This is a genomic window from Petrimonas sulfuriphila, assembly GCA_038561985.1.
Lineage (GTDB): Bacteria > Bacteroidota > Bacteroidia > Bacteroidales > Dysgonomonadaceae > Petrimonas > Petrimonas sulfuriphila.
This window is the reverse complement of the sequence record CP073276.1, coordinates 2,306,858-2,364,528: the sequence shown is the minus strand read 5'-3', so window position 1 is coordinate 2,364,528 and position 57,671 is coordinate 2,306,858. Positions and strand designations below refer to the sequence as shown.

Genomic DNA, 57,671 nt, shown 5'->3' with positions numbered 1-57,671 from the left:
ATTGGTGAATGAGAACCTGCCGGAACTGGCAGAGAAAATTTCCGGTTTTGTTTCACAACTTCAAGGAAAAGGAATTGAGGTTTGGGGCGATAAAAAAGCCGCATCAGTATGTAGCCGTATCCAGGAAACCAACGATGAGGCTGTCCTTTTTGAAGAATTTATGGCACCGAAAATCTATTTTTCGCTGGTTGGTGATATGAACAAGGCGGTGGATATGATAAACCGTTATTCCGGTGGCCATTCGGCAGTTATAGTAACCCAGGATGAGTCAAAAGCCGACATATTTATGCAAAAAGTGGATTGTGCAGCCGTCTACCACAATGCCTCCACCCGGTTTACCGATGGCGGGCAGTTCGGTGTAGGAGGAGAAATTGCCATCAGCACGCAAAAGCTTCATTTCCGAGGCCCTCTTGGCACACAAGAACTGGTTACCAACAAATGGTTTGTTTACGGTGACGGCCAGATACGCGAATAATATGAGAAAAAAACTGATTATAAAAATAGGTACCTCCACGCTCACGGCTGGAACGAACCGAATTTCGTTTGCGGTTATCGAAAGTTTAGCCCGGCAAATTGTTGAATTAAAGAAAGAGTACGATATCGTGATCGTTTCTTCGGGTGCCATTGCTACAGCACGACAATTCGTGGAGATCAACGGTTTTCATAAGAACGTGGATTCTAAACAGGCCATGGCAGCTATCGGCCAAACCAAACTGATGGAATTGTACGACGACATTTTCCGCACTTTCGGATTGAACATCGCACAAATACTGCTTACATACCGGGATTTTGAAAACGAAACTGCTAACGAGAACACCCGTAACACCATCAATAAACTCTGGGAAGTAGACTATATTCCTATCGTGAACGAAAACGACACGGTCTCCATTGAGGAGATTGTATTGGGAGACAACGATAAGCTTTCCGCACTGGTTGCGGTTATCACCAAAGCCGACTTGCTTATTCTTGTTTCCGATATCGACGGTATATATACCTGCAACCCACACCTGCATCAGGATGCAGAATTGATAACAAGCGTAACTGACCTCAATTCCATTACCCATTGCGTTGAAGAGAAAGAGTCAACACTGGGTACCGGTGGAATGTCATCCAAGATTTACGCAGCCGAAGTTTGCATGAGGCATCGTGTGGAAATGTGGATCGTGAACGGACAACGGGCCAACTACATTATTAAGGCGCTTAACGGAGGGATTCCGTTTACAAGGTTTAAGGCAAAAGAATAAGAAATATCAAACACCAATTATGAACTACGGATTTATCGGTTTCGGGAATTTGGCCAAAGCTGTTTATCAGGGACTTAAAAAAGTAAACAATATCCAATTTGCTTACTTCACCCGAAGCAAGAAAGAGGTAAGCATTCCTTTCTTCGACTGTATCGAAGAGTTGGTTTCTTTTGCCGATGTAATCTGGATCACCGTTAAGCCACAGGATATAAAAGGGATTCTTGAAAAGCTGCAACCGCTGAATCTTGAAGGAAAGCTGATCGTTTCACCCGTTGCAGGAAAGAGCATCGCATTTATCGAAAATTATTTGGGGAAGGAAGTTCCGATTGTCCGCATAATGCCTAATCTGGCGATGGCTTACCAGAAATCGGTTACGGCCTTTGCCACAAACCAACCCCTCAATCCAGCTACGGACGCTATTTTTGAAACCCTTACCCGGCTTGGCAAAGCCGTAAAACTAAACGAAAAAGGATTCGACCTGTTCACATCGGTTTTTGGGAGCGGCCCCGCATTTATTTTAGCATTCATCCAGATTTTCAAGGATAAAATGAAGGAATTTGAACTGCCGGGAAACGTTCTCGATGAACTTTTGCTCGAACTCACACAAGGCACCACACTCTATTTTGCCGAAAATCAGTCCAGCTACAGCATTGAGGAACTCATCCGGAACATAACCAGCAAGGGAGGTACTACCCAGGCTGGACTGGATCATTTTCACCGTCACAAGATCGGCAAGCATTTCGAAGGAGTGCTGGATGCCGCAAAGAATCGGTCGGAAGAAATGAGTAAAAATTGAACAGAACAAAAATCTTTTCTTTGCGTTTATAACAAAGATTTTTATTACCAAAGTCAGCAGTGAAACATACCACAAAACAATAGAGTATATGGCTAACAAGAAAAATTTTATCATCGACACAAACGTTATTCTTCACGATTACAGTTTTATCGAAAATTTTGAAGAAAACGACATTTACATTCCGTTTGTTGTTCTGGAAGAACTTGACAAATTCAAAAAAGGCAATGAACAAATCAACTTCAACGCACGGGCTTTCGTGCGCGAACTGGACCTGATCACCGACGACAATTTGTTTAAACAAGGCGCTGATCTGGGCGTAGGACGCGGAAAGTTATACATTGTGAATAGCGTGAAAACGCACGATAAAATTATTGAAGCATTTCCCGAAAGAACTCCCGATAACCGCATCTTATCTACCGTTTTGGATGTAACGGAAAAACATCCTAAAATGAAAACCATTCTTGTCACCAAAGACATCAACCTGCGTATGAAAGCGCGTTCCCTGGGTATTCCGGTGGAAGATTACATCAACGACAAGGTTATCGATATCGATGTTTTCGGCAGAGGTGAGCAAGTGATTGAAGGATTGAATCCCGAACTGATTGATAAGATCTACGCGCAACCTACGGGAGTTGATGTGGATGAATTTACCTTCGACAATCCACTCGTTCCGAACGACTCTTTTGTACTGAAGAGTGAACGCAACAGTGTTTTGGCAAGATACAATCCGTTTACGCAAAAGATCATCCGTGTAGACAAAGAACCCAGCTTCGGAATTTCACCCCGAAACGCAGAACAGACATTTGCCCTCGGCGTTTTAAACGACCCCGACATCAAGTTGGTAGGGATCACCGGAAAAGCGGGAACAGGTAAGACATTGCTGGCATTAGCCGCCGCCCTGAAACAAAGCAAGCAATACAACCAGATTTTGCTCGCTAGGCCCATTGTTTCCTTATCCAACAAGGATCTGGGATATTTACCGGGCGACGAAAAACAAAAAATAGCCCCCTATATGCAGCCGCTGTTCGACAACCTGAATGTAATAAAATCACAGCTCGGACAAAACAGTGCTGAACTTCGCTCCATTGATGAGATGCAGAAATCCGGAAAACTTGAGATCGAGGCCCTGGCATTTATCCGCGGGCGCAGCTTAAGCGAAACGTATTGCATTGTTGATGAAGCCCAGAACCTAACGCCACACGAAGTGAAAACCATCATTACCCGCGCAGGGGAAGGTACTAAAATGGTTTTTACGGGCGACCTGCAACAGATCGACTCACCTTACCTCGACTCTCAATCCAACGGCCTGGCATACATGATCGACAAGATGAAAGGGCAGCATGTTTTTGCTCACGTAAATCTGGTAAAAGGCGAAAGGAGCGAATTATCGGAATTGGCAAGCAATCTTTTATAGATTCAAGAACAAAGACTTTGTTGAACTCATTCAAGCGTGTTGCAAATTACTGCAATGCGCTTTTGTTATGGCCGAAACAGATACCACGGTAACTCAAAATTCATTATCTTTGCAGTTCCAAACAAAGAAAATCAACGATGCAAAAACCCTCCATACCTAAAGGTACGCGTGATTTTTCGCCCGAAGAAATGGCGAAACGCAACTATATTTTTGATACAATCAAAAACGTATATCGCCTCTACGGATTCCGGCAGATTGAAACACCTGCTATGGAAAATCTTTCCACGCTGATGGGGAAATACGGTGAAGAGGGCGATAAGCTCCTGTTCAAAATCCTTAACTCGGGTAACTTTCTTTCGAGTATAAGTACTGATGATGTAAAGGAAGGGAACTCGGCAAAAACGGCCGGTAAGATTTCAGAAAAAGGATTGCGATACGACCTTACCGTACCCTTTGCCCGATACGTAGTAATGCACCGCAATGAGATATCTTTTCCTTTCAAGCGGTTTCAAATTCAACCCGTCTGGCGCGCAGACCGGCCGCAAAAAGGACGTTATCGCGAATTTTTTCAATGCGATGCTGACGTGGTAGGTTCCGACTCATTGCTTAACGAGGTGGAGCTGATACAAATTATTGACGAAGTATTCCGCAGACTCAATATCCGTGTATCGGTAAAACTCAATAACCGGAAAATCCTTTCAGGGATTGCCGAAATTATCGGCGAGGCCGATAAGATCACCGACATTACCGTTGCCATCGATAAGTTGGATAAAATCGGGCTGGCTAACGTGAATGAAGAGCTCCGGGGAAAAGGCATTTCCGAAACCGCCATACAACAACTGCAACCCATTATTCTGATTGGAGGAACCAATAATGAGAAACTGACAACACTTAAAAGCGTGCTGTCTTCTTCCGAAACTGGCCTGAAAGGTGTGGAAGAGCTGGAATTCATTCTCAATAAAACCGGGCTGCTAACTATCGGTTGCGGCCTCGAACTTGACCTCACCTTGGCTCGCGGCCTCAATTATTATACTGGAGCCATCATCGAAGTAAAAGCGTTGGATGTGGAAATAGGAAGTATCACGGGCGGAGGCCGTTACGACAACCTTACGGGTATTTTCGGACTTTCGGGTGTATCGGGTGTTGGAATCTCTTTCGGTGCCGACCGTATTTACGATGTGCTTGATCAACTCAGTCTCTTTCCCGATAACTCCACGCACACAACCGATGTGCTGTTCGTTAACTTTGGCGACAAGGAAGAGTCATGCCTGCTCCCCATCCTCTCGCAATTGCGAAGCAACGGGATTTGTGCCGAAATTTATCCCGAAGCCGCCAAGATGAAAAAGCAAATGTCGTATGCCGACAATAATAACATTCCTTTTGTGGCATTGGTGGGAGAAAACGAAATAAAAGAGGGGAAAGTTACGCTGAAAGAGATGCAATCGGGAGAACAAACGGCTCTGTCTGTTGATGAACTTATTCAAAAACTGGCACATCAAAAGTAATCCATGATTTCCATCGAAAATCTAACCGTTCAGTTCGGCGGGTTTACCCTGCTCGATGAAATTTCTTTTGTTCTGAACAAGGACGAACGAATTGCACTCGCCGGGAAAAACGGCGCGGGAAAATCCACGCTGTTAAAACTTATGGCGGGAGCACAACAGCCTACAAGCGGCATCATTTCGTACCCGAAAGAAGTCACGGTGGGCTACCTGCCACAACAGATGAAGCTCAGCAATGAACGAACGGTAAAGGAAGAGGCAGCACTTGCGTTCGAGCACTTAAAAAAACTGGAACAGGAACTGGAAGTGCTTCACCGGCAATTGGCTGAACGGACCGATTATGAATCGGACGAATACCACCATATTATTCAACGATCCACCGACGTGCAGGAGTTGCTTCTGATGTCGGGCATCAATGATTTTGAAGCCGAAACCGAGAAAACACTACTGGGGTTAGGATTCAATCGTTCCGACTTTAACCGCCCGACGCAAGAATTCAGCGGTGGATGGCGGATGCGCATTGAGCTGGCCAAGATCCTGCTCCAATCACCCGACGTACTTCTGCTGGATGAGCCGACCAACCACCTGGACATTGAATCTATCCAATGGCTAGAGACCTTCCTTATCTCACGAACCAATGCCGTGATGCTGGTTTCACACGACAAAGCTTTTTTAGACAACGTAACCAACCGCACTATCGAAATTGTGTTGGGGAATATCCACGATTACAAAGTAAATTACTCCAAATACCTCGAACTTAGAAAAGAGAGGCGTGAACAACAGCAACGGGCTTACGAAAATCAGCAGAAACAAATTCAGGATACCGAGGCATTCATCGAACGGTTTCGATACAAAGCCACCAAATCCAACCAGGTACAGTCACGCATCAGACAACTCGAAAAAATCGAACGCATTGAAGTGGATGAAGTGGACAATTCACGCCTGAATTTAAAGTTTCCTCCTGCACCACGATCAGGCTCCTATCCGGTCGTTACTGAAAATTTAGCCAAAAAATATGGCGATCATCAGGTATTCTCAAACGTAACACTGACCATCAACCGGGGTGAGAAAGTTGCTTTTGTGGGAAAAAACGGCGAGGGAAAATCAACACTGGTGAAATGCATTATGGGAGAGATTGGGTTTGATGGGAATCTGGAGCTCGGACATAACGTAAAAATTGGTTATTTTGCTCAGAACCAGGCACTGTTACTCGATGAAAACCTGACGGTTTTTGAAACCATCGACTACGTTGCTGTAGGTGATATCCGAACCAAAATCCGGGATATACTGGGAGCATTTATGTTTGGCGGTGAAGCATCCGATAAAAAAGTAAAAGTATTGTCCGGCGGCGAACGCACCCGGTTGGCGATGATCCGACTCTTGCTCGAACCGGTGAACCTGCTTATTCTCGATGAGCCGACCAACCACCTGGATATTGCATCGAAAGAAGTATTGAAAAAGGCCATTCGCGAATTCGACGGCACAGCCATCATCGTGTCGCACGACCGGGATTTTCTCAATGAACTCGTTAGCAAAGTCTATGAGTTTGGCGGTGGCGGAGTACGGGAGCATATGGGTGGAATTTATGATTTCCTATCCAAAAAGAAACTTGAGAACCTTCAACAACTGGAATTATCAAAATCTCCTGCTACATCCAAGCAGAAAGAAAAAGAAGAACACCTGTCAGAAAATAAGCTTTCGTATCAGGAACAGAAAGAACAAAACCGGTTAATTAAGCGAAAAGAAAAAGAAGTGCAGGAAGCCGAAGAGAAAATCACTAAAATGGAAGAACGTTTATCGGAAATGGAAACGCAATTATCCACACCCGAAGGCGCAGTCAATTTCGATTTATTGCAAAAGTACCTGGAGACCAAGAATAAATTAGACGCTGTGATGAACAAATGGGAACGCATAACGTTGGAATTAGAGAACTTAAAATAGAATATATGATAGATTTTCATCATCGTTCAATATGACAATTTAACCCTATCACAGTATTTTTTTCGTCTAAAAAATTAAAAATAAAAAACGTTGAACTAAAATGAGACTTAGCAAATTCATATTAAACAAAATACTTGGCTGGAAAGTTATAAACACCCTACCCGATGCATCCAAGTGCATCATTGTAGTTGCACCGCACACAAGCAACTGGGACTTTATTATTGGTAAACTCGCCTACTCCTCTATAGGCAGAACCGCCAATTTTTTGATAAAAAAAGAATGGTTCATTTTTCCATTTAATCTCTTCTTCAAAAGTATCGGAGGGATTCCGGTGGAACGAAGCAAAAATAATTCAATGACCGGTTTTTTGGCGGCAGAGTTTGAAAAACACAACAAACTACATCTAGCCATTACTCCCGAAGGAACCCGTAAGCCGGTGAAAGAATGGAAAAAAGGATTTTATTTTATTGCCGTGAAGGCTAATGTTCCTATTCTATTGATCGGATTGGACTATAGCAAAAAAGAAGCCTCACTTCTCGACCTGTTCTATCCGTCGGGCGACTACAAAACCGATATTGTGAAGATCAAATCCTATTACAAGGACATCAAAGGGAAACATCCTGAGAATTTCATTCTTTAAACTCAAGGGTTAACTGAAGCGGTTGGTTTGTCAAAACTACCTGGTCGGTACCGGCATTTTTCAAAGTCAATCCCATTAACCGGATTTTTCGCTCTTCGATATCGTCTACTTGTAGAAGCAATTCTTTGCCTATGTCGAAAAGCTGATCATACGTCCTTAAATAATTGACAACGGTTCTACTACGGGTAACAACGGCAAAGTCAGCGTATTTAATTTTCAGGGTCACTGTTTTTGCCAGAAAACCTCTTTTCTCGGCTCTACGGTGTACTTCACGGGCAATATCGTCCAGGGCACGTAACAGATCAACCAGTTCGTGAAGGTCTTCTGCAAACGTCTCTTCTGCACCCAACGATTTTCGTACGTATTCCGACTCCACTTCTCGCTCATCGATCCCGCGGGCAAACTGATGATACAGGGCTCCGGCCTTACCGAAATGGTGTACAAGCTCCTTTTCCGAATGCTGTTTCAGGTCGAATCCATTTCTTATTCCTAATTCGTGCATCCGATGGGCGGTAACCCTGCCTACACCAAAGAACTTTTCAATGCCCAGCTTCTCGAGAAACTTTTCAGCTTTTTCAGGCGTAATCACGTATAACCCGTTTGGTTTATTGTAATCGGAAGCGATTTTAGCTAAAAACTTATTGTAGGAAACTCCGGCAGAGGCTGTTAACCGGGTCTGGCAGTGAATCTTTTGCTTAATTTCTTTAGCGATTTGCGTCGCAAACTCCATCACTTTCTTATTTTCCGTAACATCCAAAAATGCTTCATCGAGAGAGAGCGGCTCCACCTTATCGGTATATTCACGAAAAATCTGCATAATCTGGTTCGATACCGTTTTGTAAACTTCAAAACGAGGCATCACAAAAATTAAATGGGGACATTTCCTCAATGCCGTTACCGATGCCATCGCAGAGTGAACACCATATTGACGGGCTTCATAACTTGCAGCTGCCACTACGCCACGCTTACCGCCATAACCTACTGCAACAGGTTTACCGCGATATTCGGGATTATCGCGTTGTTCTATGGAAGCATAAAACGCATCCATATCTATATGGATAATTTTACGAAGCATGGTAGCAAATTTACGGTAAATAAATACAAATCAAAGCAAAGACCGAGTTATTTTAAAAAACAGACTTTAAAAACATAAAAAATCTGCACTCTGCATCCTGATCAAAAGACATACGCAACAGAGACTGCGCCTTTGGTAGGACCAAAATAGTGTTTTCGCCCTTCGTTTATTTTGAATCCTTCCTTTCCTTTTGAGAAAACATCGTAGTTTAATCGGCCATAACCAGCGCCTCCCGTTACTTCCAGCAACAGACTATTTCCAACTATCCAGGTATAGCCATAGCTCAATCCAACCCCATTCACCACCCCCTGATAACGGCGATCTTTCAATGCTGCCAACCTGTCGAAGGGAAGATTCAATCCCCCTACATTAAATTCAGCAAAAACACCGTGCAACCCTAAAAAATGTCCATTAAACGGTTCCCAAAACCAATAGCGAACCTCGGGCCAAATAATCCAATGCTTCCATTGCTGCCCGTCCCCAAACTCAAAAGGATTATAACCTCCGGAAAGTTCAAAAGTCATGTTGTTCCAAAAAGCGACTTCAATCCCTATGTTCGGCGTAACGGTTGCCCAATGCGGGATATTTGTCTTTACACCTACAATTTTCTGTGCGTCAACGCTATAAAAGAATAGGATGCAAAACAGATTTAGCAAAACTATTTTCCTTGTTGAGTTCATAATTGCCTTCGTATTGTTTCCGGATATTTGCTTCTGCATACAAAGATAGCCGGATTTGCAAAAACCCGGCTATTCTTTTTGGAAAAAAGTTATTAATTTCCGATGAATACCACCTTCTTCCCTTAACGGATGATATAAATTAAAGACAATGCTCCTTTGGTAGGGCCAAAATAATTTTTTGTGTTCTCTCCCGTTTTCTGACCGTTGTTCCCCAATGAATACACATCATAGTTGAACCTGGCAAAACCTCCTCCTGCAGTTATCTCAATCCCCCATCTGTCGTTCAAGACCCATCTATAACCGTAACTCAGCCCAACGCCAATGGCGCTCCCCTGATAACGGCGGGTTTTAAGTCCTGCAAAGCGATCCCAAGGCAAATCCAACCCGCCGATATTGTATTGACCGGCCACACCGTGAAGACCAAAAAAATGTCCGCTGTCAGGTTGATACAACCAATACCTCAATTCAGGCCAAATGACCCAGTGTTTCATCTGTTTCGTGTCACCGAATTTGAACGGATTAAATCCAGCCGTGAACTCCAGGCTGAGGTTCTCACCCAATACATATTCAAACCCTACATTGGGAGTTGCCGTAAACCAGTACGGAACATTGGTTTTAACAGAAATCTCTTGAGCATGGGTACTGACAAATAATCCTGTCGTTAGGAAAAAAATCAGGGATAGTGTTTTTAACTTGTACATCATTTTGCTTCATTTTTTGTGATATCTATTATTCAAAACAACTTTAGTGATAAAAAGTTTGGGAATAACGAGATTACCCTAAATAAATCCATAAACACACATTTTCAATACTAATTTACAATAATTATTGTTAACGTATAATTTTATATAATAATATTTATGAATTTAATGCTTATTTAAAACAACCCTTATTTTCGATATATTCATAAATAATATTATATTTTTATATTATTTATTATGTTTTATTTTGCATATAATAAATAATATTCTATTTTTGCAATGAATATTTAGCATTATTAAAACTCATGTGCCGTTAGTATACACAAGCTGTAACTGAACCTCTGATGATCATATTCATAATATATGATAATTTATGTGTCATTTTGTGCTTAATTTTTTATAATATATTACAATTTTACTTTCATTCTACAAAAAATCAATCACTCAATACCAAGATGCGCTCAGGACTTTAATTAATTATTAATCTAAAAAAATGAAAGAATGAAAAGACAAATTTCAAATCTGGCAAGAGGAATGGTGTTCATTTTATTATGGACTATTTCCTTATGTATGTTTGCTCAGGGCATTACAGTAAGAGGTAGTGTGGTTGATGCAAACAATGAACCATTAATTGGGGTAACGATTCAGGTTCCTGGAACTACCATCGGAACTGTTACCGATGCCGATGGGAATTTTACGTTAAGTAATGTTCCCTCCAATGGCCAAATAGAGGTATCCTATGTGGGCATGCAGACACAGTTAATTCCGGTGAACGGAAGAACAACCATACAGGTGACCTTAAGTGAAGACACCGAATTACTGGAAGAAGTGGTGGTGGTTGGGTACGGCACCATGAAGAAAAGCGACCTGACCGGTGCCGTCGAGAATGTATCTGCAGCCCGCTTGCTGGACAAGCCGGCATTCAACGTGGCTCAGGCTCTTTCGGGAAAGGTAGCCGGATTAAAGATCATTGAACGTTCGGGAGCACCCGGAGGTATCCCCATGATCCGTATCCGTGGAACGAACTCCATCAACTCGGGAAACGACCCGCTTTTTGTGGTAGATGACGTAGTAGGCGTCACCAATGCATTAACCATTTTAAATCCAAACGAAATTCAATCCATTGATGTATTGAAAGACGCTTCTGCTACGGCTATTTATGGTGCCCGTGGCGCAAACGGCGTTATCATTATTACCACCAAGCGCGGTGTCGAGGGAAAACCGATAGTATCGTACGATGGTTATGTCACACAAAGTTATATGCAACGCAGGTTGAACGTATTGAATAACGAACAGTTCTTCTACGTGATCAGGCAAGCCTATATGAATGTATCCAAATACGCTACCAATCCTAACTGGTCAACCCTTTACGATGCTTCTATCCTGCCTCCGGGGAAAGGCTCCATGACCTATTCCGAGATGCCTTGGTTGTTTGAAAAAACAACACAGGGGGGATACCCAATTCCAATGATGGGGCGCGACGGAAACTATTACAAACCGCGTTTTGAGAACGACTGGGAGGGCGAAACTTTCCGGCCGGCAACTTCCACCAACCATCAGATAGCCATACGCGGGGGGAATAAAGACGTAAAACTGGGCACTTTCCTAGGATATTCAAACAACAACGGATTGCTGTTAAATTCAAACTTCGAACGTTTTTCAGGCAAACTCACCGGAGATGTAAAACTGACCGACTGGTTCAACATCAACTCTTTCTTATCGCTGAACAGAAGTAAGGAAAGGACCAACGACGTTTCATATTTCAGCGGGGGTATGGCACGTTCCGCTATCGAATCATACCCTATGCTACCCATCAAGTATCCCGATGACCCGGAAGTCTACGGAATTTATGCCGGACAATACGGAACCAATGCCGACTTCCCGATGGGAGAAGTGGACTGTCAGTCTCCCGTAGCTATCAGTAACGGGGTGGAAACATTCAGACGCCGCGTGCAGGTAAACGGAGCTCTTAGCCTCAATTTCACGATTACTCCAAACCTGACGTTTAAAAGCAATTTTGCTATGGATCTTCTGGAAGAGAAATATTACCGGTATGCCAACAGAAAAATTTCCCGTTCGGCACAAGGTGCTGCAAACCTGGAAGCATTTAAAAATTATTACTGGCAAAACGAAAACTATTTCAACTACAACAATACGTTCGGAGATCATACAATTGCCGGTTTGCTGGGAGCATCCTGGTCGAGATTTACGGGTGAGAACCTGACCACTTGGAACGACCATTTCTTTGATGACTTTTACGGCTGGCACAATATCGGGATTGGTACAGCAACGAGGCCTGCTCCAAGCAGCAGCGATCGCCAAAATTCACTCAATTCTTATTTTGCCCGTGTGAATTACGATTTTATGGGCAAATACCTGTTTACAGCTACAGGACGTTATGACGGCTCTTCCAAATTCGGGAAAAACTCCAAATACGGATTCTTTCCCTCTGCCTCAGTGGCCTGGAGAATGAGTGAAGAAGAGTTTATGAAGAATATCAACGGGCTGACCAACCTGAAATTCCGTGCAAGTATCGGCCAGACAGGTAACCAGGAAATTGGTAGTTATGTAACACAAACCTTTATCGGCTCAGGAAACGTAGTATTGGGAAATGCGGGACAACCCGGACTGTGGCCCAACTCGGTAGGAAATCCCGACCTGAGGTGGGAAAAAACGACACAATACAACTTTGGAGTCGATTTGGGGTTTGCAGACAACAGAGTCACTCTGATGCTGGATTATTACAACAAGCTGACATCAGATATGTTACTGGACGTACCTTTGCCACAATCTACCACAACGGGGAGTGTGCGGTTGAACTACGGAAAAATACGCAACGAAGGATTTGAAGCCGTATTGAGCACCCACAACGTGAAAACACGGAATTTCAACTGGTACAGCGACATCAACTTCACCCGTAACGTCAACACCATTGAACAATTGGGCCCGACAGGAGCAGACATCTTACGTAACTGGTGGGTAGGCGGAGCCAATACCATTTTAAGGGAAGGTTTGCCGGTCGCTCAATTTTTCGGATTAAACCGTTTAGGAACCTACGGAACTCAGGAAGCTAGCCTGGCAGCCCGTTACGGCATGCTTCCCGGCGACGTTAAATACGAGGACCGGAACAACGACGGAAGAATCAGTTTCGTAGAAGACGGTATACCTATGGGAAGCGCTTTCCCTATTTGGGACATGAACGTTAACAACAGCGTAACGTACAAAAATATCGACTTCAACCTGGACATCCGTATTTCTTACGGCGCCAAGAAGGAAAACAGAACCAACCACTCTTCAGAAGACCGTCAGGGCTTAGCCAACGGAAAAACATCCATCTTGGATGCCTGGCGCCCCGACCATCAGAATACGATGGTGGCACAGGTTCGTCCCGGAAACGGCGGTGCATACTACCAAACTTATCCCGATACCCGTTGGATTGAAGACGCTTCTTTTGTCAGGGGTGATGGGATGACGCTGGGTTACACCTTCCCGCAGGACATGACGAAGAAAGTCGGAGCCAGCAGGGTGAGAATATACCTGAATGCTTCCAATTTCTTCTTATTGACCAAATATTCAGGCTACGACCCTGAAGGTAGCGATAACGATAACATGGATAGTATTACACCCGGTATGGACTTCTTCATGTATCCGAGACCGTCGAATTACTCATTCGGTGTTAATCTTACTTTCTAACCCAATTAAACTGCATTGAATATGAAAACAAAATCAACCAATATAAAATACGTATTCATTACGTTGATGGCCGGGATATTGTTCTTTTCCTGTAATGAATTTTTGGCAGAACATCCCACCGGCACATTGACAGATGAAGCACAGATCACAAGTATCCCCGGCGGCGTTGCACTGGCAACAGGAGCCTACAGGGCATTGCCCGACTGGACAGGCGGAGGTAACGTATGGGGAAGCAGCCTCCCGGGAAGTTTGGAATATCCCACTGGAAAAGCGTATGCACAATACATGGGATCAGACCTTTGGAAATACGAAACCGATATTATGGATGGAACGCATCCATATTTTACAACCATATGGAACAACTGGTACAGAGGCGTCAGGGATGCCAACCTAGCCATAAAAATGTTACCGGGCGTGACGCAGATGCCGGAAGCCGACCGGTCAAAATATATGGGTGAAGTCCGCACATTACGCGCATTCTATTATTTCTGTCTGGTAAGACTGTATGGCGATGTCATAGCCAATACGACTGTTTTGCAGAATGTAAACGATGCTCAACAGCCGCGTACGTCGCTGGTAAATATTTATGACAAGATCATTGTTCCCGATCTGGAATTCGCTGTAAATGAAAGTAATCTACAAGATACGCGATCAACAGACGGGCGGGTTACCAAACACGTTGCCAGAGCAATACTGGCGGATGTCTACCTGACCATGGCCGGTTATCCCTACCAGGAAGCAAGGACTGACACCACAAAGAAATGGTGTGAAACCGGGAGCTGGGCTATGACCGAATATCCAGTAAATACCCCAAGTGCAAAAGAGTTGTTGCAGAAAGCCAAAACCCAGCTAGATTTTCTTTACGGCAAGTATCCGATCGGGAATTTCAGTGATTTGAACAATCCGGAAATGGACAATCAGGGAGGAGCAATTTTTCAGATCCAGTATGCATCGGGCATCAGGGATAACGGACTGATCGTTCATACGTTACCTTTATCCCTTCAGATTTCTGTATTTGATGTGGAAACCGGGACATTCATCCCCAGCACGGAATACCTGAACTCGTACGACCCGGCAGATATCCGTATGCAGGAAAGAGTATATTTTTACAGCAGCGATACAAAAGCTGCAAAATACGATCCCAACGAAAGCCCTGCACCAAAATTTGCCACCAGGTACCTGCAGAAATATTACGATAAGGACGCCATCAAGAGGAGTGCTCGTTCCGGCTTAAATTTCAACCTCTACCGGTATGCCGATATTTTACTGATGCAGACGGAAGTAAACTGGGCCCTGAGCAGGTTGGGAGTATCGATTCCCGGAAATGACATTATAAAAGGGATCAATGAAGTGAGAACAAGAGCCGGGTTACCCAGTTTTTCAGCGGAAGGACTTACCCTGCTCGACATCATGAGTGAACGCGCTTACGAACTGGTATTTGAAAACAAGATGTTGTGGGACCAGAGACGTACCCGCAAAGCACTGGTTGATGGAAGCGGCCAGTTTACCAGCATTGAAAATTTCGTTGGTCACCAGCCTGTAAATTTCAACTTTGAGTTTAGCAATAAACATTTACTGTCTCCGGTTTCGGGTACCGAATTGGATAACAACAGAAAATGTACTCAGAATTTCGAATGGCTGCCCTTACAGAAAGGGGAATGATTTTATTAATTTGAAAAATTTAAACGTATGAAAAAATATATTTCAACTCTTTTTGCCGTCATATTCATCATCAGTTGTGGTCAGGACAATGTATATGAAATACCCACTGACGCAAATGGGAACATTATCTGGACCGGAGTGTCAAGCACCACAACGACCGGAATAAGCTCTATCGATAACTCTTTCACGGTTACCGCCACATTTGCAACAGCTAAAGCCGGCGATGTGATGAAAGTGGAGTTGCTGCAGTTACAAACACCTCCCGAAGGCGGGACAACAAAACAGTTGCTTCCCCTGGCAAACACTCAAAAGGATGTTACGGTCGGAAGCGACCTGAAGGCATCTATAACCTATACCCGGGATCAGGCGAACCTGAAAGGGGTGGGCGATTATGTCATGGTTATGTTTAACGGAGCTACCGATTATGCAAAACAACGAGTGGACATGACCAACGCCATGACGGTATCGAAACCCACAGTGTCCGGTAAGGAAATTGAGGTTGCCCGTACGGCTGAAGTAGCCTATTTCAATGTAAATGTAACCCCCAAAGAAGGCACATTCACTGGAAATGTTGAAGTAAAAAGAAAAAACGGCACCAACGGGACCTGGATTGATGTAACAGGATCTCCTTTCTCGGGCGCTACACAGCCTTATCTAGTGCCTATTGCGGGAACCGACTTTGTTATCGAAAACGATACAATGTTCTACACCTTTACAGCTACACAAGGCAGTTATCAGGAAAAAATTGAAAGAACGGTTATTGTAAGAGATCCCTATTTCTACCTGAAAAAATCGGCCACACTCACACTGGGCGGTTCTTCGGCAGGTAGAAACCTGCTTATAAACGCAGCTGTTCCTGCAAACGATCCCATGGCCCTGATTGCTATTGAAGGTTCCCTGATGCTTAAAGGTGGTTCAGCATATCTGGCTGCCGGCAAAACCATACAGTTTGTGCCTTCTACAACTGCAATGTACGCGCTCAATAATTCCAATACGGCAATTGCTGCATTTGAAAGTGGAACGCCAGCCAACACATTGGATCCTATTTCAGGACAGGGCGTATACATATTCAAAGCGGTAACCGGTCCAAATCCAGCCGATGTATATTACGGAATGATTATGGTTACCGGCGTAACTCCAAACCAGTCCGTTTCGTTCGAATACAGAATTGGGAACCAGTATGCTCACCTTACCGTAATAAAGTAGGGGAAAGCATAAATACAACAACACCGCGAATAAGTCCGCGGTGTTGTTGTATAAAAAACGGTCGTGAAGCTATCGGTATCATAGGAGCCTATTTTAGGCACAATTGCGATGTTAATTAAATATAAAAACAAAGTATTCTGGAAGAATTACTTCAATATTTATTTATCTTCGTAAAGATTTTTTATAAAACGTTAGTTAACCGGTTTAGCAATAAAGGTACATGAAAAAAAAGAAAAAAGTATCCATACAGGATATTGCTGATAAACTAGGCGTTTCGAAAGGGACGGTTTCATTGGTATTGAGCGGAAAAGCGGAAGGGAGTCGTATAAGCGACGAGATGAGTAAGAAAGTGAAAGAAACGGCTGAAGAAATGAACTATCAACCCAATGAAATAGCGCGAAGCCTCAGTACCGGCAAAACCATGACTATAGGAGTGATTGTCACGGATATTTCCAACGAGTTTTTTGGGAACCTGACTTTCCACATACAAGAACAGGCAAAGAAATACGGTTACACGGTGATTACGACGAACACAAATGAAAGCCTGGATGAATTCAGTAATGCGGTGACTACATTGCTGAACAAACAGGTTGACGGCATTATATTTGTTCCCGTGGATAATGGACGGCAGATTGCTGAGAAAATTACGAGAAGGCACATCCCCCTGGTACAGGTAGATCGTTTTTATCCCAACCTCGAAGCCAACTACGTCATAGTTGATAATTACAACGTATCGGCAAAAGCCACGGAGCATCTGATAAAAAAAGGGTTAAAGAAGATTGCCGTTGTTTGTTATGATTTTGATGTAAATGCCTTAACCGAAAGGCGGCGGGGATGTACAGATACGCTGAGCAAGTATAAATTACTGGATTCCAACCTGATTAAAAACATCAATTATCAGGATCAGGAGGAAGAGATCAAACTGGCTATCCATGACCTAAAGAATTATCCGGAAAAAATTGATGCCGTGTTTTTCTGTTCGCGGAAGGTATTTATTACCGGTGTGAGATATATGTATAAAAATGCCATTAAAATTCCTGAAGACATGGAAGTTGTCTGCTTCGATAAGATTGACTCTTTCGCTATCGCCAATATTCCCATCATTTACATTGAACAACCCATAAAAAAAATGGGGGAAAAAGCGGTCGATGTGCTTATGGAACAAATCAAGGGATCAGACACAATAAAACAATGTGTGTTTGATACTGAACTCATGTATATGAATTAAGAAACTGATCTACTTATGAATCCAATTTACAAATTCTTCGATAAGACATATTGCAGAAAAGTATTGTTCTATTTTCTTTTGCCCTTCTTTGTTGTTGAGGGACTCTACGCACAGGGCAATCAGCAAGAGCAGGTTATTTTCATGAATACTCCGGTCCTCTTTAGCGAAAACGGGCAAAATTATCAGCAAGTTATCGCAGGCTATACTTCGGAAAACGCAGGGAAAATCATTTTCCGATACGGCGGTAAAAATTTATTAGCTTCGGACACGAGGAAAGGGTTTAATAAGTTCTTGCTGACATTTCCTGCCGTAAGCAAGCCTGAAGAGATTACCCTTGAAACAACGGTTAACGATGAAAATGCGATGCAACACAAGGTTGTTCTTATACCTCCTCAGAAGAAATGGACCATCTACCTTGTCCAGCATTCCCATACAGATATCGGGTATACTCGCCCGCAATCCGAGATACTTGCCGAACAGATGCGCTACATCGATTATGCGCTGGATTACTGCGACCAGACCGATAATTTGCCGGATGAGGCCAGGTTCAGGTGGACGTGTGAATCATCGTGGGTGGCCCGTGAATATATCCGTACAAGGCCTGGATCACAGATCAAGCGGTTATTGAAACGGATACGGGAAGGGAGGATAGAAGTGACCGGCATGTTCGCGAATATGTCAGAAATAGCCGATGAAAATTCGCTGTTCGATTTCTTACAGCCTCTTAGAGAGATTAAAAATTCAGGAATTCAGGTTAAAACAGCCATGCAAAACGATGTAAACGGAATAGCGTGGTGCATGCCCGATTATTTTAAAAATACCGGAGTAAAATACCTTATCATGGGCATAAACGAAACAAGATCAATAAGGCCGTTTGATATACCCACTTGTTTCTGGTGGGAAGCGCCATCCGGGGAAAGGTTATTGGCTTTCAGGGGTGAACACTACATGACCGGCAATTTTTACAACATCGAAAAAGAAGACATCGATTTCACCCATATGATCTGGGGTATTTCAGAGTTGGAAAAAAAAGGCTATCCGTTCGACCGGATAGGTATCCAGTTCTCAGGTTATTTTACTGATAATGCCCCACCTTCCACTGCCGCCTGCAAATTTGTTGAAGAATGGAACTCCACCCACGAATTTCCTAAACTAAAACTAGCCATAGCCAGTGAGTTTATGGAATATGTTGAGGAAAATCATGCCGAAGAGTTGCCGGTTTACAGAAATGCCTGGCTCGATTGGTGGACGGATGGCTTCGGCTCTATTTCCCGTGAAACAGCGGAAATCAGGAAAACACAGAACGCCATCCAGCAAGACGAAGGGTTATTGGCCATGGTTACACTGCTGGATGGCGAACTATCGCCTGAAATTGAAAAAAAAATCGAGCACATCAAGGAAAATATCATTTTCTTTGATGAACATACGGTTGGAGCAGCCGAAAGTATTCAATCTCCATTTTCCGAAAATTCGGTTAAGCAATGGCTGCAAAAAGGAGCCTACGCCTGGGAGGCTGTAAAAAAAGAAACACTGATGAAGGAAGAAGCTTTGGCCAGGTTGCAACCCTATTTGCACAAAGCAAATTTTCCCGTCATTTACATTATCAATCCCTTGGGGTGGGACCGCTCAGGATCTGTAGAACTTTTCATCGATTCAGAGGTATTGCCTCCCGAAAAAAAGGCCAGCATAACGGATGTTTCTACAGGAAAGAAAGTCCCTGTCCAGTTGGTTAAAAAAAGGGCTGAGGGCGCTTACTGGATGCTTGAAGTAAAAGACGTCCCAGCACTGGGTTATAAAGCATTAAAAATCAGCACAACAGACGAGTTATTGTCACCAGAAATACTTCCTGGAACCGAAATTATGGAGAACGGGTTTTACCGGATCGAAGTGGACAAAAAGACCGGTGCGGTTAAAAGCCTTTTCGACAAGGAGCTTCGTCTCGAATTGGTTGACCGCAACAACCCCTACCATTTGGGACAACCCATCAGGGAAACATCCGAAAAACGCGACACCCCCCCATTCCACCGGGCCGTGAGCGACCACATCAGTGTGGAAAAAGGTGTGCAGGGCACTATTTGGGAAAGCATAAAAATATTTTCAGACATGCCGGGATTCAGCGGCGCTGGGGAAGGGGCAACAAAGGGCTTGGAACTTGAAATAAGGCTTTACCGCAATACCCGAAAAATAGAATTTAAATACAGTGCACATAAGGAGATAATCACCGATCCCGAAGCATTGTACATAGCTTTTCCCTTTTCTTTACCGGAGGCTAAAATTGTGTTCGAAACAACCGGAGGCATATTAACCCAGGGCCAGCAGCTTCCGGGCTCTTCTTCCGACTGGAATGTCGCCCAAAACTTCGTTTCCGTTCGGAGCAGCAAAGGCCAGGTGGTAGTTGTCAGTAATGAAGTTCCCCTGTGGCAATTCAGCGATTTCAACATGGGTAAGTTCGAACGCTATCCCAAACAAGGACTTCCCTGGCTCTATTCCTGGGTAATGAACAATTACTGGTTTACGAATTTCAGGGCTTACCAGGAAGGAACTTTTAGCTGGAGTTATCAACTTACCTCTACAAACGATACCACCAACGCTTTTGCTACGAAATTCGCATGGGGAGAACGAAATCCTTTTGCCACCAGAACCCTTCCCGCAGGAGAGAACAAATTATGCAATGCATCGCTCAGAACATTAAAAATCGATGGCCCCGAAAACGTCTTGGTAATAAATATCCGCCCGTCCTTTCACAAAAAATCGATTATACTGCATTTACGTGAACTCGAAGGATTGCCGGCCGATATTAAGCTGTCACCCGCTGATCAAACCCTAACCATAAAAAAAGTAACCGAAATTAATTCCTTGGGAGAGAGAACCGGACAACCGATATCAGCCATCCGGTTAAAACCTTATGAAGTGAAATTTATTGAAGTGGAAATTTAATGTTTTTCTAAACTAAATCATCAAAAAATGAATACGATGAAAGCAATTCTTATCACCCTTTGTGTTTCGTGGGTATCGTTATCCTCTTTTGCAATGTTCAACGAACCTCTTGTTCCCGACGTATCAAAGAAAGATACCATCCATGTCGTAGGACATGCCCACATGGATATGAACTGGCTATGGACTTACTCCGAAACCATGAAAATGTGCAACGACAATCTCAGGCAAGCCGTCGCTTTTATGAAGGAATTTCCCGATTATACCATGATTCAGAGCCAGGCCTCTGTTTACAACTTCGTGGAAAAAGTAGATCCTCCGTTGTTTGAAGAAGTTAAAAACTACGTAAAAGAGGGGCGCTTTGAACCCGTTGGGGGTATGTGGACCGAAGGCGATATGAATCTTTCTTCCGGTGAGGCCATAACCCGTTCCTTTTTACTTGGACAACGCTACTTCCAGAAACATTTCGGAAAAATGGCAGCCATCGGCTGGCTACCCGATAACTTCGGCCATGTGTCGCAGATGCCTCAAATATTGAAATTGGCCGGATGTAATTATTTCTATTTTCACCGGTGCAAACCTTATATCGGTACATTCTGGTGGGAAGGGACTGATTTATCTAAAGTCCTTTGCTACGCAAACGACACCTATAACGGCGACATTAACTTGAAACTGAAAGATGAACTCACCAAATTTGACCCCAAAGGGCACCGGATCCTGCAAATTACCGGCGTAGGAGATCACGGAGGAGGTCCCACCCGGGCAAACATAGAGATGGTCCATCAACTGGATAAGATGGCTGATTATCCTGCCGTAAAATTTACGACGGCGAAAGATTTCTTTAAGAAAAGCGCCGTTGAAGCCAAAGACAAACCAACGCATCACGGTGAAATGCAGTTTATATTCGAAGGTTGTTACACCACCGTATCGGAAATAAAATCAGGGAACCGTAACAACGAGAACATGCTGTACAGCAACGAGTTTTTTAATACGCTACGCTGGTTGAAAGGAGACAACTACCCTGCTGAAGAAATACGCGACCTCTGGATTACACAAACATTCAACCAGTTTCACGATATTCTTCCCGGATCGGCTATCAACGAAGCCAACAAAGAAGCCGTTGCCCGGTATATGGAAAATCTCCGGAAGTCGACGGAACTGAGGGACAACGCTTTCCGAAAAACAGCCGACGAAATAAAATTTCAGACCAACATGGGACAACCTGTGGTAGCATTTAACCTGCAGCCAGTCTCGCGTAAAACGGTTGTGGAAGCAAACGTCTATTCTCACACGCAACCTGCTTCCGTAAAATCGACAAGCTGGGGCGATTATTACGGGTCAAAAAACATTACTCCCATCGATAAAGGCCAGGGAAATTATCCTACTGTTTTGGTTCGTGATGCTTCCGGAAAAACGTATCCCGCGCAAATTGTATGGTCCAAGGTAACTCCTCCGGGGTTCACCTCAAAAATACAATTCATTGTTGACGAAATGCCGGCAGGAGGATACAAAACGTTCTACGTGGATATGACCCAGCCGGGCACGTTCAATGAACCGATCCCTTTCGAAAACAACACATTCGAAACAGATTTCTTTGAGGTAAAAGTAAACATGAAAACCGGATCAATCTCAAGTCTGTACGACAAACGTAACGGGAAAGAATATGTTCAGGAAGGGAAAGAACTGAATCGCCTCAAAATGTATCTAGAAGACAAGAAAGGGGGAATGAAATCATGGACCTTGAATAAGATTGTAAAAGAAGAAGAGGTAGATGATGTAAGAAGCGTGAAGGTAGTAGAAAACGGGCCGGTAAGGGCATGTATTGAAACGGTTAAATACTGGGGAAAATCGAGTTTCACCGAAAGAACCTACATCTACCGTTCCTATCCGAGAATCGAATACGAAATGGAAGTGCATTGGCTTGAAACCGGAACAGACTCAACCGATTCACCCATGCTAAGGGCTCACTTTCCACTGGCATTTGATGCTCCAAGATTTTATTGCCAGGTGCCTTTTGATGTGGTTGAAAGGCCGGCAAACGGTAAGTTTCAGGGAGGAGCCGTGCCCAGACACCTCACCTCCCAATCGAATGTTTACGGTGTTGATCCCGAAAGAGGTGACGGACAGGAAGTGCCCGCACAAAAATGGGTGGACGTAACCGACGGGCAAGCCGGTATAGCCCTTCTAAATAAAACCAAATACGGGCATTCCTATCACGACGGGGAACTACGGCTTACGCTGATGAGAGCCGCAGGCAGTCCGGACATCTATCCCAATCTCGGCAAATTTGTCATCAGTTATGCACTTTATCCTCACGCGGGAGATTGGAAGAATGGCGTATGGGTAGAAGGCGATGATTACAATGTTCCCGTGCTGGCAGCAGAGCCTCCCTCGCTGGCTCTGATAAAAGACCACGCCACACAACCCGAGGAAAAATCGTTCTTCTCCGTAGCCCAGCCCAACATAGCAATAACAGGCATCAAACAATCCGAAGAGGGCAATGAACTTATAATCAGAATGGTGGAAACTGAAGGAAAAGCAACAACCGCCACTATTAATCTACCCGTTGCGGCAACATCGGCACGAAGGCTGAACCTGATAGAAATGCCCCTCCAAGGTGTATCTTCACCTGCCTTACAAGGTACAACCCTATCTGTACAGTTAAAACCCCATGAAATTGCAACAATCGGTATCAAACCTTAACGGACAAACTTAAATTAGTGATGTATGCAAAACCTAAATACAGTAGTTTCTGAAAAGAGAATTAATTTAACCGGTATTTCCCTTATAGCTGCCTTGGCCGGTTTCATTTTTGGGTTTGACACGGTTGTCATTTCCGGAGCCAATTTACCCATTAAGGAACTGTGGAACACCTCCCCACTATTTCATGGATTTTTTATCATGTCCATGGCTTTATGGGGCACCGTGATCGGAGCAATTTTCGGTGGGTTTCCCACGGAAAAATTCGGAAGAAAAAAAGTATTGCTCAGCGTCGGGATCTTGTTCAGCTTATCAACAATAGGAACGGCATTGGCTACAAACCCCTATTCTTTTTCTTTCTTTCGATTTATCGGGGGATTGGGGATCGGAATATCTTCTGTTGTGGCCCCCATCTATATATCGGAAATTTCTACTCCGGCAAACAGGGGAAAGCTTACCGGAATGTATCAGTTCAACATTGTATTTGGTTTGCTGATAGCATATATTTCAAATTATTTTTTAAAGGGATTTGACGGAGCAAACGATTGGCGTTGGATGCTGGGTGTTATGATTATACCTTCTCTTGTTTACGCACTGCTGGTAATCTTTGTTCCCGAAAGTCCAAGATGGCTGGTGATGAAAAACAGGGAGGGAGAAGCTGAAGAAATAATTACCCGGCTAGGGATTAATCATCCGAAAGAAGAGGTTCAAACCATTGCAAACCATATCAGGGAACAAATGAAGCGTAAAAAATCTTCCCTTTTTATCCCCCGGTACAAACGTATCCTGTGGTTGGCTTTCTTCATCGCTTTTTTCAATCAGTGGTCGGGTATTAATTTTATTCTCTACTATGCTCCCGAGATTCTGGAACGATCCGGATTGGCAGCTAGAGACTCCTTAATGAACTCCATCCTGCTTGGCGGAATAAACATCATTTTTACTTTTTTAGGATTATACCTTATCGATAAGCTGGGCCGGAAAAAATTACTTATTATCGGCTCATTCGGATACATTATAAGCCTTGTAATGGTTGCGTGGAGTTTCTATACTCACGCCGGATCCATGGTCCTGCTGGTCTTTTTGTTGTTGTTCTGCGCATCGCACGCTATCGGACAAGGCACGGTTATCTGGGTCTTTATTTCGGAAATATTCCCAACCGGTATCCGGGCGAAAGGCCAGTCTTTCGGTGCGAGTATACATTGGGTCTTTGCTGCCCTCATTACGTTGATCACTCCTGTTTTTTTGGATTCCGAAAGAGGTGTCTTCCGGGAAAACCCCTGGCCCATATTTGCCTTCTTTGCCTTCATGATGGTGCTGCAACTGATATGGGTATTACTGAAAGTACCTGAAACCCGGGGGATCTCCCTGGAAGCGCTGAGTAAAAAGTTGATACCGGACAAATAATCTATAAGCATGGTCATTTTAGAAAACAACAACGTCTTGCTGAAGATAAATTTAGATGGCGGTTCTTATTCCGATTTTCACCTGAAAGATCAGCCTTTGAATCCCATTAACTGGGTGATTAAAGACGAGACACAACCTCCTTTTAAAGGCCATTTCCTTTGTTTCGACCGTTGGGGGCCTCCTTCCGAAGCCGAAAAATCAAATGGGTTTACGCATCACGGAGAAGTGAACAGTCAACGATGGGAACTAATAAACCATGCTGCTACCAGCACTTCTAACGAATGCGTTATGTGTTGCACTTTACCGATGGGGGGACTGGAAATAACCCGGCAGGTCAGTCTGTCGGGAGAAGAGCCGCTATTTTTCGTTTCGGAAAAAATCAGGAACCTCAACAAGTATGGCCGCATGTTCAACCTAGTTCAACACGTCACCGTTGCGCCGCCTTTTCTCGACAGGAAAACCTTATTCGATAACAATACCGAAAAAGGATTTGAAGACAAGGAAGACGGAAGTTTACATCAGGAAGAACCTGTTCTGTGTTGGCCTGAAGCCGTTCATAAGGATGGGAAAGTAGACCTGCGGCATTTTCAGGATCCCTGGCCCAGGGTATCCTCTTTCATTTACAACAGACGTGAAACTTACGGCTGGGTTACCGCAAGTAATCCCACCCTGGGGGTTATGTTGGGCTATCTGTGGAAAGTTGAGGATTATCCCTGGATTAATTTTTGGCGATCCATGGAAAACGGCAATCCTGTAGCTTTCGGTATGGAATTTGGCACTACCGGGTTACACGAACCTTTCACGGTAGTGGCAAAAAAAGGGAAGATCTTTGACCGGAACCTGTATGAGTTTATCGATGCCCAAGAAACGATTGAAAAGACTTTTCTGGCCTTTCTGGCCAGGATCCCTGAAGATTTCAACGGAGTAGATAACATCAGGTTGGAGGACTCAAACCTGGTTATCAGGGAAAGAGGCAGAACAGACAGAAACATCCGGTATAAGTTCAAGAGACATTATCTGGGATGACAAAAAGTCAGCACGCAATAAAGATCAACATGAACAGGTTAAAAATATTACTTATTCTATCGGTTATGGCCGTTCCTCACCTCCGTTCCGTGAGTCAGGAAAGGCCTTCAGATTTGGCAAACCCTTTGATTGACACGCACAAATCCAGGTACGATTATTTTATATCTGCGGCACTTCCCTTTGGGATGGTCTCCCTCTCTCCCGATATGAAACACGGCGAGATGTGGAATTCAGGGTATTTATACGACGAAAAATATATCCTGAATTTCTCACATGTGCACAACGGACAAACTGCCGGTATACCGGTAATGCCGGTTGTGGGAGAATGTAAAGGGTACCTCGGGCTTGAAGCAAGCAAGTCGGAATTCAGTCACGACAAAGAGGTGGTCAAGGTGGGTTATCACAAAGTTTTTCTCGAAGATTCTCAAATTACGGCGGAGCTGACCGCTACCTGTAGGGTAGGAATGCATCGGTACACTTTCCCGGCAGCAGATACCGCCCACTTCATCTTTGATTTAAGCGCTGCTCTGGGGGCAACAAAAACATCATATGCCTACGCAAGAAAAATCAGTTCAAACGAAATTGAAGGATATTCTCTCCTCTCCCCCACGTTCAGGAGAAAAAAACCTTACCTGATTTTCTTTGTTGCTCAATTCGACAAGCCATTTGACAGTTTTAACGGTTGGGAGAAAAACAAGGAAGGTATCCGAAAGATAATCCGCCCTGAAGAAAATCTCATATCCGGCGATACCATCGGCGCATACGTAACCTACAGAGGATTGAAAAACAACGAACAGATATGCATCAAGGTAGGCATCTCTTTTGTCAGCACTGAAAATGCGAGGATGAACTTGAGCTCAGAATTACCGCATTGGAATTTTGACAAAGTGGTAAAAGATGCCGCAGAAGCGTGGGACAACTATTTAAGCCGGGTACTGGTGGAGGGAGGGACCCGGGAACAGCGCATAAAGCTATATACCGATTTGATGCATACCGCTTCAAAAAGAATATCCGACGATGTAGATGGTTCATATATGGATTGGACAGGCATGTATCCGGTGGCAAGAAAACTCCCGTTGGGAAGCGATAACAAGCCCACCCGGCACTTCATCGAAGGAGACGGGCTTTGGGGAGGACAATGGAACCTGAACATCTTTTGGACACTGCTTTATCCCGAATACGGCAACTGGATGGTAGAAACATTTCTTGACTACTACCGGAATGCGGGGACAATGGCCCGCTGTTCCTGGGGGGGAAATTATTCCTATGTCATGGTGGGAGATCACACAACCCCATTGATAGCCGCCCTGTTGTCTTCAAAACGGGCCACATTCGATCCCGTTAGTGCCTATACCGGAGCCCGAAAAAATGCTTTCCCTGGAGGGATAAGGGACAGGGCCGGTTACGAAGCAGGCCCGCATCCTTCGGGAGGCGGGATGGATTGGTACGTCGAAAAGGGATATGTACCCATCGAGATCAGGGAGCGAGGTGAGGGCTTTCACCGCGAGGGAGCGGCAATGACGCTTGAATATGCTTATCAGGACTGGTGTCTTGCCCAGATGGCCGGGATACTGAAAAAGAGCGAAGACAGGAAACTTTTCATACAACGTTCCGAGAATTGGAGAAATGTTTTCGATCCGGCAATCGGGTGGTCACGTCCGCGACATGTCTCAGGGGAATGGCTGAAGGATTTCACGCCCGTTGTGGAAAAGGGGAAATTCAATTCCCCCGGATTTATTGAAGGAAGTTCGGCTACATATACTTTTTATGTTCCTCAAAACATGGAAGGTTTAATCCAGGAAATGGGAGGAAACAAAAAATTCATCGAGAAGCTGGAGTCAAATTTTTTAAAAGCAAAGGATTTTCGGTTTATTGCTCCCCACGGAGAACATGGCTCTGCCTGGGTTGATTATGAGAACCAACCTTCACTGGCAATGGCTCATTTGTTCAGTCACGCCGGAGCTCCCTGGAAAACACAGTACTGGGTGCGCGAGGTCAAGGAGAAAGCTTTTGGAGGAGTGGATCCGTACAGCGGGTACAACGGTGACGAAGATCAGGGAATGCTGGGTGCGCTTGGGGTGTTAATGGCCATCGGGTTATTCGATTTGCACGGATGTGTGGGTGAATTTCCCGAGTTGGAGATCACAAGCCCCCTGTTCGATAAAATAGTGTTGAGGTTTCCCTCTTTGGCAGATCCCCTACAAAACACCCTGTTCAGGATTTCTGTAAAAAAGAAAAATCCTGCAGACATATACATTCAACACGCCATATTGAACGGTATAAAATGGTCCCGTTTTCAATTTCCTGTTACTGATTTTTTAAACGGAGGAGAACTTGAGTTGGAACTGGGTCCTTATCCCAATAAAAAATGGGGAAAACCCTTTTGAAAGATACAATCTACTAAAACATCAAATTTATATTTATGAAACGAAGTGAAATCAATCAGATCTTAAGAGAAGCGAAAGAGTTTTTACACGAAAAAAATTTTTTGTTACCTCCCTGGGCTTATTGGACGATAGATGAGTGGAGGGAAAACAGAAAAAATGCGGAAGAAATTTTCAACAACATGTTGGGATGGGACATAACCGACTTCGGTTCAGGAGATTTTCACAGCCGGGGATTGTTTCTGTTTACCATCAGAAACGGAAAATTCAATGTAGACAAAAAGCCGTACGCCGAAAAAATAATGATCGTGGAGGAAAATCAGGAAACCCCGATGCACTATCATTGGTCAAAAATGGAAGACATCATTAACCGGGGCGGAGGAAACCTGGTTATCGAGCTTTACAATTCTACCCTTGACAACCAACTTGATACCACGGACGTACACTTTAAGAAAGACGGTATAAAAGGGTGGGTGGAAGCAGGAGGAAAAGTAGTCTTAACACCGGGAGAAAGTATTTCTCTGGAGCAGGGTATGTATCATCGCTTCTATGGCGAGCCGGGGAAAGGGAAGGTACTTGTCGGGGAGGTAAGCATGGTAAACGATGATTCGGCTGATAACTGTTTCCACGAAATAATCGGAAGATTTCCGACTATTGTCGAAGATGAAAAGCCACTCTATTTATTGGTCAACGATTACAACACTTTTCTCTCTTAACGTAAAACAGGAATGCTTAAAAAGAAAATAACAGTATCCGGTACAGGATGCTGCCTGGTGGACAGGCTGTACAACAACGTATCTTTTTATTCCAATGCTTTTCTTTCTTATTCCTCGAAAAAAAGAGGAGACGGAGGCCTTAGTCCCGGACACCTGGTACTGAAAGAGGAATTTGAAGAGTACACGAAAAAGAATTTTCAAGTTATCCTCAACGAACTGACAGCGGGGAGAGCGCCGGACAAAATCAATGTTGGAGGACCCTGCATCGTAGCCCTTATCCATGCTGCCCAGATCACATTTGGATTGAATAGTGAAATCAAGTTCTACGGGTGTCACGGGCCTGACGAAAACGGGAGTTTCCTGTTATCCTCCTTGCAAAAACTTCCGGTAAACATCAGTCATTTCAAGCAAATGGGGAACCTGACTCCATCAACCGATGTCCTTTCCGACCCCAGTTACGATAACGGGCACGGAGAAAGGGTATTTGTAAACTCTATAGGCTCGGCCTGGGACTATTCTCCCGAAAACCTGGATAACAATTTTTTCAAATCGGACATTGTTGTATTCGGAGGGAGCGCTCTGGTGCCGCAAATACATGACAATCTGGTTGAGTTGCTTCAACAATCGAAGGAGAACGGATGCATTACACTGGTTAACACGGTTTTCGACTTCGTGAATGAAAAGGCAAATCCACATAAAAGGTGGCCATTGGGAAAAAACGATGAAAGCTACCCAAACATCGATCTTTTGATTACCGATAGAGATGAGGCATTGCGCTTGAGCGGGGAAAAAAGTATTGAAAAAGCCATGCAATTTTTTATTGAGAAGCAAACAGGTGCAGTTATCATTACCAACGGGGCAAAGAATGTTTTGCTGTATGCAGGAAATGAATTGTTCGGGAGGGTTGAAATGCGGGAATTACCCGTTTCCGACGCTATATCGAAGAGAATAAGAGAAAAGGTTTATAACGGAGACACAACAGGCTGCGGAGATAATTTCGTAGGCGGCGTGATTGGCTCGTTGATGTTTCAACTCAACGAGGGAAAGATGAAACTTGACCTGGAGGCAGCCACCACACTCGGCATAGTATCAGGAAGTTACGCATGCTTATATATTGGCGGCACCTATTTTGAAAAATATCCGGGTGAAAAATACGAACTTATGACGCCGGTTCTTAACGACTACAAAAAGCAGATTAAATAACGAACGACTTATGGAAAAAAAATCCATCCTAATTTTTGGCGCCGGCAAGATAGGCCGCTCTTTTATCGGGCAACTGTTTGGTTTGTCGGGATACGAAGTTGTCTTTTCCGATATCGATGAGGAACTGGTTTCATTATTAAACCACGAGAAGTCATATGCCGTCGTGATTAAAGGAGACAAAGAGGAAAGGATAACCATATCCAACGTAAGGGCAATTAACGGTACCAATCAAGAAGCTGTGACCGAGGAAGTAAAAAACACTTCCATTATAGCGGTATCGGTTGGCAAGAATGCGTTGCCGAAAATTATTCCCACACTTGCCAAAGGATTAATAAAGCGTTTTCAAGGTTCTGAAAATGGTCCGGTTGATATCATCATTGCTGAGAACATGCGTTCTGCAAATGAAGTGATCTATAAAGAACTTAAAGACAATCTCCCGGACGATTTCCCTCTACACGATTATGTTGGACTGGTTGAAACAAGTATTGGAAAAATGGTTCCCCTTATGACTGCCGGAGAGATAAAGAAAGATCCTCTATCGGTCTTTGCGGAGCCTTACAACCAGTTGATCCTGGATAAAAAAGGATTCAGGAACGAAGTCCCGGACGTCATGGGGTTGGCTCCTAAGGAAAACATCAGGGCATGGGTCGATAGAAAAGCATTTATCCATAATTTGGGACATGCCACTGCTGCTTATTATGGTTTTTTTAAATATCCCGGTTCTACCTACCTCTATGAAGTTTTGGAAGACACACACGTAATAGAGTTTACAAGGGAGGCTATGCTTCAGTCTGCTGCCGTTCTTTTGAAAATATATCCAGACGATTTTACACCAAGAGATCTATCCGTTCACATTGAGGATTTACTATTCAGGTTTCGGAACAGGTCGTTGAAAGACACCCTATTCCGGGTTGGACAGGATATTCCCAGAAAATTAGGCCCCGATGACAGGTTTATGGGAATAATCCGTCTGGCCATCCCGTTGAGAATGCCTTATGACAAAATCCTGGAAGCCATGTCGTACGCTTTTTTCTTTAAAGCAACGGATGAAAACGGCCACAGGTCGGAACAGGACATCGTTTTTGAAAAACTCCTCTCTCAGGGAATCGATTATACATTGCAAAAAGTGTGCGGAATAGATCCGGTATTTGATCAGGAATTGGCTGAAAAGGTGAAAAGTTCTATAAACGTCAAACGTTAAATAATTACAAGTATGTTCAGGTATCTGTTTTTAAGTTCTCTATTTTTCCTTTTTTTGAAAGGCTTTTCCCAATCCAACCTGCCCTACGTAGACCCGTCGATTGGCGGTGTCGGAATTATTTTAGAGCCTACGAGGCCGACAGTGCACCTGCCCAACAGCATGCTCAGGTTTTTCCCCCAACGAAGGGACCATCTCGATGATCAAATAGGTAATTTTCCTTTAACCCTTACTTCTCATCGAAGGCACTTGGCTTTTGCCTTCCTGCCGTTAAGCGGTGAAAAGAATCCGGAAACATGGAACACCCGGTTAACTTATTTTCAGGAAAAGCTCAGCCCCTACTACTACACCACCTCCTTCGAGGAATCAGGCGATTTGCTTGAATTCTCACCTCAAAGCCGGAGCGGTTATTTCAAGGTTCATTTCAAAAATAACATGGATCATTATTTAAGGTTCGGCATTTTCAACGACAAAGGAGAAATATGGGTTAGCAACTCCAGAAATGTTTCGGGATTCGAAGAGTTTGAAGGAATAAAAATCTTCTTTTACGGAGAAACTGATACGGATATTGTTTCCAAAGAATACAGGAATTCATCGGATAAAATGTGGTTACTAGCAGGTGTAGGAAAACAAAACAAAAAAGTATCCTTCAAATATGGAATCTCTTTTATCAGCATTGAACAAGCGAAAAAAAACCTGTTAAAAGAAATTCCGGAATGGGACTTCGAGAAAGTAAAAAAGAATGCCTATGCGGTTTGGGACAAGACATTGAGTCAAATACAGGTCAAGGGCGGATCCGACGCACAAAAAAGAGTGTTCTATACGGCTTTATACCGCTCTTACGAAAGAATGGTTGATATCAATGAGTACGGAAGTTATTACAGTGCTTACGACAATAAGATTCATTCATCCGACACCCCTTTTTACGTAGACAATTGGATTTGGGATAATTACATAGCGCTGGAACCTCTGCACATGATATTGAATCCAGATAGAGAGATCGACCAGATAAACTCATATATCCAAATGTACAAGCAGGGCGGATATATACCCTCATTTGCCTTGGCGACGGGGGACTGGCCGGCAATGACCGGGAATTTTGCCGCTTCCTGGATAGCGGATGCATGGCACAAAGGGTTGAGAAACTTTGACCTGAAAACAGCTTACGAAGGGCTTAGGAAAAATTCCCTGAACGCCACACTGATACCGTGGAGAAACGGGCCAAAAACAGTGTTGGACGATTTTTACAACGAAAACGGTTATATGCCCGGACTACCTCCGGGGGAAAGAGAGACCGTTTCGACAGTAGACACCGTTTGGGAAAAACGACAAAGCGTTTCCGTCACAACTGCCAACAGCTATTCAGACTGGTGTATCGCGCAACTGGCCTCGGAATTAAAGCTGATGCAAGAAAGAGACCTTTTTTTAAAACGGGCGGAGAACTATAAAAATGTGTTTCGTGCAGAAAGTGGGTTTATGTGGCCGAAAGACAAACGGGGAAACTGGATTGAACCTTACGATCCCCGTTTTGCAGGAAGAGAGTATTTTACCGAAAACAATGCCTATACTTACAATTGGGATGTGAAACACGATCTTGAAGGCTTATTTGAACTGATGGGCGGGCGTAAGGCGGCAGAATTAAAACTAGATCAGCTTTTCCGGGAAGATTTAGGATTGCCGAAGTTCAGGTTTTGGCTCACTCAACCCGACGCATCGGGGCTTGTAGGACAATTTGTTATGGGCAACGAGCCCAGTTTTCACATTCCCTATATCTACAATTATTTAGGAGTTCCCTGGAAGACCCAGAAAAGAATAAGGATGTTACTGGACACATTCTTTCTGGACAATATCTTCGGCATACCCGGAGATGAAGACGGTGGAGGAATGTCGGCTTTTGTAGTTTTGTCGATGATGGGATTTTTTCCGGTCACACCCGGCATCCCGGTTTATAATATAGGAAGCCCCGTGTTTAACGAGATAAAAATAAATCTGCCGAACGGAAAAGTGTTCAGGATAATTGCGAAAGGCAACACCGGTGAGAACATCTATATCCAACAGGCGTTTATAAACGGAAAAACCTTAAACAAACCTTGGTTTACTCACGACGATATCATTAACGGGAGCATATTGGAACTGGAAATGAGGAAAACGCCAAACAAGTTGTGGGGAAACAGCTCCGCAGACAGCCCTCCTTCATCGTTAAACTATGCACCAGGTATCAGAACGGATATCCGATAGCAAAATGGAAGGCAAAGTCACGGTGAAAATCGGGACTGAAGATAGTCCACCGTTGCCCTTCAGGCAAGGCTGGGTTATGGGCTTTCATTCCCAGATCGACGCGCAGTAAGAGGAAATTCAAATCGAGCCGGATACCCATTCCGTATGCAGCTGCAAGTTCTTTATAGAAACTGTTCCAACTAAAATAACCTCCGGGTTGTGAGTTGTAATCTTTTATCGTCCATACGTTTCCAACATCAACAAAACCGGCCAGTTCAAAAAGCTTCGTCAATTTTCTTCGAAACTCCAGGCTCATGTCCAATTTAATATCACCGGTCTTGTTGGCGAAATCGTAACCTAAACTATCGTTGTTATAAGTTCCGGGACCAAGTGTTCGCGTACTCCATCCTCTCACACCATTCGCCCCGCCGCCGTAATATCGTTTTTCAAAAGGCAGGACAATGGAATTTCCGTAAGGATAAGCCATACCAAGCGCAATATGTCCGGCCAATGTATTTTTGTCGTTCCACCGGTAAGCAGGAGCAAAATCGAAATCGGTTTTCACGTACTCGGCATAAGGTATTCCCAAAAACATTTCCCTGCCCGATGTGTTCTTTCGTGTTCCACCCATCGCTGCCACTATACGGGGAAGATAACCCGCGACTTCTATTCCGGCACGCACACGAAAGGGTAACCGGGGTGGTAACTGTCCGGAAGACACGTTTGTATAGCTGACGTTGTATGCTGTACGGACAATCATCTGTTCTTCATAACTGGCTTTTAAAATGGGATTGATGCTATCGTTCATATACGCATTTTTGAACTTTTCGCTCATCCGGGGCATTCTCACATACGTAATATCCAGAGGCTCTACCACATTGGTTACCTGCCAGTTACGACGAGCCCACTGAAGGCGGGACGAAAGGTTGAAAAACTGGCGCAGGTATTCACTCCTGTTTTGAAAATTAACTCCGACAGAGAATTCTGTAGATGCCGAAGGTTGATCTCTCAATTGCTTCATCACCCAAGGCAACAGGAGCTGAGGTATCGATAAAAATGCTTCCGCACCGTATTCGTAATAACTTTTATCAATAAGGCTGGCGCTATCGGATGCCGTGATGAACTCGTAGGCTCCGTTCAGCTTGATGCGAAAAGTTTCCCCACCCTTCAATATATTTTTATGTTCGTAGGTTGCATCTGTCGCTATACCCAAGTCTCCAGCAGCATGTGTTCCATCAATACCAAACTGCATAAAATGCATATTTCCCGGATAAATGGAAATATTAGCGTTAATATAATTAGAATCGTTTACTACAACCGGTGTTAAATTGATTGCCGTTTGACTTACCGAGCCCAAACGGTTCAGCGAGGAATAGGTTCTCTCAACCAATTGATCGGAATAAACCCTAGTGGGACGAATAAAGGTATTGTAAAAAATAGCTGCTGGACGCATAAACTTATCCCGTTCCTGTACGACTTTCACATCCCTGTATTGAACGGTATCCAACAGATAATGCTTGGAACTGTCCTGTAGAATGGTAGAACTGACTCCGTTATTTACAATCACTTCTCCAAACCTGTAGCTGCTGTGCAAAGTACTGTCCGTAGGATTATTCAATCCCAGTGTCAAATCCACCTGATGGGTGCCGACAGTGGTATCGGCCAGGAAATAGAAGTTTTCCTTGGAGAAATTATAATATCCGTTGTTTCTCAGTTCGTTGGTTATCTTTATTCGTCCGTTTTCCAGTACCTCCAGATCAAAAGCATCTCCTTCTTTTATCACATTCAAGAGCTTCTTTTCATCCAGTATTTTGTATATTGTGCTATCGACAGAATAGATAGAGTCCCTGAAGGTTCTGACCAGGTAAGGGTCATTACCTGTAACTTTATAAGTCACACTGGCTTTCCGATCTTTCTTATCTACTACCGTATCTACCTCTGCATTTAAATATCCTTTATTACCCAGCTGCAGCCTGATCTGTTCCATCGAAAGTCCGGTGAGGCGGTCGCTGTACAACACAGGCGGTTCGCCAAACTTAAGGAACTGGCGATTGAGCCATGTGGAGTCATTCTCAGGAATATTATAGGCATGCAATTTTATTTTCCCGAAAATAAACATCGACGAGTTAGGCTTTTGCCGAAGGTAAGGCTTCAGGTCCGACTCACTGGCTCCTTTGGTATCTGTATCTATTTCGACCTTGTTCAGCAAGTAGCTTCCGCTCGGCACTTTTTTTGTGGCATCGCACGAAATCAACAGTAAAACAAGGAATATGCAGAAAGAATATTTCATCTGTTTATTTTTGTTCTTTGCTCTTTGTTCTAATCCTCTTTTTTTCTGAAACTAAACCGGAACAAATCCCTGAAGGTTCGGGCATCCCGTGTCACCACAATCCCAGTTCCTTGTGTAGTGGGCGCCCGTTTGGAGAATCGTTGGTTCGCCCTGTTGTAGACACGTATCATCAGCCAGTTATTAATATCGTACTCCAACTCAAACTCTCCCATAAATGCCTGATCGCTCGCGGTGGTTGCTTTGTCTCCATAACTGAGATTTGTTGAAATTCGAAGCCGGTCATCAAGTAAACGTGTGGAAAGATCCAACCCCATTCGAGCACTTTCAAAACTTCCATCCCGGCTTTGGAGGTTGGTGCTTATGGTCCAGTTATCGTTCAGGGCTCCGGCAAGAAGCGCATCCAATCCTTTGGTAAGCTGACCTGCGGCAAGCGTAGCAGCCATATTGTTACCCAAAGCCACACCCAAGGAGCCCTCGGCAGGGAAAAATCCACCCGTCAGGATAAGGCTGGCAAACTGGCGGTTCTTCTGCTCGTCGGTACTGATCAGACTGTTCAATCGTTGCCGCACATCGTTAGAAACCTCGGGAAGATCTATCCCGTATTTCAGGTTCATCTGCTCCAGATTCCCCTGTATCTCCAACAGGGCGTTAACTGCAGTCCGGGTATTGGAAAGCTGGGTAGTGAAGCCTTCGCTGAGCGTGGCTAAATCAGCATTTACCTGATTGTATGCAGCAATATTAAATTGCGTACTCATCGGGTCTCCGACAAGAGTAACCGTGCTTCCTTCACGAATATTAAAATCGATGGTCTTAAGGTTTTGAAAATTATATTTGAATTTTCCTTCCTCGGCAACATAATCACCATACAGACGAACGGACGGCACGGCCCTAGAATCGAAATTAGCACGAATCTGTCCAGATCCCTTGATCTCCAAAGCATCTCCCGTTGTCGGATTGATCACTACTCCTGCTTCAAGCAGCGGATTTAAATTCAAAATTGCTTGTATATTAATAGGAATGCCCGTACTCAGGCGTGTATTGATGCGTGCATTCACGTTATCGTTCTCTCTTTTTCTAAGAAACGAAAGCGTATCCACATCCTGCGGAGTATTTATGTAAATGATACCGCTGTACTTTTCTGCCTGAGCGGTTTGTGGTAATTCAATCCTGATATTCGACCGGCTTTCATTCTTCAAATTTGCATTTCCGTATATTCCCGACGAGGAGCCGTTTATGTTGATGTCTCCGCTTAATCTCAGCGTACCGTAAGCTATTTCATCCGTCCTTTGCTCGTTATTCAACAAGAGAAAATCGGCCATATATACACTGACATTGTATGTCATTCCATCAAAGTTATTGTGGCTTAACGAGAGGTTCAAGCGAGCCTCATGATTATTGTTATCTTTAATAACCAAATTATTAAGACCGATATTTTTTGGCGAAATATTGATGGTATCTGATACATTGTATGTCACGTTCGTAAATGCAACCGTCATTATTCCTTCGTCAATACCTAGCCAACCTTCAGTTATAGGAGCATTTGTTTTGCCGGAAAAGTTTATATTGGAGTTTATTGTTCCCGACAGCTGACTAAAGGTAGACACCGCAAAAGGCTGCACCCAGGCTAACGGCAAATCGTTTATTTTTATATCCACATCCATTGGATTTTCACTACCCATAGGTACAAATCCGGCAACGGCAAGGTAGTTATCACCGTTGTTCTTTATACTGGCATCTAACGAAAGTCCTTTTTTAATCACGTCCCAGTTTCCTTCAATAGCTAGTGTTCCGATGGTATCCGTCTGGGTTCGTATATTTTCAATTCTGAAATTGTCCGTTTGAATAAGTGGGTCTGCTAAAGCCTGGTTAACAATCACTCCCCCATTGATTGAGCCTTTAAACGTTGAAATATTAAATGCGGCCAAAATGGTTTCTACTTCAGTATTGTTGAAAAACGCCCGAATGGCATCTTCCCGTTTTTTCGATGCCACACCATCTATTCCCAACAATAACATTTCGTTTTCCCGTATTTCAAAATTGTTTACGGTAATTTTTTCCTTTTCGTAAACAACAGATGAAGGGACAATACTGATTGTCTTTCCATTAAACACAACCTGAGTGGAATTAATGGAAATATCCGATACCGGATTATCTTCTAGATCACGCCGGAAACCCATAGATATATTCAGGCTTCCGTCAGCTTTAGCCACTTTGTTATTTACATTGATATGCAATATGTTTATAACTGAATCACTTATTGCCCGGGTATCCAACCTTGCATTAATATGACCGTTTTCCTGTACAAGATAGGTATTAGCATTTACACGTGCTCCCGATAACACACCTAGATTTACATCTATTTTGCTCTCGCGGATTTCGTTTTGCCCAAACATCAATCGCGGAATATGGCTGCTTAACTGTACCGATTTTGAGTTTACCATATCCACAGTACCGGTAACGGTTGCTGGTTCAACGTTTATAAAGGGAAGCGACAAGGCATACGAAATATCTTCGGTATTCTTCAGTAAAAAATTAAACCTGAAAAAATTCGTCCCTACCTCCGCTGCTTTTTTTGGAGGTTCTTTTATCAACGTAGGTAAGTGTGGATGCAGGGCATTCATCAACTCGGTACCGATAGTTGCAAAACTGTAATTCCCGGATATTTCTCCTTCTACGATGGAGGAAAGTACCTGTATCTTCTTTTCACCCGCCTCATCAGCCGAAAGCGCCTGAAGATAAATCGGACCTGGGTTGTAAATAAAATTGGCATCGTAGAGGGAAGTACTGTCAATCACCACATTTCCCTCGAGATCATCAATGTTTTGCCCTTGAAGTTTTCCATTAATACGGGCAGTGAGGTAAGGATTCTCCCACTTTTCAACCGTTATAAGCGGCGATAGAAAAAGTTTATCGATGGTTCCCTGTACATCAAACCTCATTTGATTTCCAAAACCAATATTAGCGTATAAATCGAGTTTATTGTCTTCGGTATCCGTAAACACCCGGCCACCAACACTATTGTCATTCCCGTTGTAGACGCCACTTACAGTCAAATCCCGATATGGATAGCCTTTGTAAAATACCGATCCGACATTGCCATCGATAGATATCTTTGGTAGTTCATTTTTCTTGATATTTACTTCGGCAAAAGTATGGAGAGAAAGATCATCAACGCCAATTTCTTCACCTATTATTTTACCGATTTGCAGGTTTTCGGTTACCAGCCGGCCATCAACGTTGATATTTTCGAACTTGCTGTCGGTACTACCCTTTCCATTAAACGAAAAGCTTCCGGGAGATGTGTTTACCTGAGTAACAACATTGAAATTACTCATACGGCCTTTCGCTTTCAGCGTCAACTCTATATTTTCCAACGATTCCAGTTGTGGGCCAAGTACAAAAGCAGGTGCACCAATACGGATAAAATCCTGCAAATCCTGTACGCTCATTCTGAAATTAGTGATATCCACACTAATATCGGCATCTCCGTATTTTGAGAAATCGGATATCAGTCCATTCACCGTAAAAGCCGTTTGATTGCCGTACCTGGCTGTCAGGTTTTTAATCTCAGCTTGTGGAATTTTCCCTTCCAAATCGGCATCAAAAGCAAAAGGCTTGCTTAGGTGCGTGAGCTTATCTGAAAAAACAGCCGCGTCTTTCGGATCAATCCAATCACTTTTAGCCGTAAGGTTAAATGCTTTGCTGTCTATATCGTAAACGGCTTTGCTTACATCCAAGTGAGAATTATTCAGCGTGAGCGAGAGTCTGTCGCTCCACAGTTTTGTGCCGTCTGAGCGAACCATACCCTGTAGGTCATACACTTTTACTCCCGCTTTTTGTTCATCAAAACTCAAGGTTTGGATATCCGCGACAAGATGTTTGATGTCGAGCGATGAAATGTCCGCATTGAGATTGAAGTTTTTTACGAAAAAGTGATCGGGATTGAACTTTCCCGGAGCTTCCGGCCTTGAAAGGATATCGTAACGCAGCGTCCCGTTGGAAAGTTTAATGTCGTTTATGGAAATCTTAAGGGGAGCTTTTTCGGATTTCTTTTTTAACGTGTCGGTAGGCGCAAATGCATCAATGATGAATTGGAAGTTAAAAGTTGTGTCTTTAGATTCCCTATATACTTTTGCGGTAAAATTATCCAAACGGACCGACTCGATAGACAAATGATTGTCCAATAAATTCCAGATATTTATGCGCGCGGATAATTTATCGGCAAACAACAACGTATCTTTCTCCTGGTCTTCTACATATAAACCTCCGATTTCAACACTATTAAAGAGTTTGATCCGAATCTTGTCAATGGACATTTCGGTTTTTACTTTGGGTTTAAGTTTCCCAATAGCAAAATCAGCAGCAAATTTTTGAACGGATGGGATATTGAATGTCAGAAAAAGTATAATATTCAATACTATTACACAAACGATAATAATGGCAAAAATCCGGACAATTTTCTTTGCTAATTTCATTTGATTTTACCGATAGTGTCGGTTAAACGTGCAATATTACTAAAAATTTAATTTTTAAGGATGGGAAAAAGGCATTTTAACTTAGATTAAGGCGGAGTTGAGGATGTTTCAACACGACGTTTCAGCAGGTTTTAGTTTATAATTCAGCAAGACTGTATTCTTCAGGTATTCAAACTCAAGCTCAAAACATTCGGAGAAAATATGAGAGTTTCTGTTATCTTCAATCTGCTTTTCTGTCCATAGTTTTCCGTCCCGCAATTGCAATTTGTTGAACTTTTCCTCATCGTCGATAATAGAAACGTACAAAAAAATCAAACGCTTGGTGTTGCTGTTTTCGAAAATATATTTAAGCAAGAAACGTAATGGAATATCCTTGGTTCCAATTTCTTTACTAATCGTGTTATGGACCGCTTCATTTATATCGTGATTATACTGCATGTATTTTTCAAATGGATAATCGAGGGCTCCCGGGTTTAGTAATCGGGAAGCATCGCGCTTCTTCAAGTAAATTTTGCCGTTACTTATCAATGCCACCCTCACCACCGGATGCATAAACTTATTCCTCATCTCTTTCGTAACGGATTTCGCCACTTTCCCGGTAACTTCTCCCGATTCTGTTACCACGGGGAGCCATTCCTCTTTTCGCAGTTTTTTATCTAAGAACAAAAACCGGATAACCTTCAGAAAGATTATGGTCAGCAGGATAAGTTGCGCGATCAGTATAATCTCCTGTTTACTTATCCAAGGAGTCTTGATTGTTGAAACGGTAAAATATACCAATATCAGTAACAAATGGAAAAAGAACGCATACTGTACTTGAAAAGCAACCCGAAAAGATTCCGACAGGTAGTTCCTGACGTTGGGTTTTTTGTTTTTTGACAGCAACAATATTACCCGGGTACGAAGTAAACGGGATATAATCAATGCTACAACAAAGATTACTTCAACAATCACAAATTTTCCAAACGTATCAAGCGGATGATAAAAAAGAAGCAATAAAAGTGCAACGGAAAACGTGATGGCCGAGATATCATACAACATCCGGCTGTGTTTCCGAACCAGGAAAACACCTGCCAATGATAATCCCAACGCAATACACATAGCTGTTCCTGCATTTACCCATCCTAAAAGAATCGTAAACACAAGTAACGGAACGAGTCCGTAGGCTGGGTTTCTAAATTGTTTTATGATTATACTGCCTTCTCCCATAATCGAAATTCGATCAGCTTAAAAAAAATCGTGATTCAGAAACTGTTTTGAAGAAATTGCTTCATTGTATCCTGATGCAAAACTGCTTTAAATCAATTTTTAAACCTGTCATAATAACACCCAGCTGAGTTTTTTGTTTTAGGGATACAAAAAATTACGGCTTTCCCTCAGGTCATAAAAAACTGACGGAACGACTAACCATCACTCCGTCAGGACAAGCACCACACTACAATTGTACGGGTACACAAGTTTCTACATACGTTTTACAGATTCTTCCTGTAAAACTCAATTACTTTTTCGTATAGGTACAAACGAGAGTTTTCGCCGGAGATAAAATGATCTTTATCGGGAAAGTAAAACATGTCGAAATGTTTACCGGAAGCGATTAATGCCCGCGAATACTCTATGGCGTTCTGAAAATGGACATTATCATCGGTCGTTCCATGGATGAGCAACAACTTTCCCTGTAACTGCGAAGCAAGAGCAACCGCCGAGCCAGCAGTGTATCCCGATGCATTCTGTTGCGGTGTCCGCATAAAACGTTCGGTATAAACAGTGTCATAAAACCGCCAATCAGTCACAGGTGCAATGGCTACTCCTGCTTTAAAAACACCATTCCCCCGGCTCATACTCATCAAAACATTGTAGCCTCCGTAACTCCAACCCCAGATGCCAATACGGCTACCGTCTATATAAGGAAGTGTAGCCAGATAGCGTGCAGCGGATGCCTGATCATCCGACTCTTTTATACCCAAATTCATGTAGGTTTGCTTTCGAAACTCTTCGCCGCGCGCGCCGGTTCCCCGTCCGTCAACCGATACAACCAAAAAACCTTCGTTCGCCAGAGCGTAGTGCCAGTCTGCACCAAACCGGTCCAGCACCTGCTGCGAATTAGGGCCGCTGTACTGTATCATAACCACCGGATATTTTTTAGAGGCATCAAAATTACGGGGTTTAATAATCCAACCGTTCAACTGTGTGATGCCATCGGCGGCAGGGATGCTGATAAACTCTTTATTAGGGAATTGTGCAGATGTCCACAGGGCCGCCGCCTGCTTATTATCTTCGAGGACGCGAAGTTCCTTACCGGTGGCGTCATGTACAGTAATGAGGGTGGGTGTATGGGTATCCGAAAACCGGTTGATGAAAAACTTGCCGTTACTGCTGAACGACGCATTATTATAACCCTGCCGCACGGATAGCTTTTGCGGTTGACCCTTATCAATATTTACCCTGTAGATATTCCGGCGAAGGGGACTTTCATCGGCAGCCTCATAGAAAACCGTTTGGGTCTGCGCGTCCACCGCCAGGAGATTTGTCACATCGAAAGGGCCCGTAGTCAGCTTTTTTTGCAACGTTCCCGTGTAACCGTAAATATAAATATGGCTGTATCCCTCTTTTTCCGACACGTATGTAAAACGGTTGGGTAAGAAATGGATTCCGTTGAGCAGTTCAGCATCAACGTAATATTTGTTTTCTTCCCTAAGAATGAGTTTAGCAACTGTTGTTCTTGGATTTACAAAAAACATATCAAACCGGTTCTGATTGCGGTTCAGGGTCATAGCCACCAGTTCTTCGGCATTTCCGGTGAAAGTTATCCGCGGTATATAACCGTCTAGATCCAAAGGGACATCCATTTTACGGGTCGTACGGGCATCGATATCAAAAACACGCAATTCTACTGATGAGTTTTTCTCGCCCGGCTTGGGGTATTTGTAGGTATAAAACCCGGGATAAAGTTCCTGGTTAAAAGTTTGAAACTGATATTGACGGACTTGCGACTCATCTGAACGAACAAAAGCCAATAACTTGCTATCGGGTGAAAATTCCATTAACCGGGTGGTAGCAAATTCTTCTTCGTAAACCCAATCGGTGGCTCCGTTGATAACTTTGTTGGTTTCACCGTCTTTGGTAACCTGAGATTCTGTATCAAAATCGAATTTGGCAAGCCAGATATTGTTTTCGCTCACGTAAGCCAGCATTTTCCCGTCGGGAGAAAACGTAGGGATCATCTGTTTGGAAGGATTCTGCGTAAGTTTACGTACCAGGTTGCGACGGACGTCGTGATAGTAATAAGTTGCCTTGAACGAGTGGCGGTAGATCTGTTCCTTTTCTCTGTAAACCAACACCCTGTTTTCATCCGGACTCACCAGAAATCCTTGAAATGTGTCAAAAGTACATTCTCGTGCCCGACGCGTGTTGAAAAGCGTATCCACCGCATCTCCGGTAGTATAGGAAAACTTAATAACCGCCGTGTTTCCCGGGTCCATCTGGTAGTAATGCATCCCATCGGCCGAAGATTCCATCTGCCGGATATCTTTTGCCGTAAATCGGCCTTCGACGATGTCTTTTAATGTGTAATTTTGTGCATTTAACAGCAAAATGCTGCTTACGAAATAGAGGAATAAAAGTGTCTTTTTCATTATTATATGTTTTGTTCTTTTACCGTTTAATTGCTCTAGCCTGCGAATAAAATCCGTCAATAGATGACTTTATCGATCACAAAAATAAGAATTATATCCGACATTTTTCTGAAGGAGAAAATATCTCAATCGTTAAATAACAGAAACAAGCAACAAAATCACAAAAATTATACCTAATTTTGCAGCGTCATTCTGGAAATAGATGACAGAAAGTCATTTTTATGATTGAACACCAGGGAATCATAACAAGTATATCGGACAAGAAAATATCCGTTAAAATCATACAACAATCGGCTTGCAGTACCTGTCATGCGAAAGGAGCATGTATGGCGGCAGACTCGAAGGAGAAAGTGGTAGAAGTGACGGATGTTACGGGGAAATATAAGATAAATGACCTTGTAATTATTGAGGGAAAAGAATCAATGGGCTATAAAGCGGTTTTGTGGGCTTTTGTTATTCCTGTTTTTATTCTTGTTCTGACAATAATACTTGCCACCTCTTTTTGGAAGTGGGGAGAAACGGAAGCCGCTACCGCTTCCATCCTTGCATTGGTGCCCTATTACCTGGTACTTTATTTTTTACGTCATAAAATGGCCAATTCTTTTAAATTTACTATCAAAAACTACCATTGATACTTAGAATATGAGTGTATTACTTTCTGCTGTAGCCACATTAGGAGCAATCGGAGCCGGAAGCGCCGCCATTCTCTATTTTGTGGGAAGAAAATTTCACGTGGAAGAGGATCCCCGTATCGAAGAGGTGCAGGAAGCGCTTCCTGCAGCCAATTGCGGGGGATGCGGCTTCCCGGGATGTGCCTCGTTTGCCAATGCTTGCGTGAAGGCCGAAACCATGGACGATCTGTACTGCCCTGTTGGCGGACAAGAAACAATGGACAAGGTTGCCGAAATATTGGGAAAAACGGTTGCCACCTCCGCAAAAAAGATTGCGGTTGTCAGGTGTAGCGGTTCGTGCGATGAACGTCCGCAGTTGAATTTATACGATGGGTCTTCCAACTGCGCCATTGCTGCAGCGCTTTACGGTGGAGACACCGGCTGCTCGTTCGGATGCCTGGGATTAGGCGATTGCGAAGAATCGTGCACGTTTGATGCCATCCATATCAATCCTATAACCCGGCTGCCCGAAGTGGTGGAGGACAAATGTACTGCCTGCGGAGCTTGCGTTAAAGCCTGCCCGAAAGACATTATCGAGTTGCGGAAGCAGGGCCCTAAATCGCGCCGTATTTATGTCAGTTGCGTAAACAAAGACAAAGGCGCTGTTGCCAGGAAAGCTTGTAATGTAGCTTGTATCGGTTGCTCCAAATGCCAACAGGCTTGTCCGTTTGAAGCCATTACGATCGAAAATAACCTGGCGTTCATCATCGATGACAAATGTCGTTTATGCCGTAAGTGCGTTCCGGTTTGTCCAACAAACTCGATATTGGAGCTCAACTTCCCGCCGAGGAAAGAAACACCTCCTGCTGTTAAGGAAGAAGCGACGGTAAACGCTTAATTCAAATAAAAAACTCATCCCAAAAAAGTTCTCATCAAGGAGATCCAGGAGTTCTATGTTAAAAACATTTCGTATCGGGGGAATCCACCCTAAAGAAAATAAATTTTCCGCCGGAAAAGCAATTCAACCCATTGCCATACCTGCACAAGTTATTATTCCGCTTACCCAGCACATTGGCGCTCCGTGCCAGCCTGTGGTTAAAAAAGGCGACAAAGTGAAAGTAGGGACCCTTATCGGAAAAACGGTAGGGTTTGTATCTGCAAACATTCACTCGTCTGTTTCGGGGACTGTACTTAAAATTGATAAAGCTCTTGACGTCAGCGGATATAAACGCGACGCCGTGTTTATTCAAGTTGAAGGTGATCAGTGGGAGGAAAAGATTGATTGTTCTGAAACTCTGGTAAAAGAATGTACACTTTCTTCAAAGGAAATTATCGACAAGATTTCCGAGGCTGGTGTAGTGGGTATGGGAGGTGCCACTTTTCCCACTCACGTAAAACTGATTCCACCACCAGGAACAAAAGCCGAAACACTTATCGTTAACGCCGTTGAATGTGAGCCTTATCTCACATCCGATCATCAGCTGATGATGGAGAGAACCGAAGAAATACTGGTAGGAACAACCATACTGATGAAAGCCATCAACGTGGACAAAGCGGTCATCGGTATCGAGAACAACAAAAAAGACGCTATCTCCAAATTCACTACTACAGCCAAATCGTACCCGGGAATTACCATACAACCGTTAAAGGTACAATATCCACAAGGCGGTGAAAAACAGCTGATCGATGCCGTTGTTCGTCGTCAGGTCCCTAGCGGCGCGCTTCCCATTTCGGTAGGCGTGGTCGTGCAAAACGTGGGAACAGCTTTTGCCGTTTACGAAGCTGTCCAGAAAAACAAACCGCTCGTGGAGCGCATAGTCACCGTTACCGGAAAAGATGTCAAAAACCCGTGCAACGTGCTTGCCCGGGTGGGAATTCCCGTAAACAACCTGATCGATATAGCAGGAGGGTTGCCCGAAACAACCGGAAAAATAGTGTGTGGCGGCCCTATGATGGGAAAAGCCATTGCGAGTGTGGAAATTCCTGTAACCAAAGGTACCTCGGGAATACTGATTATCCCCACGTTCGAGTCGAAACGAGACAGGATGAAAGACTGTATCCGTTGCACCAAGTGCATACATGTATGCCCGATGGGTTTAAATCCGACACTTTTAATGACTCTGACAGAATACAGTGAATGGGACAGGGCCGAAAAAGGGCGCATAACCGATTGTATCGAATGCGGCTCTTGCAGCTATACCTGTCCGTCCGACCGTCCTCTGCTCGACTATATCCGCCTGGGAAAAGGCAAGGTGATGGGGAACATCAGAGCAAGAAAAAACTGATTTCGGTTTTGTGATTTGAGAACGGCAAAAATTAGAACTAAATACTAACAAATAAATAATATTTCAATTCCCTTTCCGGGGATTCAGGGGTAATATGAACAACAAACTAATCGTCTCCCCATCACCGCATGTGCACAGTGGAGACAGTATCGAAAAAAACATGTACGGCGTACTGATCGCACTTATCCCGGCGTTTCTGGTCGCAATATATGTGTTCCGACTGGATGCTTTGATAATCACGGCTCTGTCGGTATTATTCTGTGTGGGATTTGAATACCTCATTGCCAGGTTCATCCTGAAAACGGAGCCTTCGGTTTTCGATGGTTCTGCCATAATCACCGGTGTATTACTGGCATTCAACGTACCGTCCAACCTACCGGTGTGGATTTTGGCACTTGGGGCACTTTTTTCCATCGGTGTGGTAAAGATGTCGTTCGGCGGATTGGGAAATAATATCTTTAATCCTGCTATTGCAGGGCGTATCTTCCTGTTGATCTCCTTTCCGGCACAAATGACCACGTGGCCTACACCTAGTGTTGGCTCAACAACGGATGCAGTAACATCGGCAACCGTTTTATCAAACCTGAGATTCAATCCCGATTCATTGCCTGCAATAAAGGATATGTTCCTGGGGTTTGAAGGTGGGTCCATCGGGGAAATGAGCGCTTTGGCTCTTTTGTTGGGATTGGCGTATCTGTTGTGGAAAAAAATCATCACTTGGCACATCCCGGTATCGATTATCCTGTCGGTAGCCCTGTTTACGGGAATCTTGTTTATCTTTAATCCTATTCCGATGTTCAACCCGCTTATCCACTTGTTCTCAGGAGGGTTAATGCTGGGAGCCATCTTTATGGCAACCGATTATGTAACGTCGCCAATGACAAAGTCGGGGATGCTCATTTATGGCGTAGGCATCGGATTGATAACTGTTTCTATCCGATTGTGGGGTGCTTACCCGGAAGGGGTTTCATTTGCCATCTTGCTGATGAACGCTTTTACTCCGCTGATCAATAATTACACAACACCAAAAAGATTCGGGGAGGTAGTGAAAAATGGCTAAATTAAAATCTACATTCAAAAATATGTTCCTTTCGTTATCCATAATCAGTTTAGTGGTAGCGGTTTTACTGGCGCAAGTGAACAAAATGACTGCCAAACCCATAGCAGCAGCCAAGGCATTAAAATTAGAAAACGCAATAAAAGAAGTGGTTCCCGAATTCGACAATAATCCGGTTGAAGAAGCCTACAAAATGGCGACACCCAATGGCGACTCGTTATTGGTTTATCCTGCCAAAAAAGGTGACGAGGTTGTCGGTTTTGCTATAAACACTTATTCTAACAACGGATTCAGCGGAAATATACAGTTAATGGTGGGTTTTGACACCAAAGACAGGGTAGTCAATTACGCTGTTCTTTCGCACGCCGAAACTCCGGGACTGGGATCAAAGATGAATGACTGGTTTCGCGATACAGCCAGGCCCAATCAGGTTGTGGTTGGCAGAAACCTGTCGGAAGGAAATTTAAGTGTTTCAAAAGACGGCGGACAAATCGATGCCATCACCGCATCCACCATCACCTCGCGTGCTTTCCTGGAAGCCATAAACAGAGCATATATGGTTTATAAGAAAAGTGATGTTGATTCAAGTGCCACAAAACAAAACAATCCTGACAGCAACCAGGAAGAGGAAGGAGGAGAGAGTCATGAATAACAACTTAAAAGTCATTGTAAACGGGCTTATTAAAGAGAACCCCACGTTTGTGCTTTTGTTGGGAATGTGCCCTACCCTGGCAACAACCAGTTCAGCAATCAACGGAATGAGTATGGGATTGGCAACCATGTTTGTGTTGATTTGTTCCAATGCAGCCATCTCTGCATTAAAAAACCTTATTCCCGATATGGTGCGCATTCCGGCATTCATTGTGGTAATTGCCGCTTTCGTAACAATGGTGGAGATGGTGATGAACGCCTACGTTCCAGCCTTAGCTGCGAGCCTGGGGATTTTCATTCCACTTATTGTGGTAAACTGTATAGTGCTAGGACGTGCTGAAGCGTTTGCGTCCAAAAACAACGTCTTGGCATCGTCTCTCGACGGTTTCGGTATTGGTCTGGGATTTACCCTGGCGCTCACATTGTTGGGCGCTATTCGTGAATTACTGGGAACCGGGAAAGTATTTTCCTTATCCATCTATCCGGAAAATTTTGGTTCACTCATCTTTGTGCTTGCACCGGGTGCGTTTATCGTACTGGGATTTCTGATCGCGGCGTTTAATAAGTTGCAGAAAAAGTAGAACTGGGTTGCCTATTGAAAAACTTCGCTGAGAACGCGAAACTCAAAACAAAAGAAGATTATGGAATATATCGGAATTATAATAGTTGCTATTTTTGTAAACAATATTGTTTACTCGCAATTTTTGGGAATCTGCCCTTTCCTGGGTGTGTCTAAAAAAATAGATACCGCCATCGGCATGGGCCTTGCCGTTACTTTTGTACTGACCATTTCCACCATTGTCACTTTCTTGCTGCAAAAAGGGATTCTCGATCCTTTCGGCCTGGGATACCTGCAAACCATCTCTTTTATTTTGGTTATTGCTGCTTTGGTACAAATGGTAGAAATTATATTGAAAAAGGTTTCGCCATCATTGTACCAGGCGTTAGGGGTTTTTCTGCCGTTAATCACCACCAACTGTGCTATTCTGGGTGTTGCAATTTTGGTTATTCAAAAAGATTTCAACCTGCTGCAATCGGTAGTATTTGCCATTGCTACTTCGCTCGGTTTTGCACTGGCCCTGATTATTTTCTCGGGTGTCCGGGAACAACTCTCCCTGACCAAAGTTCCAAAAGCCATGCAGGGTATTCCTATTGCCCTGATTACTGCCGGAATTATCGCAATGGCCTTTATGGGGTTCTCGGGGATTGACCAGGTATTTAAGTAAGAGTTGCTCTTCTGATTATTAGTCCTCGAAAACAAGTTGTGGGGTTTTCTTACATTCTTTATCCAGCTTAAAAGATGCACTACCTGTTTTTAATCGCGGGATTCAACGCTATTTTTTTTGCATTGCTGCTTTTTCAGAAAAAGATGGCCAGGCACGACAAAATTCTTTTTTGTTGGCTGATTTACCTGGGTTTCTATACAGGTTTTTACGGGCTTTTCTCGCATAAGTTGTTTACCGCTTACCACCTGCTTTCGGCCTCTTTTGTTTCGCTGCTGATGCTGAACGGTCCTTTTTTGTACCTGTATATCTCCTCGCTTATTCAGCATAGCTTCAGGTTAAACACCGGAAGGCTACTGCATTTTCTCCCCTTTCTGCTGTTTAACCTGTACCTGCTTATCGCCTCTTTTTTTCCGGGTATCTCCGAAGGAATCCGGTTAGATCATGTGGAACATGCTTCCAAACCGCCTTTTCTTTTCAACCTTTTCTTAACACTGACGGTTTTATCCGGGCCTGTTTATTTTCTTTCATCCATTCAATTGTTCAAAAAACTGGATATTAATATCTTCAACAACTTCTCTTCCGACACAAACGTCAACCTCAATTGGCTCCGGAAACTTGTTTACTCTTTCGGAATTGTCTGGACGATGCTGATGGTTACAACAACCATTCATCACATCTTTCACCTGTTTTCACTGGCATTCTGTACCGATGGCATTTCTCTTTCTTTGTCCCTTTTTGTTATTCTTATCGGATATTTCGGATTAAAGCAAAAGGAAATCTTTCCGCAGGAAGTTATCGAAGAGAAAAACACCTACGTAACCGCCGATAAAAACAAGGGAAAATATGCAGGCATCCCTATGACCGAAGAGGAATTGAACGATTGTGCAGAAAAGATCAGTCATTTTGTGGAAACGGAAAAAGCGTACCTCAATCCCGACCTGTCACTTCCTCAATTGGCAGAAACACTTGATGTGCCTTCACACCACCTCTCACGGGTAATAAACGACCAATTCGGTGTAAATTTTTTCAACTTTATCAATAGGTACCGGATAGAAGAAGTAAAAGCTAAAATAGGCAATCCTGAATTTCAAAATTTATCCATACTTGGAATTGCCTACGATAGTGGATTCAACTCCAAATCGGCCTTCAATAGGGTTTTCAAGAAAATGGAAGGCATGACGCCATCGGAATATAGAAAGCAAATACCGAAATAGCATCAGGCCGATTAACATAACGCACAAAAAAACCATTGCTATAATAGGATGCTCCATTGCCTTTGCGGAAAATAAATGCCAATCGTTAAACCATCCGTCGTATTGTTTGTCTTAAAGGTAAACAAAACGATGTTTCACCCATTAATACTTACAGATATGAAAAAGTTAATAAACACCATCTTGATCGCCCTTGTAGCAACATTACTTACATCCTGCATGGCTCTTCAAGGCGGGGCTTATGCTCAAAACGGTTACGACAGGGATTACGGTTATTACGACGATGATGACTATTACGGTGATGATGACTATTATTACGGTGATAACAACTACGATAACCGGGACGGAGTAAGCATTCAGGTTTTTTATAATACCCTGCGACCTCACGGCAGATGGATGAGACACAGCAGTTACGGTGAGATCTGGATACCACGAGTGGGACGCAATTTCCACCCCTATGCGACCAATGGATATTGGGTGATGACCAACTACGGAAACACCTGGGTATCCGATTTTTCCTGGGGCTGGGCACCTTTCCACTACGGACGGTGGTTCTACGATGACTACTACGGATGGGCTTGGATTCCCGGATATGAGTGGGCACCTGCCTGGGTAACTTGGAGAACTGGCGGCGGATACTACGGATGGGCTCCCATGGGTCCCAGGATGGGAATCAACATACACATCAATCTGCCTATAAACTACTGGGTTTTCTTACCGAACAGGTATATGTATCATAGAAACATGCACAGATACTATCCCGGAAGAAATTTCCACCACAACATTTACAACAAAACCACCATCATAAACAACACCTATGTTTACAACAACAACCGCTACTATAGCGGCCCCACCGCCAACGAATACCGCAGTACTACCGGAAGAAGCGTGAATGTACGCACATTGGAAACGAATGGACGTTCAGGCAGGACAGCGGTTAACGACAGATCTGTAAGCGTATACACCCCGGGGAACTCGAGGAGCGGCGGAGGCGGAAATGTTTCGAGATCGGGGAACACAAGCCCGGCAACAAGAGGAACGGTTAACTCCGGTGCACGCAGCAGCGAAGTAAACAGAAACGCAACCACAAGGACCGCAGGAACTTCAAATCGTGAAGCAATAAACAACCGCCCGGACAACAACCGGAATACTCCGGCCCGAAGCAGCAACTCAACCCGCGAAATAAACAATTCACGCTCATCAAACGGTGGTTCTTCGAGAACTGTAGCACCTCAGCAAACATCCAAAAGCCGGAATGCCAACGTAAGCAGAAGCAGCAGTTCGTCCTCTTCATCCAGAAGCAATGAAGCAACAGTAAGGTCACAGCGCTCTTCCGGCTCGAGTTCGAGAAGTAACGCCGCAGTGAGATCGCAAAGCTCATCCAGCTCAAGGAACAGCGGGTCTGTAGCATCAACGAGAGACAATGAAAACAGCTCTACCAGGTCTTCTTCAGGACGCAGATAGCAGGTCTCAACATATAAATAACGAAAGCCGCTAAAATTAGCGGCTTTCGTAGTGTTTAGCGGTAACGCTAAACCGTTCTATTTCGCATAACTCACCGCTCTTGTTTCACGGATCACGGTAATTTTCACCTGGCCGGGATAAGTCATATCGGTTTGTATTTTCTTGGCAATTTCTGCGGATAATTTTTCCGTATCCTGATCATCGAGCTTGTCTGCTCCAACAATAACCCGTAATTCCCGGCCGGCCTGAATAGCATAAGTTTTCACCACACCTGGATACGAAAGCGCGAGGTTTTCCAGGTCGTTCAGTCGTTTCATGTACGCTTCCACTATTTCGTGCCTTGCACCGGGACGCGCCCCCGAAATAGCGTCACAAACCTGAACAATCGGTGCCAGGAGAGTAGTCATCTCCACCTCATCGTGGTGCGAGCCGATAGCGTTGCATATATCGGGTTTTTCCTTGTATTTCTCCGCCAGTTTCATTCCAATCATAGCGTGTGGCAGTTCCGGCTCATCATCCGGCACCTTACCAATATCGTGCAGTAATCCGGCACGTCTGGCTTTTTTGGGATTCAATCCAAGCTCAGCAGCCATAATGGCGCAAAGGTTAGCCGTCTCACGAGAGTGTTGAAGCAGATTTTGTCCGTAGGAGGAACGGTATTTCATTTTCCCGATCAAACGGATCAACTCGGGATGCATCCCATGGATTCCCAAATCAATAACCGTACGCTTACCGGTTTCAACGATCTCTTCCTCAATCTGTTTCTTCACTTTAGATACCACCTCCTCGATCCTTGCAGGATGAATACGTCCATCTGCAACAAGTTGATGGAGCGACAGGCGGGCAATTTCACGACGAACAGGGTCAAAACCCGATAAAACAATCGCCTCGGGAGTATCGTCCACAACAATTTCCACCCCCGTTGCGGCTTCCAACGCCCGGATATTTCGTCCCTCACGCCCGATAATACGCCCTTTTACTTCATCGGAATCGATATGAAAGACCGTAACAGCATTCTCAATTGCGGTTTCTGTCGCCACACGCTGGATACTTTGAACTACAATACGTTTAGCTTCTTTGTTTGCCGTCATTTTAGCCTCTTCCATAATCTCGTTGATGTACGATTGAGCGTTGGTCTTGGCCTCTTCCTTGACAGATTCAACCAAACGCTCCCTGGCTTCATCGGCCGAAAGTCCCGAAATTGTTTCCAACTGTTCAACAGACTGGCGATAAACTTTCTCCAGCTCAGCACTTTTCTTGTCCAACAGTTCTTGCTGATTCTCCAGATTAACACGAAGAGTGTCAATCTCGTTCCCTTTTTTACCCAGCTCTTCCTGCCGTTGATTCAACGACATCTCTCGTTGTTTCAACCGGTTTTCGGTAATTTGTATTTTCGATGTACGTGCATTGGCCTGCTTTTCAGCTTCAGCCTTCATCGAAATAATTTCCTCTTTAGCTTCCAGTAATTTATTTTTTCTGATTACCTCAGCATCTTTCTCGGCATCACTCAAAATATTCTGAGCACGCGAATTTGCTGCCTTACCGGTTAAGTACCAGGCAATAACTGCTCCGATAACTATTCCGATAACTCCTACAACTATTTCCATATTTCTGATTATTAATGATTTATAAAATCCCCGCTTTCAATTTATCCAATCAAAAACGAGAGATGGTTCTACTTTATTTTTATGTTGAATCTTGTTAAAAAAAATCGCACTGTCCACGGATTGATTAAAATCACCCGTGAAAAAGTGCGATGTGAGTTGGCCCTGACAATCAGGATTCTGTTCTATTTCTTTAGAAAAAGATCCAGTTCTTTTATCAGCGTACTGATTGTATCCTCATAGGGTTTCGTATTATTCTTACTTTCAATAGAAAAATTCTCCACCAATGCCTGTATAGCAGTCATAGCCATAAAGTCTTGTACGATTAAATCGGGATTTCCACCAAACTTAACCCTGTACTGATTGATCTTATTGTGTATTGTCTTGGCAGCTTTTCTGAAAGCTTCCTCTTCCGATTGTTTGATCTTCAGTGGATACTTCCGGCCGTCAATTTCCAACGTTAATAAAAACTTTTCGTCGCCCATAGCATAAATTTCCCGTTTTTAACTGTTCAATAAATTTATGCATTTATCAACTTCTCGCACTAATTTGGACAGCTTGTTTTTGGCAACTCTCACATCCACCGATGCCGCAGTAATGGTTCTTGCCGTTTTTAAACTATCGTATTTTGTTTTCAACTGATTAAGTTGCTCTGTTTTTTCAACTAACTGTTGTTGAATAACCTGTAAATCAGATTTTAGTCGAATATTCTCTTCTTTAAGAGTGTCGCACATGAACATCACCTGTCTCACACGAAACTCCAGATCAGTCAACAACTTTCTTTTCTCTTCAGTCATAGAAAAACAAAAACTCACGCAAATATAGTCATTGCTCTCATTTTTTACAACTTTTTGTAAGTTATTTTTCATAAATTCATTCCCTTGCGCTAAATACTGAAAAGTTTGGTGGAGATTTTGTAAATTTGTGATTCATTGACCTTCAAAAAGGTTTATATTTATTGCCTGGCTCTGCGGTAACCAGGGGGCGGCATTATGCCTGTCTCATCTAACGGGCAACCCATAAAACATCCAGATATCTCATATTTAGTTGTATGAGGGGCAGCAGCTAATGCATACGAAAATTAAACAATAAATAAGAATGAGCGAGATCAAGATAACCGTCAGCGACGAAATTTTCCGGGCTTGTCCCGAGTTTTGCTTCTCTGCCATAATCTGCAGGGTAAAAAATTCCCCTCACAACGAAAAATTATGGAAAGAGGTGGAGGTATTTTCGACAGATTTCCGGGCAAGGTATAAAATGGAAGATATAAACAAAAGAAAAGCAATTTTTGCCACGCGACAGGCGTATAAAAATCTGGGAAAGGATCCTAACCGGTACCGGCCATCGGCAGAAGCATTGTGCAGACGGATAATTAAGGGTATAGATTTATATCCGATCGATACGTTGGTAGATCTGATAAATTTTGTTTCGCTGAAAACCGGATATTCCATCGGAGGGTTTGATTATGATAAAATTCAGGGTAATCTGGTTTTGGGCATTGGAACAGCCGGAGAAAAATTTGAAGCTATTGGCCGTGGTTTGTTAAACATCGAAGGATTGCCTGTCTACCGGGATGAAGTTGGGGGAATAGGCACACCTACCAGCGACGAAGAACGCACAAAAATAACCGGGGAAACAACCCGCCTGTTGATGATTATAAACGGATATTCCGGAAGAGAAGGCCTGGAGGAAGCAACAGACTTTTCAGTGGAGTTGTTGAAAAAATATGCGGGGGCGGAAGAAATTATCCTTTCCTCAACAAAATTCTAAAGGTGGTCCCTTTTCCGATTTCTGACTGCTTAACAAAAATTTTTCCCTCGTGATAGTTCTCCACTATACGTTTGGCCAGGGATAACCCTAATCCCCATCCCCGTTCCTTGGTGGTGAATCCGGGCTGGAAAATACGGTTGAATTTCGATGTTGAAACGCCTTTTCCCGTGTCGGAGATATCAAGAAAGCAATGCCTCCCTTTTTCGCCCATTGAATAAGTAATAATGCCTTCTCCTCCCATTGCATCAACCGCGTTTTTGGTCAGGTTCTCGATTACCCAACTGAACAACGATTCATTCAGTTGCACCATTGCTGAAGATTCGGGAAAATCGAAAATCAACCGCACTTTATCGGATATCCGATTCTCGAGATAGGCAACCGATTGTTTTACTGCATCTTGCAAGATCACAGGCTTTATATCGGAAACGGATCCGATTTTCGAAAATCGCTCGGCAATGACCTCCAACCGATACACATCCTTACCCATTTCGTTTATCAAAGCTGGATCGAGCCCTTTCAGCTTTAAATACTCCGTCCACGCTATCAACGACGAGATAGGCGTTCCCAACTGATGAGCCGTCTCTTTCGACAATCCAGCCCATACCTTGTTCTGCTGTGCTTTTTGTGAGCTCATGAGAGCAAAAAAAGCTAACGCTATAAAAATAGAAATCACCAACAACTGTACATACGGATATATCTGCAACCGTTTAAGAATAAAAGAATCATCAAAATAAACAGACTGATTGAGTTCCTCAAGTTCAATGGGATCGTGTTTTACAGCAAACTCCCCTGTTTTTTTCAGCAAAAACCCTTGAGTGTCTTTTTCAGGTAGTTTTATGTTATTCGCAGAAAGTGTATTACTGGTTTTATCGTACAAGATTACAGGAATGGTCTTGTTACTTTGCAGAATCTGCAATACCAGATTCATGTCGCTGCTTTCATCGCTTTTGGCTAACAACTCTGTTGCCGCAGCCCAGATCTCAACTTTATTCCTTTCCTCTTTGGCCAATCCTTTTACAAGCGTGTTCGAGAAGACAAGCGAAACAAGGGCAATCACAGTTGCAACAGCTATAAAAGCATATCTCACAGGTTGCCGGGATTCGAATAAAAAGTTCATCCGTTCATTTGCTTTAGTTGTTTACAAAGTAACGAAAAAAGGTTCGATTTATTGAATAAGCAATTATTTTATAACAAACTTCACTTTTTATTCGTGCTTCTCCATAAAATTTGTATTTTTGTGCACGAACACAGAAATACTTTTTTAATTTAACTCAAGATGAAGAAATTAGTTTTTTTGCTGACGGGAATTTTGGTTTCCCTGTTGATCCATGCACAACAACGACCCGACCCGCAACCGGCGCCGGACACATTCGAAAAATTTAAAGTGGGAATGGCCGGGTATACATTTGTAAAATTTGACTTGGACAAGACATTGGAAATCATGCAGAAATGCGATGTTCGCTACCTTTGCATCAAAGATTTTCATTTGCCGATGAACAGTACCGATGAACAGATTGCGGCTTTTCACGCCAAGCTGAAAGCCAAAAACGTGACCGGCTATGCTGTTGGCCCCATTTATATGCGGTCGCAGGAAGAAATTGACAAAGCGTTTGAGTATGCGAAACGTGTGGGAGTGAAAATGATCGTCGGGGTTCCCAACTATGATTTACTGCCTTACGTCGATAAAAAAGTGAAAGAGTACGATTTCAAGTATGCCATTCATCTTCACGGACCAGACATGCCCCTTTATCCCGACGCCGATGATGTCTGGAAGAACGTAAAAGATCTTGATCCACGCATCGGGATGTGTCTGGATATCGGCCATGACCGC

The 57,671-nt window shown here is 43.6% G+C and carries 42 protein-coding genes (2 of these 42 running past the window's edge); 31 read left to right on the top strand and 11 right to left on the bottom strand.

Features of this window, described 5'->3' with window-relative positions; translation table 11 throughout:
- From KCV26_09920 to KCV26_09890, 7 genes are all read left to right on the top strand, one after another.
- Positions 1-475, top strand: partial view of a glutamate-5-semialdehyde dehydrogenase gene (locus tag KCV26_09920; GenBank protein WZX35641.1) — the 3' portion only. It extends 713 nt beyond the left edge of the window; only the last 475 of its 1,188 coding nucleotides appear in the window; its start codon lies off the left edge, out of view; the stop codon is at positions 473-475.
- A 1-nt stretch (position 476) separates the two neighbouring features.
- A complete protein-coding gene (gene proB, locus KCV26_09915) occupies positions 477-1,244 on the top strand; it encodes a glutamate 5-kinase (GenBank protein ID WZX35640.1) in 768 nt (255 codons plus the stop codon).
- Positions 1,245-1,263: 19 nt separating this feature from the next.
- Positions 1,264-2,040 (top strand): NAD(P)-binding domain-containing protein, encoded by a 777-nt coding sequence (locus KCV26_09910; GenBank protein WZX35639.1) that lies wholly within the window; start codon positions 1,264-1,266, stop codon positions 2,038-2,040.
- 88 nt (positions 2,041-2,128) lie between these two features.
- A complete protein-coding gene (locus tag KCV26_09905; protein ID WZX35638.1) occupies positions 2,129-3,454 on the top strand; it encodes a PhoH family protein in 1,326 nt (441 codons plus the stop codon).
- 137 nt (positions 3,455-3,591) lie between these two features.
- Positions 3,592-4,959 carry a histidine--tRNA ligase gene (locus tag KCV26_09900; GenBank protein WZX35637.1) on the top strand — a complete coding sequence of 456 codons (1,368 nt, stop codon included), beginning with the start codon at positions 3,592-3,594 and terminating at the stop codon, positions 4,957-4,959.
- 3 nt (positions 4,960-4,962) lie between these two features.
- Positions 4,963-6,897, top strand: a complete 1,935-nt coding sequence (locus tag KCV26_09895; protein ID WZX35636.1) for an ABC-F family ATP-binding cassette domain-containing protein — start codon at positions 4,963-4,965, stop codon at positions 6,895-6,897.
- Between the two features lie 100 nt (positions 6,898-6,997).
- Positions 6,998-7,537, top strand: coding sequence for a 1-acyl-sn-glycerol-3-phosphate acyltransferase (locus KCV26_09890; protein WZX35635.1), 540 nt, complete (start codon positions 6,998-7,000; stop codon positions 7,535-7,537).
- On the opposite strand, the gene dinB is transcribed toward KCV26_09890, so the two are convergent.
- From dinB to KCV26_09875, 3 genes are all read right to left on the bottom strand, one after another.
- Positions 7,527-8,612, bottom strand: a complete 1,086-nt coding sequence (dinB, locus tag KCV26_09885; protein ID WZX35634.1) for a DNA polymerase IV — start codon at positions 8,610-8,612, stop codon at positions 7,527-7,529. The genes KCV26_09890 and dinB overlap by 11 nt on opposite strands.
- 101 nt (positions 8,613-8,713) lie before the next feature.
- On the bottom strand, positions 8,714-9,292 hold the full coding sequence (locus tag KCV26_09880) for a DUF3575 domain-containing protein (GenBank protein ID WZX35633.1): 579 nt from the start codon (positions 9,290-9,292) through the stop codon (positions 8,714-8,716).
- Between the two features lie 122 nt (positions 9,293-9,414).
- Positions 9,415-9,993 carry a DUF3575 domain-containing protein gene (locus KCV26_09875; protein ID WZX38369.1) on the bottom strand — a complete coding sequence of 193 codons (579 nt, stop codon included), beginning with the start codon at positions 9,991-9,993 and terminating at the stop codon, positions 9,415-9,417.
- Positions 9,994-10,494: 501 nt separating this feature from the next.
- Between KCV26_09875 and KCV26_09870 the strand changes: the two genes are divergently transcribed.
- From KCV26_09870 to KCV26_09810, 13 genes are all read left to right on the top strand, one after another.
- On the top strand, positions 10,495-13,686 hold the full coding sequence (locus KCV26_09870) for a TonB-dependent receptor (GenBank protein ID WZX35632.1): 3,192 nt from the start codon (positions 10,495-10,497) through the stop codon (positions 13,684-13,686).
- 21 nt (positions 13,687-13,707) lie between these two features.
- Positions 13,708-15,348, top strand: coding sequence for a RagB/SusD family nutrient uptake outer membrane protein (locus tag KCV26_09865; protein ID WZX35631.1), 1,641 nt, complete (start codon positions 13,708-13,710; stop codon positions 15,346-15,348).
- A 27-nt stretch (positions 15,349-15,375) separates the two neighbouring features.
- Positions 15,376-16,554, top strand: coding sequence for a hypothetical protein (locus tag KCV26_09860; protein ID WZX35630.1), 1,179 nt, complete (start codon positions 15,376-15,378; stop codon positions 16,552-16,554).
- A gap of 220 nt (positions 16,555-16,774) precedes the next feature.
- The gene (locus tag KCV26_09855) at positions 16,775-17,782 is read left to right on the top strand and encodes a LacI family DNA-binding transcriptional regulator (protein ID WZX35629.1); all 1,008 of its coding nucleotides are present in this window, start codon (positions 16,775-16,777) and stop codon (positions 17,780-17,782) included.
- 15 nt (positions 17,783-17,797) lie between these two features.
- Positions 17,798-20,719, top strand: coding sequence for a glycosyl hydrolase family 38 (locus tag KCV26_09850; protein WZX35628.1), 2,922 nt, complete (start codon positions 17,798-17,800; stop codon positions 20,717-20,719).
- Between the two features lie 36 nt (positions 20,720-20,755).
- A complete protein-coding gene (locus tag KCV26_09845) occupies positions 20,756-23,419 on the top strand; it encodes an alpha-mannosidase (GenBank protein WZX35627.1) in 2,664 nt (887 codons plus the stop codon).
- A gap of 24 nt (positions 23,420-23,443) precedes the next feature.
- Positions 23,444-24,820, top strand: a complete 1,377-nt coding sequence (locus KCV26_09840) for a sugar porter family MFS transporter (protein ID WZX35626.1) — start codon at positions 23,444-23,446, stop codon at positions 24,818-24,820.
- Positions 24,821-24,829: 9 nt separating this feature from the next.
- On the top strand, positions 24,830-25,846 hold the full coding sequence (locus KCV26_09835; protein ID WZX35625.1) for a hypothetical protein: 1,017 nt from the start codon (positions 24,830-24,832) through the stop codon (positions 25,844-25,846).
- Positions 25,843-28,233: a GH92 family glycosyl hydrolase gene (locus KCV26_09830; GenBank protein WZX35624.1), complete on the top strand. Its 2,391-nt coding sequence runs from the start codon at positions 25,843-25,845 to the stop codon at positions 28,231-28,233. The genes KCV26_09835 and KCV26_09830 overlap by 4 nt, the downstream gene beginning before the upstream one ends.
- Before the next feature lie 35 nt (positions 28,234-28,268).
- Positions 28,269-28,946, top strand: a complete 678-nt coding sequence (locus KCV26_09825) for a D-lyxose/D-mannose family sugar isomerase (GenBank protein WZX35623.1) — start codon at positions 28,269-28,271, stop codon at positions 28,944-28,946.
- Between the two features lie 12 nt (positions 28,947-28,958).
- On the top strand, positions 28,959-30,149 hold the full coding sequence (locus KCV26_09820) for a carbohydrate kinase family protein (GenBank protein ID WZX35622.1): 1,191 nt from the start codon (positions 28,959-28,961) through the stop codon (positions 30,147-30,149).
- A 10-nt stretch (positions 30,150-30,159) separates the two neighbouring features.
- On the top strand, positions 30,160-31,350 hold the full coding sequence (locus KCV26_09815; protein WZX35621.1) for a hypothetical protein: 1,191 nt from the start codon (positions 30,160-30,162) through the stop codon (positions 31,348-31,350).
- A 12-nt stretch (positions 31,351-31,362) separates the two neighbouring features.
- A complete protein-coding gene (locus tag KCV26_09810) occupies positions 31,363-33,585 on the top strand; it encodes a GH92 family glycosyl hydrolase (protein WZX35620.1) in 2,223 nt (740 codons plus the stop codon).
- Here KCV26_09810 and KCV26_09805 read toward each other — a convergent pair.
- The 4 genes from KCV26_09805 to KCV26_09790 form a co-directional block, all read right to left on the bottom strand.
- Positions 33,566-35,854 (bottom strand): BamA/TamA family outer membrane protein, encoded by a 2,289-nt coding sequence (locus KCV26_09805; GenBank protein ID WZX35619.1) that lies wholly within the window; start codon positions 35,852-35,854, stop codon positions 33,566-33,568. The two genes, KCV26_09810 and KCV26_09805, sit on opposite strands and share 20 nt — an antisense overlap.
- A 29-nt stretch (positions 35,855-35,883) precedes the next feature.
- Positions 35,884-40,329: a hypothetical protein gene (locus KCV26_09800; protein ID WZX35618.1), complete on the bottom strand. Its 4,446-nt coding sequence runs from the start codon at positions 40,327-40,329 to the stop codon at positions 35,884-35,886.
- 108 nt (positions 40,330-40,437) lie between these two features.
- The gene (locus KCV26_09795) at positions 40,438-41,538 is read right to left on the bottom strand and encodes a hypothetical protein (GenBank protein ID WZX35617.1); all 1,101 of its coding nucleotides are present in this window, start codon (positions 41,536-41,538) and stop codon (positions 40,438-40,440) included.
- 263 nt (positions 41,539-41,801) lie between these two features.
- Positions 41,802-43,961, bottom strand: coding sequence for a S9 family peptidase (locus tag KCV26_09790; GenBank protein WZX35616.1), 2,160 nt, complete (start codon positions 43,959-43,961; stop codon positions 41,802-41,804).
- Between the two features lie 221 nt (positions 43,962-44,182).
- On the opposite strand from KCV26_09790, the gene KCV26_09785 reads away from it, so the two are divergent.
- The 9 genes from KCV26_09785 (at position 44,183) to KCV26_09745 (ending at position 52,466) form a co-directional block, all read left to right on the top strand.
- Positions 44,183-44,593: a SoxR reducing system RseC family protein gene (locus KCV26_09785; protein ID WZX35615.1), complete on the top strand. Its 411-nt coding sequence runs from the start codon at positions 44,183-44,185 to the stop codon at positions 44,591-44,593.
- A gap of 10 nt (positions 44,594-44,603) precedes the next feature.
- Complete coding sequence (locus tag KCV26_09780) at positions 44,604-45,470, top strand: Fe-S cluster domain-containing protein (GenBank protein ID WZX35614.1); 867 nt, start codon at positions 44,604-44,606, stop codon at positions 45,468-45,470.
- A 55-nt stretch (positions 45,471-45,525) separates the two neighbouring features.
- Positions 45,526-46,857 carry an electron transport complex subunit RsxC gene (rsxC, locus tag KCV26_09775; protein ID WZX35613.1) on the top strand — a complete coding sequence of 444 codons (1,332 nt, stop codon included), beginning with the start codon at positions 45,526-45,528 and terminating at the stop codon, positions 46,855-46,857.
- Positions 46,858-46,951: 94 nt separating this feature from the next.
- Complete coding sequence (locus KCV26_09770; GenBank protein WZX35612.1) at positions 46,952-47,917, top strand: RnfABCDGE type electron transport complex subunit D; 966 nt, start codon at positions 46,952-46,954, stop codon at positions 47,915-47,917.
- Entirely contained in the window at positions 47,910-48,566 is a 657-nt protein-coding gene (locus tag KCV26_09765) for an RnfABCDGE type electron transport complex subunit G (GenBank protein ID WZX35611.1), read from the top strand. The genes KCV26_09770 and KCV26_09765 overlap by 8 nt, the downstream gene beginning before the upstream one ends.
- Positions 48,559-49,146, top strand: a complete 588-nt coding sequence (locus KCV26_09760) for an electron transport complex subunit E (protein WZX35610.1) — start codon at positions 48,559-48,561, stop codon at positions 49,144-49,146. The genes KCV26_09765 and KCV26_09760 overlap by 8 nt, the downstream gene beginning before the upstream one ends.
- Before the next feature lie 60 nt (positions 49,147-49,206).
- Positions 49,207-49,791, top strand: a complete 585-nt coding sequence (rsxA, locus tag KCV26_09755; GenBank protein WZX35609.1) for an electron transport complex subunit RsxA — start codon at positions 49,207-49,209, stop codon at positions 49,789-49,791.
- 74 nt (positions 49,792-49,865) lie between these two features.
- Entirely contained in the window at positions 49,866-51,005 is a 1,140-nt protein-coding gene (locus KCV26_09750; GenBank protein WZX35608.1) for a helix-turn-helix transcriptional regulator, read from the top strand.
- A 156-nt stretch (positions 51,006-51,161) separates the two neighbouring features.
- Positions 51,162-52,466: a hypothetical protein gene (locus tag KCV26_09745; protein WZX35607.1), complete on the top strand. Its 1,305-nt coding sequence runs from the start codon at positions 51,162-51,164 to the stop codon at positions 52,464-52,466.
- Positions 52,467-52,543: 77 nt separating this feature from the next.
- On the opposite strand, the gene rny is transcribed toward KCV26_09745, so the two are convergent.
- The 3 genes from rny to KCV26_09730 all read right to left on the bottom strand — a co-directional run bounded on the left by rny (position 52,544) and on the right by KCV26_09730 (position 54,939).
- Positions 52,544-54,073, bottom strand: coding sequence for a ribonuclease Y (gene rny, locus KCV26_09740; protein WZX35606.1), 1,530 nt, complete (start codon positions 54,071-54,073; stop codon positions 52,544-52,546).
- Between the two features lie 182 nt (positions 54,074-54,255).
- Complete coding sequence (locus tag KCV26_09735; GenBank protein WZX35605.1) at positions 54,256-54,555, bottom strand: cell division protein ZapA; 300 nt, start codon at positions 54,553-54,555, stop codon at positions 54,256-54,258.
- Positions 54,556-54,573: 18 nt separating this feature from the next.
- On the bottom strand, positions 54,574-54,939 hold the full coding sequence (locus KCV26_09730) for a hypothetical protein (GenBank protein WZX35604.1): 366 nt from the start codon (positions 54,937-54,939) through the stop codon (positions 54,574-54,576).
- Between the two features lie 229 nt (positions 54,940-55,168).
- Here KCV26_09730 and KCV26_09725 point away from each other — a divergent pair, with 229 nt between their 5' ends.
- Entirely contained in the window at positions 55,169-55,840 is a 672-nt protein-coding gene (locus KCV26_09725; GenBank protein ID WZX35603.1) for a hypothetical protein, read from the top strand.
- Here KCV26_09725 and KCV26_09720 read toward each other — a convergent pair.
- Complete coding sequence (locus KCV26_09720) at positions 55,815-56,957, bottom strand: HAMP domain-containing histidine kinase (protein WZX35602.1); 1,143 nt, start codon at positions 56,955-56,957, stop codon at positions 55,815-55,817. The genes KCV26_09725 and KCV26_09720 overlap by 26 nt on opposite strands.
- A gap of 159 nt (positions 56,958-57,116) precedes the next feature.
- Here KCV26_09720 and KCV26_09715 point away from each other — a divergent pair, with 159 nt between their 5' ends.
- On the top strand, positions 57,117-57,671 hold the 5' portion of the coding sequence (locus tag KCV26_09715) for a sugar phosphate isomerase/epimerase (protein ID WZX35601.1). 273 nt of this gene lie beyond the right edge of the window; the window shows 555 of its 828 coding nt (coding positions 1-555); the start codon lies at positions 57,117-57,119; its stop codon lies off the right edge, out of view.

What these genes read in the sequence shown, in the direction of transcription:
- proB (WZX35640.1), top strand. Translation starts at nt 477, where the DNA reads ATGAGAAAAAAACTGATTATAAAAATAGGTACCTCCACGCTCACGGCT.
- KCV26_09910 (WZX35639.1), top strand. Translation starts at nt 1,264, where the DNA reads ATGAACTACGGATTTATCGGTTTCGGGAATTTGGCCAAAGCTGTTTAT.
- KCV26_09905 (WZX35638.1), top strand. Translation starts at nt 2,129, where the DNA reads ATGGCTAACAAGAAAAATTTTATCATCGACACAAACGTTATTCTTCAC.
- KCV26_09900 (WZX35637.1), top strand. Translation starts at nt 3,592, where the DNA reads ATGCAAAAACCCTCCATACCTAAAGGTACGCGTGATTTTTCGCCCGAA.
- KCV26_09895 (WZX35636.1), top strand. Translation starts at nt 4,963, where the DNA reads ATGATTTCCATCGAAAATCTAACCGTTCAGTTCGGCGGGTTTACCCTG.
- KCV26_09890 (WZX35635.1), top strand. Translation starts at nt 6,998, where the DNA reads ATGAGACTTAGCAAATTCATATTAAACAAAATACTTGGCTGGAAAGTT.
- dinB (WZX35634.1), bottom strand. Translation starts at nt 8,612, where the DNA reads ATGCTTCGTAAAATTATCCATATAGATATGGATGCGTTTTATGCTTCC.
- KCV26_09880 (WZX35633.1), bottom strand. Translation starts at nt 9,292, where the DNA reads ATGAACTCAACAAGGAAAATAGTTTTGCTAAATCTGTTTTGCATCCTA.
- KCV26_09875 (WZX38369.1), bottom strand. Translation starts at nt 9,993, where the DNA reads ATGTACAAGTTAAAAACACTATCCCTGATTTTTTTCCTAACGACAGGA.
- KCV26_09870 (WZX35632.1), top strand. Translation starts at nt 10,495, where the DNA reads ATGAAAAGACAAATTTCAAATCTGGCAAGAGGAATGGTGTTCATTTTA.
- KCV26_09865 (WZX35631.1), top strand. Translation starts at nt 13,708, where the DNA reads ATGAAAACAAAATCAACCAATATAAAATACGTATTCATTACGTTGATG.
- KCV26_09860 (WZX35630.1), top strand. Translation starts at nt 15,376, where the DNA reads ATGAAAAAATATATTTCAACTCTTTTTGCCGTCATATTCATCATCAGT.
- KCV26_09855 (WZX35629.1), top strand. Translation starts at nt 16,775, where the DNA reads ATGAAAAAAAAGAAAAAAGTATCCATACAGGATATTGCTGATAAACTA.
- KCV26_09850 (WZX35628.1), top strand. Translation starts at nt 17,798, where the DNA reads ATGAATCCAATTTACAAATTCTTCGATAAGACATATTGCAGAAAAGTA.
- KCV26_09845 (WZX35627.1), top strand. Translation starts at nt 20,756, where the DNA reads ATGAAAGCAATTCTTATCACCCTTTGTGTTTCGTGGGTATCGTTATCC.
- KCV26_09840 (WZX35626.1), top strand. Translation starts at nt 23,444, where the DNA reads ATGCAAAACCTAAATACAGTAGTTTCTGAAAAGAGAATTAATTTAACC.
- KCV26_09835 (WZX35625.1), top strand. Translation starts at nt 24,830, where the DNA reads ATGGTCATTTTAGAAAACAACAACGTCTTGCTGAAGATAAATTTAGAT.
- KCV26_09830 (WZX35624.1), top strand. Translation starts at nt 25,843, where the DNA reads ATGACAAAAAGTCAGCACGCAATAAAGATCAACATGAACAGGTTAAAA.
- KCV26_09825 (WZX35623.1), top strand. Translation starts at nt 28,269, where the DNA reads ATGAAACGAAGTGAAATCAATCAGATCTTAAGAGAAGCGAAAGAGTTT.
- KCV26_09820 (WZX35622.1), top strand. Translation starts at nt 28,959, where the DNA reads ATGCTTAAAAAGAAAATAACAGTATCCGGTACAGGATGCTGCCTGGTG.
- KCV26_09815 (WZX35621.1), top strand. Translation starts at nt 30,160, where the DNA reads ATGGAAAAAAAATCCATCCTAATTTTTGGCGCCGGCAAGATAGGCCGC.
- KCV26_09810 (WZX35620.1), top strand. Translation starts at nt 31,363, where the DNA reads ATGTTCAGGTATCTGTTTTTAAGTTCTCTATTTTTCCTTTTTTTGAAA.
- KCV26_09805 (WZX35619.1), bottom strand. Translation starts at nt 35,854, where the DNA reads ATGAAATATTCTTTCTGCATATTCCTTGTTTTACTGTTGATTTCGTGC.
- KCV26_09800 (WZX35618.1), bottom strand. Translation starts at nt 40,329, where the DNA reads ATGAAATTAGCAAAGAAAATTGTCCGGATTTTTGCCATTATTATCGTT.
- KCV26_09795 (WZX35617.1), bottom strand. Translation starts at nt 41,538, where the DNA reads ATGGGAGAAGGCAGTATAATCATAAAACAATTTAGAAACCCAGCCTAC.
- KCV26_09790 (WZX35616.1), bottom strand. Translation starts at nt 43,961, where the DNA reads ATGAAAAAGACACTTTTATTCCTCTATTTCGTAAGCAGCATTTTGCTG.
- KCV26_09785 (WZX35615.1), top strand. Translation starts at nt 44,183, where the DNA reads ATGATTGAACACCAGGGAATCATAACAAGTATATCGGACAAGAAAATA.
- KCV26_09780 (WZX35614.1), top strand. Translation starts at nt 44,604, where the DNA reads ATGAGTGTATTACTTTCTGCTGTAGCCACATTAGGAGCAATCGGAGCC.
- rsxC (WZX35613.1), top strand. Translation starts at nt 45,526, where the DNA reads ATGTTAAAAACATTTCGTATCGGGGGAATCCACCCTAAAGAAAATAAA.
- KCV26_09770 (WZX35612.1), top strand. Translation starts at nt 46,952, where the DNA reads ATGAACAACAAACTAATCGTCTCCCCATCACCGCATGTGCACAGTGGA.
- KCV26_09765 (WZX35611.1), top strand. Translation starts at nt 47,910, where the DNA reads ATGGCTAAATTAAAATCTACATTCAAAAATATGTTCCTTTCGTTATCC.
- KCV26_09760 (WZX35610.1), top strand. Translation starts at nt 48,559, where the DNA reads ATGAATAACAACTTAAAAGTCATTGTAAACGGGCTTATTAAAGAGAAC.
- rsxA (WZX35609.1), top strand. Translation starts at nt 49,207, where the DNA reads ATGGAATATATCGGAATTATAATAGTTGCTATTTTTGTAAACAATATT.
- KCV26_09750 (WZX35608.1), top strand. Translation starts at nt 49,866, where the DNA reads ATGCACTACCTGTTTTTAATCGCGGGATTCAACGCTATTTTTTTTGCA.
- KCV26_09745 (WZX35607.1), top strand. Translation starts at nt 51,162, where the DNA reads ATGAAAAAGTTAATAAACACCATCTTGATCGCCCTTGTAGCAACATTA.
- rny (WZX35606.1), bottom strand. Translation starts at nt 54,073, where the DNA reads ATGGAAATAGTTGTAGGAGTTATCGGAATAGTTATCGGAGCAGTTATT.
- KCV26_09735 (WZX35605.1), bottom strand. Translation starts at nt 54,555, where the DNA reads ATGGGCGACGAAAAGTTTTTATTAACGTTGGAAATTGACGGCCGGAAG.
- KCV26_09730 (WZX35604.1), bottom strand. Translation starts at nt 54,939, where the DNA reads ATGAAAAATAACTTACAAAAAGTTGTAAAAAATGAGAGCAATGACTAT.
- KCV26_09725 (WZX35603.1), top strand. Translation starts at nt 55,169, where the DNA reads ATGAGCGAGATCAAGATAACCGTCAGCGACGAAATTTTCCGGGCTTGT.
- KCV26_09720 (WZX35602.1), bottom strand. Translation starts at nt 56,957, where the DNA reads ATGAACTTTTTATTCGAATCCCGGCAACCTGTGAGATATGCTTTTATA.